The sequence below is a fragment of the Actinoallomurus oryzae genome (genome assembly GCF_039541955.1).
In the GTDB taxonomy this organism is placed as follows: domain Bacteria; phylum Actinomycetota; class Actinomycetes; order Streptosporangiales; family Streptosporangiaceae; genus Actinoallomurus; species Actinoallomurus oryzae.
This window is the reverse complement of sequence record NZ_BAABHF010000024.1, coordinates 224727-282397: the sequence shown is the minus strand read 5'-3', so window position 1 is coordinate 282397 and position 57671 is coordinate 224727. Positions and strand designations below refer to the sequence as shown.

44 protein-coding genes (1 of these 44 only partly in view) are annotated in these 57671 nt (G+C 71.0%); 24 read left to right on the top strand and 20 right to left on the bottom strand.

Translation table 11 applies throughout. From position 1 onward, the window contains the following. Both ABEA10_RS22465 and ABEA10_RS22460 read right to left on the bottom strand, forming a co-directional pair. Positions 1-859: the 5' portion of an MFS transporter gene (locus tag ABEA10_RS22465; protein WP_345466896.1), read on the bottom strand. The gene continues 362 nt to the left of window position 1, outside the view; 859 of the gene's 1221 nt are visible here — the first part of the coding sequence; its start codon is at positions 857-859; its stop codon lies beyond the left edge, outside the window. A gap of 77 nt (positions 860-936) precedes the next feature. Then, positions 937-1458, bottom strand: coding sequence for a TetR/AcrR family transcriptional regulator (locus ABEA10_RS22460; RefSeq protein WP_345466893.1), 522 nt, complete (start codon positions 1456-1458; stop codon positions 937-939). A gap of 149 nt (positions 1459-1607) precedes the next feature. Between ABEA10_RS22460 and ABEA10_RS22455 the strand changes: the two genes are divergently transcribed. Then, positions 1608-2762 carry a cysteine desulfurase family protein gene (locus tag ABEA10_RS22455; RefSeq protein ID WP_345466891.1) on the top strand — a complete coding sequence of 385 codons (1155 nt, stop codon included), beginning with the start codon at positions 1608-1610 and terminating at the stop codon, positions 2760-2762. A gap of 121 nt (positions 2763-2883) precedes the next feature. Here the strand turns inward: ABEA10_RS22455 and ABEA10_RS22450 are convergent, their stop codons facing one another. Both ABEA10_RS22450 and ABEA10_RS22445 read right to left on the bottom strand, forming a co-directional pair. Beyond that, positions 2884-3423: a hypothetical protein gene (locus ABEA10_RS22450; RefSeq protein ID WP_345466889.1), complete on the bottom strand. Its 540-nt coding sequence runs from the start codon at positions 3421-3423 to the stop codon at positions 2884-2886. A 67-nt stretch (positions 3424-3490) separates the two neighbouring features. Further along, positions 3491-4498: a DUF695 domain-containing protein gene (locus ABEA10_RS22445; protein ID WP_345466886.1), complete on the bottom strand. Its 1008-nt coding sequence runs from the start codon at positions 4496-4498 to the stop codon at positions 3491-3493. Between the two features lie 93 nt (positions 4499-4591). Here ABEA10_RS22445 and mnmA point away from each other — a divergent pair, with 93 nt between their 5' ends. The 4 genes from mnmA (at position 4592) to ABEA10_RS22425 (ending at position 10947) form a co-directional block, all read left to right on the top strand. Continuing rightward, entirely contained in the window at positions 4592-5668 is a 1077-nt protein-coding gene (gene mnmA / locus ABEA10_RS22440) for a tRNA 2-thiouridine(34) synthase MnmA (protein ID WP_329256214.1), read from the top strand. A 51-nt stretch (positions 5669-5719) separates the two neighbouring features. Continuing rightward, on the top strand, positions 5720-6535 hold the full coding sequence (locus ABEA10_RS22435) for an LLM class F420-dependent oxidoreductase (protein WP_329256217.1): 816 nt from the start codon (positions 5720-5722) through the stop codon (positions 6533-6535). 83 nt (positions 6536-6618) lie between these two features. Continuing rightward, on the top strand, positions 6619-7617 hold the full coding sequence (locus tag ABEA10_RS22430) for a methionine synthase (RefSeq protein WP_345466882.1): 999 nt from the start codon (positions 6619-6621) through the stop codon (positions 7615-7617). A gap of 57 nt (positions 7618-7674) precedes the next feature. Continuing rightward, positions 7675-10947, top strand: a complete 3273-nt coding sequence (locus tag ABEA10_RS22425; RefSeq protein ID WP_345466879.1) for an NACHT domain-containing protein — start codon at positions 7675-7677, stop codon at positions 10945-10947. A gap of 6 nt (positions 10948-10953) precedes the next feature. Here ABEA10_RS22425 and ABEA10_RS22420 read toward each other — a convergent pair whose 3' ends face one another. After that, positions 10954-11301 carry a winged helix-turn-helix transcriptional regulator gene (locus ABEA10_RS22420; protein ID WP_345467391.1) on the bottom strand — a complete coding sequence of 116 codons (348 nt, stop codon included), beginning with the start codon at positions 11299-11301 and terminating at the stop codon, positions 10954-10956. Between the two features lie 139 nt (positions 11302-11440). Between ABEA10_RS22420 and ABEA10_RS22415 the strand changes: the two genes are divergently transcribed. The 6 genes from ABEA10_RS22415 (at position 11441) to gatB (ending at position 20322) form a co-directional block, all read left to right on the top strand. Then, the gene (locus tag ABEA10_RS22415; RefSeq protein WP_345466877.1) at positions 11441-12181 is read left to right on the top strand and encodes an SDR family oxidoreductase; all 741 of its coding nucleotides are present in this window, start codon (positions 11441-11443) and stop codon (positions 12179-12181) included. Positions 12182-12290: 109 nt separating this feature from the next. Beyond that, positions 12291-14453, top strand: coding sequence for an NAD-dependent DNA ligase LigA (gene ligA / locus ABEA10_RS22410; RefSeq protein WP_345466874.1), 2163 nt, complete (start codon positions 12291-12293; stop codon positions 14451-14453). 224 nt (positions 14454-14677) lie between these two features. Beyond that, positions 14678-16777, top strand: a complete 2100-nt coding sequence (locus ABEA10_RS22405) for a putative bifunctional diguanylate cyclase/phosphodiesterase (protein ID WP_345466871.1) — start codon at positions 14678-14680, stop codon at positions 16775-16777. Positions 16778-16884: 107 nt separating this feature from the next. Further along, complete coding sequence (gene gatC, locus ABEA10_RS22400; RefSeq protein WP_345466869.1) at positions 16885-17232, top strand: Asp-tRNA(Asn)/Glu-tRNA(Gln) amidotransferase subunit GatC; 348 nt, start codon at positions 16885-16887, stop codon at positions 17230-17232. An 85-nt stretch (positions 17233-17317) separates the two neighbouring features. Beyond that, positions 17318-18829, top strand: a complete 1512-nt coding sequence (gene gatA / locus ABEA10_RS22395) for an Asp-tRNA(Asn)/Glu-tRNA(Gln) amidotransferase subunit GatA (RefSeq protein WP_345466867.1) — start codon at positions 17318-17320, stop codon at positions 18827-18829. After that, complete coding sequence (gene gatB, locus ABEA10_RS22390) at positions 18826-20322, top strand: Asp-tRNA(Asn)/Glu-tRNA(Gln) amidotransferase subunit GatB (protein ID WP_345466865.1); 1497 nt, start codon at positions 18826-18828, stop codon at positions 20320-20322. The genes gatA and gatB overlap by 4 nt, the downstream gene beginning before the upstream one ends. A 59-nt stretch (positions 20323-20381) precedes the next feature. Here gatB and ABEA10_RS22385 read toward each other — a convergent pair whose 3' ends face one another. The 3 genes from ABEA10_RS22385 to ABEA10_RS22375 all read right to left on the bottom strand — a co-directional run bounded on the left by ABEA10_RS22385 (position 20382) and on the right by ABEA10_RS22375 (position 24884). Next, positions 20382-21374, bottom strand: a complete 993-nt coding sequence (locus ABEA10_RS22385; protein WP_345466863.1) for a YihY/virulence factor BrkB family protein — start codon at positions 21372-21374, stop codon at positions 20382-20384. 70 nt (positions 21375-21444) lie between these two features. Then, positions 21445-21996 (bottom strand): suppressor of fused domain protein, encoded by a 552-nt coding sequence (locus ABEA10_RS22380; protein WP_345466861.1) that lies wholly within the window; start codon positions 21994-21996, stop codon positions 21445-21447. 167 nt (positions 21997-22163) lie between these two features. Beyond that, positions 22164-24884, bottom strand: a complete 2721-nt coding sequence (locus ABEA10_RS22375) for a glycoside hydrolase family 3 C-terminal domain-containing protein (RefSeq protein ID WP_345466859.1) — start codon at positions 24882-24884, stop codon at positions 22164-22166. A gap of 161 nt (positions 24885-25045) precedes the next feature. Here ABEA10_RS22375 and ABEA10_RS22370 point away from each other — a divergent pair, with 161 nt between their 5' ends. Further along, the gene (locus ABEA10_RS22370) at positions 25046-26236 is read left to right on the top strand and encodes an ROK family transcriptional regulator (protein WP_345466857.1); all 1191 of its coding nucleotides are present in this window, start codon (positions 25046-25048) and stop codon (positions 26234-26236) included. A 133-nt stretch (positions 26237-26369) separates the two neighbouring features. On the opposite strand, the gene ABEA10_RS22365 is transcribed toward ABEA10_RS22370, so the two are convergent. Next, positions 26370-27476 (bottom strand): PQQ-dependent sugar dehydrogenase, encoded by a 1107-nt coding sequence (locus tag ABEA10_RS22365; protein WP_345466855.1) that lies wholly within the window; start codon positions 27474-27476, stop codon positions 26370-26372. Positions 27477-27657: 181 nt separating this feature from the next. Between ABEA10_RS22365 and ABEA10_RS22360 the strand changes: the two genes are divergently transcribed. The 6 genes from ABEA10_RS22360 (at position 27658) to ilvC (ending at position 37489) form a co-directional block, all read left to right on the top strand. Then, the gene (locus tag ABEA10_RS22360; protein ID WP_345466853.1) at positions 27658-28587 is read left to right on the top strand and encodes a 2-hydroxyacid dehydrogenase; all 930 of its coding nucleotides are present in this window, start codon (positions 27658-27660) and stop codon (positions 28585-28587) included. A gap of 446 nt (positions 28588-29033) precedes the next feature. Beyond that, positions 29034-31751 (top strand): putative bifunctional diguanylate cyclase/phosphodiesterase, encoded by a 2718-nt coding sequence (locus ABEA10_RS22355; protein WP_345466851.1) that lies wholly within the window; start codon positions 29034-29036, stop codon positions 31749-31751. A gap of 168 nt (positions 31752-31919) precedes the next feature. Beyond that, positions 31920-33818: an N-acetylmuramoyl-L-alanine amidase gene (locus ABEA10_RS22350; RefSeq protein ID WP_345466849.1), complete on the top strand. Its 1899-nt coding sequence runs from the start codon at positions 31920-31922 to the stop codon at positions 33816-33818. A gap of 293 nt (positions 33819-34111) precedes the next feature. Then, a complete protein-coding gene (locus ABEA10_RS22345; RefSeq protein ID WP_345466847.1) occupies positions 34112-35854 on the top strand; it encodes an acetolactate synthase large subunit in 1743 nt (580 codons plus the stop codon). A gap of 84 nt (positions 35855-35938) precedes the next feature. Then, positions 35939-36463 (top strand): acetolactate synthase small subunit, encoded by a 525-nt coding sequence (ilvN, locus tag ABEA10_RS22340; protein WP_345466844.1) that lies wholly within the window; start codon positions 35939-35941, stop codon positions 36461-36463. Between the two features lie 39 nt (positions 36464-36502). Next, positions 36503-37489, top strand: a complete 987-nt coding sequence (gene ilvC / locus ABEA10_RS22335; protein WP_329262332.1) for a ketol-acid reductoisomerase — start codon at positions 36503-36505, stop codon at positions 37487-37489. A gap of 114 nt (positions 37490-37603) precedes the next feature. Here the strand turns inward: ilvC and ABEA10_RS22330 are convergent, their stop codons facing one another. Beyond that, positions 37604-38854 (bottom strand): MFS transporter, encoded by a 1251-nt coding sequence (locus ABEA10_RS22330; RefSeq protein WP_345466842.1) that lies wholly within the window; start codon positions 38852-38854, stop codon positions 37604-37606. A 189-nt stretch (positions 38855-39043) separates the two neighbouring features. Further along, positions 39044-39475, bottom strand: coding sequence for a VOC family protein (locus tag ABEA10_RS22325; RefSeq protein WP_345466839.1), 432 nt, complete (start codon positions 39473-39475; stop codon positions 39044-39046). A gap of 290 nt (positions 39476-39765) precedes the next feature. On the opposite strand from ABEA10_RS22325, the gene ABEA10_RS22320 reads away from it, so the two are divergent. Continuing rightward, positions 39766-40338, top strand: coding sequence for a hypothetical protein (locus ABEA10_RS22320; RefSeq protein ID WP_345466837.1), 573 nt, complete (start codon positions 39766-39768; stop codon positions 40336-40338). A 539-nt stretch (positions 40339-40877) separates the two neighbouring features. On the opposite strand, the gene ABEA10_RS22315 is transcribed toward ABEA10_RS22320, so the two are convergent. Beyond that, entirely contained in the window at positions 40878-42305 is a 1428-nt protein-coding gene (locus ABEA10_RS22315; RefSeq protein WP_345466835.1) for a CehA/McbA family metallohydrolase, read from the bottom strand. Between the two features lie 237 nt (positions 42306-42542). After that, the gene (locus ABEA10_RS22310) at positions 42543-43217 is read right to left on the bottom strand and encodes an SseB family protein (protein WP_329256260.1); all 675 of its coding nucleotides are present in this window, start codon (positions 43215-43217) and stop codon (positions 42543-42545) included. A gap of 259 nt (positions 43218-43476) precedes the next feature. Between ABEA10_RS22310 and serA the strand changes: the two genes are divergently transcribed. After that, complete coding sequence (gene serA / locus ABEA10_RS22305) at positions 43477-45066, top strand: phosphoglycerate dehydrogenase (RefSeq protein ID WP_345466831.1); 1590 nt, start codon at positions 43477-43479, stop codon at positions 45064-45066. Positions 45067-45469: 403 nt separating this feature from the next. Here the strand turns inward: serA and ABEA10_RS22300 are convergent, their stop codons facing one another. Then, positions 45470-46072 carry a TetR/AcrR family transcriptional regulator gene (locus ABEA10_RS22300; RefSeq protein WP_345466830.1) on the bottom strand — a complete coding sequence of 201 codons (603 nt, stop codon included), beginning with the start codon at positions 46070-46072 and terminating at the stop codon, positions 45470-45472. A gap of 101 nt (positions 46073-46173) precedes the next feature. On the opposite strand from ABEA10_RS22300, the gene ABEA10_RS22295 reads away from it, so the two are divergent. Both ABEA10_RS22295 and ABEA10_RS22290 read left to right on the top strand, forming a co-directional pair. Further along, complete coding sequence (locus ABEA10_RS22295) at positions 46174-46968, top strand: SDR family oxidoreductase (RefSeq protein WP_345466828.1); 795 nt, start codon at positions 46174-46176, stop codon at positions 46966-46968. Between the two features lie 113 nt (positions 46969-47081). Next, positions 47082-48350, top strand: a complete 1269-nt coding sequence (locus tag ABEA10_RS22290) for an MFS transporter (RefSeq protein WP_345466825.1) — start codon at positions 47082-47084, stop codon at positions 48348-48350. Here the strand turns inward: ABEA10_RS22290 and ABEA10_RS22285 are convergent. The 6 genes from ABEA10_RS22285 to ABEA10_RS22260 form a co-directional block, all read right to left on the bottom strand. After that, positions 48268-49233, bottom strand: coding sequence for a helix-turn-helix domain-containing protein (locus ABEA10_RS22285; RefSeq protein WP_345466822.1), 966 nt, complete (start codon positions 49231-49233; stop codon positions 48268-48270). The genes ABEA10_RS22290 and ABEA10_RS22285 overlap by 83 nt on opposite strands. A gap of 140 nt (positions 49234-49373) precedes the next feature. Beyond that, a complete protein-coding gene (locus ABEA10_RS22280) occupies positions 49374-49733 on the bottom strand; it encodes a hypothetical protein (RefSeq protein WP_345466819.1) in 360 nt (119 codons plus the stop codon). Positions 49734-49849: 116 nt separating this feature from the next. Then, a complete protein-coding gene (locus ABEA10_RS22275; protein WP_345466817.1) occupies positions 49850-50971 on the bottom strand; it encodes a beta-propeller fold lactonase family protein in 1122 nt (373 codons plus the stop codon). A 28-nt stretch (positions 50972-50999) separates the two neighbouring features. Then, positions 51000-52310: an alkaline phosphatase family protein gene (locus ABEA10_RS22270; protein WP_345466814.1), complete on the bottom strand. Its 1311-nt coding sequence runs from the start codon at positions 52308-52310 to the stop codon at positions 51000-51002. Between the two features lie 434 nt (positions 52311-52744). Then, positions 52745-53635, bottom strand: coding sequence for an ROK family protein (locus ABEA10_RS22265; RefSeq protein WP_345466812.1), 891 nt, complete (start codon positions 53633-53635; stop codon positions 52745-52747). Further along, positions 53625-55028 carry an APC family permease gene (locus ABEA10_RS22260; protein ID WP_345466810.1) on the bottom strand — a complete coding sequence of 468 codons (1404 nt, stop codon included), beginning with the start codon at positions 55026-55028 and terminating at the stop codon, positions 53625-53627. The genes ABEA10_RS22265 and ABEA10_RS22260 overlap by 11 nt, the downstream gene beginning before the upstream one ends. Before the next feature lie 329 nt (positions 55029-55357). Here ABEA10_RS22260 and ABEA10_RS22255 point away from each other — a divergent pair, with 329 nt between their 5' ends. Together ABEA10_RS22255 and ABEA10_RS22250 are read left to right on the top strand one after the other, a co-directional pair. Further along, positions 55358-56512, top strand: coding sequence for an ROK family transcriptional regulator (locus ABEA10_RS22255; RefSeq protein ID WP_345466808.1), 1155 nt, complete (start codon positions 55358-55360; stop codon positions 56510-56512). A 60-nt stretch (positions 56513-56572) separates the two neighbouring features. Beyond that, entirely contained in the window at positions 56573-57619 is a 1047-nt protein-coding gene (locus tag ABEA10_RS22250) for a 3-isopropylmalate dehydrogenase (protein ID WP_329256283.1), read from the top strand. Positions 57620-57671: the final 52 nt, after the last annotated feature.

The following is a 57671-nucleotide window of genomic DNA, read 5'->3' as shown; positions in this document are numbered from 1 at the left end:
CCGCCGTGCCCAGCCCGGCGTACGTCAGCAGCCGGCGGGTGCCGAGACGCCCCCGCAGCCGGTCGCCGACGAGCCGCCCGGTCAGCATGGCGGCCTCGAACAGCGGGTACCCCAGGGCGCCGACCGCCTCCCCGGCCCCGAGCTCGCGGCTCAGGTACAGCCCGCTCCAGTCGGCGATCGAGCCCTCCATCATGAACGCGGCGAACGCCAGCGCGCCGACCAGGTAGACCACGAGTGGCATCCGTACGCGCCGGGACCGTCGTGCGGTCGCCGTGGGGGAGTCCTCGTCCTCGGCCGTGTGCTCCGGGATGTACGTGCGGCCGATCGCCAGCGCCGCCGGCAGGGCGAGGACCCCGCCGCCGCACAGCGTCTGGCCGAACGACAACCCGGCCGAGGCGCTGAGGGCGCCGAGCAGGCCGCCGGAGATGGCGCCCGCGCACCATCCGGCGTGCATGGCGTTCATGACGGGCCGGCCGTAGGAACGTTCCACGGCGCTGCCCTGGGCGTTCATGCCGATGTCGGTCAGGCCGAAGGTCATGCCGAACATCGCGACGCCGGCCAGCAGCAGCGGCCAGGACGGGGCGAGCGCGACGAACACCATGCTCAGGGCGGTCAGCGGCGCCGCGACACGCAGGACGGCGGCGCTGCCGGCGCGGGCCATGACGCCTCGCAGGCCCTGCATCGCGATGATCGCGCCGATACCCCAGACGAGGATCGCGACACCGACGGAGCCGTCGCTCAGCCCGAACCTGTCGGCGAGCGCCGGTGTGCGTGACACCCAGACTCCGCAGAGCATGCCGGCCAGGGCGAACGTGAGGACGGTGCCCAGGCGGGCCCGGCTGAGGACGCGAGACGTCATGATTTCACCTCTTTCGTTGTGCGCACGAAACGACCGGCACCCGTCGGGTGCCGGCTCGTCACTTCGTCATTCGGCCGTTAGAGCAGGTCCAGCAGCCGGGTGCGCAGCTCTTCGAGCTGCGCCTCGTCGTAGAGGCCGGGGTCGTGCATCGCGACCTCCCAGAGCCCCTCGGCGGCGAGCCGCGCTATTCGCGCGGCGACGGGATCGGGATCGTCGGCCGGATCGCGATCGTGCCAGCGATGCATCGCCTCGCGGATCTCGGCGAGCAGCCCCGGGTCGGCGGCCGCCGCGCTCACGGTCGCCCATCGTCGCAGCAGCCGTGACTGGTCGCGGTCCATGACCACGGCCAGGTTGGCCTCGACGAAGGCCCGCGTGTACGCGCCGGGGCCGCCGGTGTCGTAGGACGCGATGAGCGCGTCGAACTCCTCGATCAGCCGTTCGACGAGACCTCTGATCAGCGCTTCCTTGGTGTGGAAGTGGTACAGCAGCCCGCCCTTGCTGACCCCGGCGCGGTCGGCCACCGCGGTGAGGGTGAGCGCCTGCGTGCCCTGCTCGCAGAGCAGGACCTCGGCGGCGTCGAGGAGGGCGTCTCGTTTCATGGCGTTCCTTACTATACCGTCCGGACGGTACAAACGGCCAAACCGGAAGAACGGCTGTTTTCTTCCCGGAAGGGGAAGATCCGGGTGACCTCGTACGGCCAGACCGCGCCGTCGCCCCGTCGGAGGCACGCCGATAGGCTGATCTCGACATGGTGTACCTGGATCACGCGGCGACCACGCCGATGCTGCCCGAGGCGATCGAGGCGATGACCGCGGAGTTCGCGCGGGTCGGGAACCCATCGTCGCTGCACGCTTCGGGCCGCCGGGCCCGCCGTATCGTCGAGGAGTCGCGCGAGATCATCGCCGAGGCGATGGGCGCGCGCCCCAGCGAGGTCGTCTTCACCAGCGGCGGCACCGAGGCCGACAACCTGGCCCTCAAAGGCATCTTCTGGGCACGCCGCAGCACCGACGCGGCCCGCAACCGGGTGCTCATCAGCGCGATCGAGCACCACGCCGTCCTCGACTCCGCCGGCTGGCTGGCCGAGCGCGAGGGCGCGACCGTCGAGACCCTCCCGGTCGACGAGCACGGCCGGGTGCTGCCCGAGACGCTGCGCGCCACCATCGAGCGCGACCCGGACTCGGTCGCCGTCGTCAGCGTGATGTGGGTCAACAACGAGGTCGGCACCGTCCAGCCGGTCGACGAGCTGGCCGCGATCGCCCGCGAGCACGGCATCCCGTTCCACACCGACGCGGTCCAGGCCACCGCGCAGCTGCCGGTCCGGTTCACCACGGACGCCATGACGATCACCGGGCACAAGGTCGGAGGTCCGGTCGGCGTCGGCGCGCTGCTGCTGGCCAAGGGCCTGGACCCGGTCCCCGTCCTGCACGGTGGCGGTCAGGAGCGCGACGTGCGCTCCGGCACGCTCGACGCCCCGGCGATCGCCGGCTTCGCCGCCGCCGTCAGCGCCGCGGTGTCCCGCCGCGACGCCGAGGCAGTCCGCCTGGCCGCCCTGCGCGACGAACTGATCTCCCGCGTCCGCGCGGAGGTGCCGGACGCGATCCTCAACGGCGACCCGGTCGACCGCCTGCCCGGCAACGCCCACTTCTCCTTCCCGGGCTGCGAGGGCGACGCGCTACTGATGTTGCTGGACGCCCGCGGCATCGAGTGCTCCACGGGCTCGGCCTGCTCGGCCGGCGTCGCCGAACCCAGCCACGTGCTCCTGGCCATGGGCGCCGACCTGGCCCGCGCACGCGGGTCGCTGAGGTTCTCCTTCGGCCACACCTCGACCGAGGCCGACGTGGACGCCACCGCCAAGGAGATCGCCCCGGTCGTCGAACGCGCCCGCCGCGCCGGCGCCGTCTGACCGCACGCCGACCCCCGGTTCGTCACGTTCGGGGCGGCAAGGCCCGTTCACGAACGCCTGCAGCTTCCGGGCGATTCTCCGGGGCCCTGCGCGCCGGCCGCCCCGTGGACACGCCCTGGCCTCAGTCGATGATGAACCAGTTGCCGTGCCGGTAGGACAGCGTCATATCGCTCAGGTCGTGTTCGGTGAACCTCGCGTCGGCGATCACGGCGCGCGCCGGGATGTCCACGTTTCCGTTGGCCCGCCTCGTCACCTTCGACCTGCTGACGGTGGCGGTCCGCAGCGCCTTCAACTGCGTGGCGGAGAACATGCTCCGCGTGATGGCCATGGTGGTCCGGCACTTCCCGAATCCCTCGGCCTCGGCCTGCTTGGCCGCCGGCCCGGCGATGGCGCACACGGTCTTCAGATCGCCTCGGCTCAGCGCGTGCAGCATGGTCAGGTAACGCGCGATGGCGGCCTCGGTGGTTCTGGGCACCACGGTCGAGGAGGGTGACGGAGGCGACGCGCTGGGCGCCGACGGCGTGGAACTCGCCGCCGGCGGGCCGGCCGCCGCGCTGGACTCGGGGGCGGGGGTCTTCGCACCGTCCGTGCACGCGGACGTGGCGAAGACGGCGGTCAGTGCCAGCACGCTGGCGCCGAGACGTACGGCGTGGTTGGTCACGACGATCCTTAGTGGCCGGTATACGGGGGGACTGAATGGTCTCGTCGAAGACGCGGGAGGCCGGCGGTCAGGGGCGGTACGGGGCGAGGGCGGACCAGGCCGGGTCGGACTGCGACGTGACCTTGGCGCGGCCCTCGGACCAGGCCGCGGCGAGCTGGTCCAGCTCCGCGACCGCGCCGGAGTCCGGGTCGGCGTACAGGTGCAGCACCCGGCGGCCGTCGCCGGTCTCGTGGGCCGCCAGGACCGCCCGCGGGCCCATCGCCTCCACCGCCTCCTCGAAGCGCCGCAGGGCCGTCGCCGACGGCTCGACCGGCAGCCGGTCGGGGTTGGTGTTGGCGTACGGCAGGGTCACCGCGACGTACAGGTCGCACAGCGGAAAGTCCTGCCGGTGCAGCGGGAAGCGCACGGCGACGCGCGCCGCGTGTCCCAGCGGCGTGCGGCCCTCGCCGACCAGCCACGCCGGCTCTCGGAACGGCGCGGCGATCTGCTCCACCACCGGCGGCAGCATGCTCGCCGGCAGCGCGTCCATCGGCTCCTCCTCGGCCGTCGTCACCTCGCCGATCCAACGGGCGACGTCGTCCTCGCCCAGCGCCCAGTCGAGCACCCGGTGGGTGAGCGCGAGCCGGGTCTCCTCCGGCACGAACAGGAAGTCGGGATGATAGGCGGCCACGTCGACGCGTGCCCGGGAGGAATCGGCGCGCAGGCCCACGCGTACGTAGTCCAGGTCGAACTCGTGGTCTTCGAGCTGGAGCTTGCCGGTGAGCATCGCCGGGTCGGCGGGCCGCGCGGAGCGATACTTCCAGTTGTCGTCGTCCGGTGCGCCGAGCCGCCAGCGTTCGGCGAGGCCGCGCAGCTCGTCCACGCCGCCACCGCTCACGGTCAGGCTCGGGCCGGGGCCGATCTCCCATTCGAGGTCGGGGTGCATCGCCTCGACGTGCGCGGACATCTCCTCGGCGATGTCCGCCGGCACTCCTTCGTCCAGGCGCCGGCGGGCCTGCGGCCACCATTCCCAGAAGCGGGCGATGGCCTCGACGTACGGCGCGGGCGCGTCGGATGAGCGACGGAAGATTCCCATAGTGCCGCCAATCGTATTCGCGTGAGCCCGGCCCCGCGCGCGGGCGGGCGCGTTTCCCCTCGGCGGCCCCGGGTGCGTACCCTCGAAGACGTCATGACTCTTCGCGTACTCGCCGCCATGTCGGGCGGGGTCGACTCCGCCGTGGCCGCCGCACGTGCCGCCGAGGCCGGGCACGAGGTGACCGGCGTCCACCTCGCCCTGTCGGCCAACCCCAAGTCCTACCGTACGGGCGCACGCGGCTGCTGCACCCTCGAGGACGCCCGCGACGCGCGGCGTGCCGCCGACGTGATCGGCATCCCGTTCTACGTCTGGGACATGGCCGAACGCTTCGACCGCGACGTCGTACAGGACTTCGTCAGCGAGTACGCCGCGGGCCGCACGCCCAACCCCTGCCTGCGCTGCAACGAGAAGATCAAGTTCTCCGCGCTGCTGGACCGCGCGCTCGCGCTCGGGTTCGACGCGGTCTGCACCGGGCACCACGCGCGGCTGGAGGACGGCGTGCTGCGGCGCAGCGTCGACCTCGCCAAGGACCAGTCCTACGTCCTGGCGGTCTGCACGAGGGAGCAGCTCGCGCACGCGATGTTCCCGCTGGGCGACACGACCAAGGACGAGGTGCGCCGCGAGGCCGACCGGCGTGGCCTCGCCGTCGCCGACAAGCCCGACAGCCACGACATCTGCTTCATCGCCGACGGCGACACCCGGGGTTTCCTGGCCGAGCGCCTCGGCGCGGAGAAGGGCCCGATCGTCGACACGTCCGGCGAGGTCCTGGGCGAGCACGAGGGCGCGTACGCGTACACGATCGGCCAGCGGCACGGCCTGCGGCTCGGCCGGCCCGCGCCGGACGGGCGGCCCCGCTACGTCCTGGACATCTCGCCGGTCACCAACACCGTGACGGTCGGCCCGCGCGAGGCGCTCGACGTCCACGAGATCGTCGCCGAGCGTCCGGTGTGGCTGGCGCCGCCGCCGGAGGAGCCGCTCGCCTGCCGGGTCCAGCTGCGGGCGCACGGCGAGGTGCACGACTGCACCGCCCGGCTCGACGGCGACGCGCTCCGCGTGACCCTCGACCGGCCGGCGCGCGGAGTCGCGGCCGGCCAGGCCGCGGTCCTGTACGCCGAGGACCGGGTGCTGGGCTCGGCCACGATCGCCGTCGCCGAGCACTCTCTGGCGTGATCTGCCCGCCGTGGTGGGTAGGGGCCAGTCGTCCACCACGTTGGGAGCACCATGAGATTCGGCGTGTCGACGTTCGTGACCGATGAGGGGATCGCGCCGTCCGCGCTCGGTCCCGCCCTGGAGGAGCGCGGTTTCGCCTCGCTCTACCTGGCCGAGCACACCCACGTCCCGGTCGCCCGTACGACCGCGTACCCCGGCGGCGGAGACCTGCCGCGCCAGTACTACCGGACGCTGGACCCGTTCGTCGCCCTGACCGCGGCCGGGGTCGTCACCGAGCGCCTGGAGCTGGGTACGGGCATCGCCCTGGTCAACCAGCGCGACCCGATCCTGCTCGCCAAGGAGACCGCCTCCCTCGACCTGGTCACCGGCGGACGCGCCGTCCTGGGCGTCGGCGCGGGCTGGAACCGCGAGGAGATGCTCCACCACGGCGTCGACCCGAAGACCCGGATGGCGCGCATGCGGGAGTACGTCCTCGCGGTGAAGGAGATCTGGGACAACGACGAGGCCGAGTTCCACGGCGAGTTCGTGGACTTCGACCCGATCTTCTCCTGGCCCAAGCCCGTACGCCGGCCGCCCGTCCTCGTCGGCGGCTGGGGCCCGAAGACGCTCGACCGGGTGGTGGAGTACGGGGACGGCTGGATGCCCGTGGTCGGCCGTGATCGCGACGGCGCCCTCGCCAAGGCCATCGCCGACCTGCGCGCCCGCGCCGGACGGCACGTGCCGGTCGTCGCCTACGCCGCCCGCGCCGAACCGGACGCGGTGGAGCAGCTCACCCTGGCGGGCGTGGACGAGATCCTCTTCTTCCTGCCGACCGAGCCGGCCGACGAGACGCTCCGCCGCCTCGACCGGATGGCCGAGCTCACCTGAGAGACCGCGCCACGCCCCGCTGCGGGCCGCTCGCGACGGGCGAGGGTTCCGGGTGGTCTCCACGGCCGCACTAGGCTCATACTGTGAACTTTCCCTGGGCCCCCGGCGCCGCCACGGGCGTCGGTTCCTACCCCGGCGAGGACCCCGCGGAGACGCTGCGGGTCGTCCTCGGCGAGCTGCCGGACCTGCCACACCTGCCCGAACTGCCGGCGCGCGGACCCGGCGCGGACATGATCGGCCGTACCGCGGGGCTGCTCGTGGACCTCGCCGTCGCGGTGCAGCCGTCCGGCTGGCGGTTCACCGACCACCCCGGCCGCGACGCCTCGCGTACGCACGGCCTCCTCGCCCAGGACCTGGACACGCTCGAAGAGCAGGCCGGCGAGTTCGAGGGCCCGGTCAAGATCCAGGTGGCCGGGCCGTGGACGCTGGCCGCGTCGATCGAGGTCAGGAGCGGCGAGCGCGCGCTCGCCGACCCGGGCGCCGTGCGCGACCTGGCGGCGTCCCTGGCCGAGGGCGTGGCCGCGCACGTGCGCGACGTACGCCGCCGCCTGCCGCGCGCCGACCTGCTCGTCCAGTTCGACGAGCCGTCGCTGCCGGGCGTCCTGGCGGGCACGGTGCCGACCGCGAGCGGCTTCTCCCGCATCCGCCCGGTCGAGGCGCCGATCGCCGAGGACACGTTGCGTCGCGTCGTCGAGCCGGCGGGAACCTTCCCGATCGTCCACTGCTGCGCCCCGAACGTTCCCTACGGTCTGTTGCGCGCCGCCGGAGCGAAGGCCGTGTCGGTGGACGCGTCCCTGCTCCGCGACGAGGAGGCCATCGGCGAGGCCGTGGAGGCGGGCACCGGCTTCCTGCTGGGCGTGATCCCGGCGACCGACAGGAGGCTGCCGAAGCCCGAGCGCTCGGTGGCCCGGGTACGCGAGCTGTGGCGCCGCCTGGGCTTCTCCCCGAAGTCCCTGGCCGAGGCCGCGGTGATCACCCCGTCCTGCGGCCTGGCCGGCGCGACCCCGTCGTACGCCCGCACGGCCCTGAAACACTGCCGGGAGGCCGCCCGCGTCCTCCTGGAGACCTCCGAGGACGGGTAACGGCACCGCCGGAGGCGTCGATTTCGGAGTGTCGTGAATCGGCACCCGGGGGCGGAGATGACGGGACTCGAAGTGGCCGCTGCCGCCGCCGGCAGAACGGTCGCCCGACGTGCGGGCCGCGAGTGGCTGGCCGCCCGCGCCGCCGCCTCCGATCGCGGCAAGGACCTGACCGAGCTGATCAGGGTGTCGTTCCCCGACCGGTTCGCCCGCCGGAAGCTCGAACGCCAGCTCGCGGACATCGGCGACTCGGTGGAGCGCCGCCTGACGCCGCTGATCGAGCAGGAGTACGGCGGCCTGTCCGACGATGACCGCGCCGCGGCGCTGGCGGAGGCGGAGCGCGCGCTGCGGACGATGGACCTGTCCGACGAGACGCTCTTCGCCGTCGACGCGGACCCGGTGAAGCTCGCCCGCCGTGTCCGCGCGCTGGTGCCCGCGCCCGCCGGACAGCTCGGCGAGCCCGCCGCGCGCCTGTACGACGTGGCGCTCGACGAGTGCTGCGACTGCCTGGTCCGCATCGTGCTCGGCCTCGCGGAGTTCACGCCGCGCGCCCTCGCCGAGACCCTGTCACGGCTGTCGGATCTGGGCGACCGGATCGCGGTCGTGCTCGACCGGATCCCGGCCCGGTCGCTCGACGCCCCGTACGGAACCCAGGACGACGCCGAGTTCGAACGCCGGTATCTCGAACACCTCGCCCGCACCCTGGACGAGATCGAGCTGTTCGGCCTTCGCGTGGAGCACTACCGCCCCCGTGCCACCATGAGCGTCGCCTACATCAGTCTCACCGCGACCGCCGAGGACCGCGTACGCGACGACGGCGGTCCGCTGAAGATGGCGGCGCTCACCGGGGACCGCGCGGAGCGGGAGCCGTCGACCGCGTCGGCCGAGTCGATGCTCGCCCGTTCGTCCCGTACGCTCCTGCGCGGCCAGGCGGGGTCGGGTAAGAGCACGTTACTGGGCTGGATCGCGGTGACCGCGGCCCGCGGCGCGTTCACCGGGGACCTCAGGGACTGGAACGGGCGCGTCCCGTTTCTGATCAAGCTCCGCAGCTGGAGTGAGGGCCCTCTGCCCCGGCCGGAGGACCTCGTCGCCGGGCCGCTGGCCGGGCTGGCGCCCGCCGGATGGGCGCACCGCGTCCTGGACACCGGCCGGGGGATCCTCCTGGTCGACGGTGTGGACGAGGTGCCGTACGGGCGCAGGGAGACGCTCCGGCGGTGGCTACGCGAGCTCCTCGACGTCTACCCGAGCGTACGGACGATCATCACGTCCCGTCCGGCGGCGGCGGACGGCCGCTGGCTGACGGGGGAGGGCTTCCGGCCGGTGATGCTGGAGCCGATGACCCCGGACAACCTGCGCGAACTCGTCCGGCAGTGGCACGAGGCGGTCCGTCACGCGGGGAACCTGCCGTGCGCCCCGGAGGACCTGCCCGCGTACGAGGGGAACCTCCTCGCCCGGCTGGAGGGCGGCCCCCACCTGCGCGCGCTGGCGACGACGCCGCTGCTCGCCGCGATGCTGTGCGCCCTCAACCTCGACCGCGTGACCCATCTTCCCCGCGACCGCATGGGCCTGTACCGCGCGGTCCTGGACATGCTGCTGGAGCGCCGGGACGTCGAGCGCGGCATCCGCAGCCATCCCGGCGTCGTGCTCGAACGCGAGCAGAAGGAACGCCTGCTCCAGGAACTGGCCTGGCGGCTCACCGCCCTCGGCCGCGCCGAACTGTCCAGGACCACGGCCCTACGGCGCATCGAGGCCAGGGCGGAGGCCATGCCACGCGTCGCCGCGACGGCCGAGGAGATCTTGGACTACCTGATCCAGCGCAGCGGCGTGATCCGCGAGCCGGCGCCGGGCCGGATCGACTTCGTACACCGCACGGTCCAGGAGTACCTGGCCGCCCGGCAGGCGGCCGACGACGCCGACATCGAGACGCTCGTCGCAAAGGCCCACCTGGACCAGTGGCGAGAGACGGTCTTGATGGCGGTCGGCCACGCCAACGGACCGCTGCGCCGGGAACTACTGGCGGGCCTGCTCGACCGCGCCGAGGCGGAACCGAGGTACGGTCACCGCCTGAGAATGCTGGTAGCGGCGTGTCTGGAGACCATCCCGGACGTGCCCCGCGAGTCCCACGACCGAGTGGAACGCTGCGTATCCCGCCTGATCCCGCCGAGAAACGCCGCGGAGGCCCGCCGCCTCGCCTCGGCGGGCGAGGAGATCCTCCGCCGCCTCCCGGAGTCGCTGGAGGACCTGTCCGAGGCCCAGGCGGTCGCCACGGTACGGACGGCGTGGCTGGTCAACGGCCCGCGCGCTCTGGAGACGCTGTCCCGCTACGCCACCGATCCGCGCCCGAAGGTCCAGAAGGAACTGGTCACCGCCTGGGACTACTTCGAGCCGCACACCTACGCCGAACGCGTCCTCGCCGACGCTCCGCTCGACGGTGGCGAACTGGTGGTGGGCAACCCTCGTCTGTTTCCCGCGCTCGGAGCGCTGGGGCATCTCACCCGGCTGGGAGTGAACCTGCCGAGCGAGGTCGGTCTGGAGCCCCTTGCCGGCCTTCCCGCGCTGACCTACCTGAGCGCCTACGGGACGCCCGAGTCGCTGCCGCTGTTGATGGAGCACCGCGGCCTCGAGCGGATATGGCTGCAGATCGACGGTGCGCTCGATGACCCTTCACCGCTTCTCTCGCTGCCTTCGTTGAAGGAGTTGTACGCCTACCCGGACCGGCTCGCCGCCGGCCTGCGGTTCTTGTCCGAACTCCCTCCCCTTGAGGGGCTCGGGCTCGATGGGCTGGGGGATGTCAACGATTTCTCGTTGCTCGCCGCGCAATCCGGCTCGGCGGCTCTACATCTCTACGACTGCGGGATGTTCGCCGACGTCGGTCCGCTCCGAGAGTTCGATGAACTTCGCCAGCTGACCCTGTCAGGGGCCGATCTCCGTGATGGGCAGCTGAGTGAGATGGCGGACGTTCAGCCCAGAATCAGCTTCTTGATGCTCGTCGACCAAAAACGGATCAGCGATCTGAGCGGCATCGCGCGCCTTCCGCTGCGGACGTTGGGAATTCTCGACTGCCCCCAGGTCAGTGACCTGAAGCCCGTGTCACGGCTTCACACACTTCAAGCGCTTCAGCTCTGGGGCCCCTCCTTCACCGATCTGTCGCCACTCTCGAACCTGAGGTCGCTGCGAACTCTATGGTTCAAGAACGTGGCCGATGGCCTGGACGTGGCACCCCTGGCCGGTATTCACGACCTGACCATCGAGCTCATCGAGGGAGAGCGAGTGGTCGGGCTGGAACGCCTGCATCGGACGACCAAGGTGATCTGGGAGGCCTATCGCCAGTGAGCGGCGTCACCGGTCCGCGGTGTCGAAGGAGGACTGGGCAGCGAGGATGTCCCGCGCGTGGTCGCGGATCCAGCCGGACAGGGCCTCCAGGGGATCGGTGATGCCCTTGCCCAGCGTCGTCAGGCCGTAGGTCACCCTCGGCGGCGTGCAGGGCTCGACCGTGCGGGACACCAGGCCGTCCCGCAGCAGCATGCGCAGGGTCTGGGACAGCATCTTCTCGCTGATGCCCTCGATCTTCTGGCGCAACTCGGAGAAGCGCAGGTCGCCTTCGCGCAGGGCGGTGAGGATCAGCACGCCCCACCGGCTGGTGACGTGGTCGAGCACCATGCGCGCCGGGCAGTCCCTGTGAAACATGTCACTCACGCCCTGCCACCACCCGCTCCATCCTGCGAGCCGTCCCTGACGTATGGAGCTTACCTCAGGGTACGTACTTACCGAGAGTTAGCGCCTCTCCCTACCGTGAATCCCGCCAGGAACCACACGAGGAGGAGAAGTGTCGAAAGTCGCCCTCATCACCGGCGCCGGCCGGGGGATCGGTGCCGCCACGGCCAGGGAGCTGGGCCGCCGCGGCTTTCACGTCGTCGTCAACTACCGCGGCGACACGGTGAGCGCGGAGAAGGTCGTGGAGGACATCAGGCGAGAGGGCGGAACGGCGGAGCCCGCCCGGGCCGACGTCCGTGATCCGGAGCAGGTCGCCGCCCTCGTCCGGAGCCGTGACACCGTCGACGCGCTCGTCTGCAACGCCAACATCGCCCCGCCGTTCGCGCCGCTCGACGCCATGACCTGGGAGGCCTTCATCGGCAAGGTGGACGGTGAGATGGCCGCCGTCTTTCACCTGACCAAGCGGGTCCTGGAGGCGATGCGGGGGCAGGGGAGCGGCCGGATCGTCTACGTCTCCAGCCTCAGCGCCGAGCTCACCCGTCCCGGTGCGATCGCACACGCCACCGCCAAGGCGGCGCTCGACACCTTCGCCCGGCACGTCGCCGCGGAGGCCGGGCCGTACGGGATCGGGGTGAACGTCGTCGCGCCCGGCGCGGTGCGTACCGAAGCCTCGGCGCACCTGACGACGCCGGAGATGGAGAAGGCGCGGGCCGAGCGTTCGGTGCTGCGGCGCATGCTCGAACCCGAGGACGTCGCGAAGGTGATCGCCGCGGTCGTGGGCGGAGACTTCGAGGCGACGACCGGCGTTCGTGTCCCCGTCGACGGCGGTTTCCGCGTGCTCTCGGCGCCCTGAGCCGCATCCGCCGACGAACGGGCCGGAAGACGGGCGAGCCGCAGGTCAAACTGTCAGTCCGACGCGAGAGACTATCTCTCAGCGGCACCCGCACGGCAGGGAGACAGACGTGGCGACATCCGTACCCGACGAGGCCCGGCAGCGGCACGGCGAGCTGACCCAGGAGCTCGACGAGGCCAACTACCGTTACTACGTCCTCGACTCGCCGACCATCAGCGACGCGGACTACGACCGCCTGATGCGGGAGATCCGCGCGCTGGAGGACGAGCATCCCGACCTGATCACGCCCGATTCACCGACCCAGAAGGTCGGGGCGCCGATCACCACCGACTTCGAGACCGTCGAGCATCTCGAGCGGATGCAGAGCCTCGACAACGCCTTCAACACCGACGACCTGAGCGCCTGGGTGACGCGGGCGGAAAAGGAGGTCGGCACGGTCGCCTCCTTCCTGTGCGAGCTCAAGATCGACGGGCTGGCGGTCAACCTGACGTACGAGAACGGCCGGCTGGTGCGGGGTGCCACGCGGGGCGACGGCCGCACCGGCGAGGACATCACCAACAACATCCGCACCATCGACAGCGTGCCGACCCAGCTGAGCGGCGACGACGTGCCCGAGTTGCTCGAGGTGCGCGGCGAGGTCTACCTGCCGGTCGAGGCGTTCGAAAAGCTCAACGAGGGCCTGGTCGAGGCGGGCAAGGCCCCGTTCGCCAACCCGCGCAACGCCGCGGCCGGCTCGCTGCGGCAGAAGGACCCGCGCGTCACCGCGCGGCGTCCGCTCGACATGATCGTGCACGGCTTCGGCACGTGGACCGGCGGAAAGCAGCCGCGGAGCCAGTCCGAGTCGTACGAGCTGATGCGCGGGTTCGGGCTGCCGGTGAGCGACCGCTACACGGTGGTCGACGGCCTCGACCAGGTGCGCGAGTACATCGAGCACTATGGCGAGCACCGGCACGAGCCCGCATACGAGATCGACGGCGTGGTGGTCAAGGTCGACCAGCTCGCGCTCCAGCGGAGGCTCGGGTCCACGAGCCGGTGGCCGCGCTGGGCGATCGCCTTCAAGTACCCCCCGCAGGAGGTCAACACCCGGCTGCTCGACATCCGGGTCGGCGTCGGCCGCACCGGGCGGGTGACGCCGTACGGCGTGATGGAGCCGATCAAGGTGGCCGGCTCGACCGTCGCGTACGCCACGCTGCACAACGCCGACGAGGTGCGGCGCAAAGGCGTCAAGATCGGCGACATGGTCGTGCTGCGCAAGGCCGGCGACGTCATCCCCGAGATCGTCGGGCCCGTGGTCGACCTGCGCGACGGCACCGAGCGCGAGTTCTCGATGCCGACGCACTGTCCCGAGTGCGGCACCGAGCTGCGGGCGCAGAAGGAGGGCGACGTCGACATCCGCTGCCCGAACGCCCGCGCCTGCCCCGCGCAGCTGCGCGAGCGTCTCTACTTCGTCGCCGGGCGCGGTGCCTTCGACATCGAGGCGCTGGGCTACGTGGCCGCGACCGCGCTCACCCAGCCGCTGGAGCCCGATGATCCCCCGGTCAAGAACGAGGGCGACCTGTTCCACCTGACGGTCGAGCAGCTCCTGCCGATCAAGTCCGTCGTACGCGAGCAGCGCACCGGCCTGCCCAAGATCGACCCGAAGACGGGGGAGGAGAAGGTCGTCACCTTCTTCGCCACCAAGGCCGGTGAGCCGAAGAAGACGGTGGAAAAGCTCTTCGAGGAGCTGGAGAAGGCCAAGGAGCAGCCGCTGTGGCGGGTCCTGGTCGCGCTGTCGATCCGCCACGTCGGGCCGACGGCGGCGCAGGCCCTGGCGCGGGAGTTCCGGTCGATGGACCGCATCATCGAGGCCTCCGAGGAGGAGCTGACGGCGGTCGAGGACGTCGGCCCGACGATCGCGGCCTCGGTGAAGGACTGGTTCGAGGAGGAGTGGCACCGCGAGATCCTGGACAAGTGGCGCCGGGCCGGGGTCCGCATGGAGGACGAGGGCAGCGCCGGACCACGGCCGCTCGAGGGGGTCAGCGTGGTGATCACCGGCTCGCTCGAGGGCTACAGCCGCGACTCCGCCACCGCCGCCGTGCAGAACCTCGGCGGCAAGGTGTCGAGCTCGGTGTCGAAGAAGACCGGGTTCGTGGTGTTCGGCGACAGCCCAGGATCCAAATACGACAAAGCGGTCAAACTGGGTGTGCCACTCCTGGATGAGACGGGCTTCGGCGTCCTGCTCGAGAAGGGTCCGGATGCGGCCAGCGAGGCGGCGGTCGCGGCCGAGGAGTGACGGCGGCGGGCTCCCCGCTTTCTGACCTGCAACAACATACCGTACGGTATCGTTCGATTACTGTCGTATCGTTGACCCCTAGATTTCGGACGTAACAGAACGTGCCCAACCGGTTTCGCGAAGTTGCCCGAACGTCGTAGTCTCCCCTCAGCACAACCTGTGTCCGTCCAAACACCACCGCGGATGTGAAAGCGGAGCGTTTGGTGTAACCCCTCGAGGACGTGATGAAGGACCCGAACAACACGCGAGACACGGTCCCACGGCGCGGGTCGCCGTTGTGGATCTACGTCGTCAGTGTCACTTCGGCCGGCGTCGTGGCGCTCGTCGCCTCGATCGCCTTCCTTCGCGCCGTCGATCTCCAGGAGCTGGTCCGTAACCCGCTTTTCTGGATCCTCGCCTGCCTGATCATCCTCGGCGAGCTGAAGCCGATCGTCACGCCGGGCTCCACCGAGACGACCGGCGCCACCATCTCGACCACGTTCACGTTCGCGACCATGCTGTACGCGGGCCTGCCCACGGCCCTGGTGTTCCAGGCGCTCGCGGCCGCGGCCACCGGCGCCCTGCGCCGCCGTGCGCTGCACCGCACCGTCTTCAACGTCGGCCAGTACACCCTGAGCTTCACCGCGGCCGGCCTGACCCTGCTGGCCTTCGGGATCACGGCCTCGCCGAGCCACGTGTGGGTCCCCGACGGCGCCGACCTGCTGCCGATGGCCCTCGCCGGCACGGCGTACTTCCTCGTCAACTCCGGGCTGGTCAACGCGGCGATCGCGTTCCACGAGCGGGGTTCGATGCTGAAGGCGATGCGCTGGAACTTCGGGCTCCAGCTGCTCGTGCACGCCGCACTGCTCGGGCTGGCGCCCCTGGTGACGGTGGCGATGAGCCGGTCGGCGGCGTTCGTGCCGCTGTTCGTGCTGCCGTTCATCGCGGTCTACCTCAACGCCTCGGTGTCGCTCAGCCGCGAATACCAGGCCATGCACGACGCCCTGACCGGCCTGCCCAACCGCAAGCTGCTGATCGTCCGTACCGAGCAGGCGCTCGCCGAGGCGCGCCACCGGGCCGAGCGGCGGGCGGTCCAGGGCCGGGGGGCCGACGAGGAGCCGCAGCAGCGGGTCGGCCTGTTCCTGCTGGACCTCGACCGGTTCAAAGAGGTCAACGACACGCTCGGGCACCCCACCGGCGACCGTCTCCTGCAGCTGGTCGCGCACCGGCTGACCCACAGCGTCCGGCCCGGCGACCTGGTCGCGCGGCTCGGCGGTGACGAGTTCGCGGTGCTGCTGCCGTCCGTACGCGACGCGCGCGCCGCCCGCGAGGTGGCGGCCCGGCTGCGGGCCGCGCTGGGCGAGCCGGTGCGCCTCGACGGCAACTCCTTCGACCTCGACGGCAGCGTCGGCATCGCCCTGCATCCCGACCACGCGCCCGACTTCGAGCTCCTGATGCAGCGCGCCGACGTGGCGATGTACGTGGCGAAGGAGAATCGCACCGGGGTGGAGATCTATTCACCCGACCGCGACCGCAACTCGCCCGAGCGCCTGGGCCGCCAGGGCGAGCTGCGCCGCGCCATCGACCGCGGCGAGCTCGAGCTCCACTACCAGCCCAAGATCTTCCTCGACGACGACCGCCCGGCCGGCATGGAGGCGCTGCTGCGGTGGCGGCACCCGACCAAGGGCCTGCTGACACCCGACCAGTTCCTGCCGATCGCCGAGCAGACCTACCTCATGCGCGGCATCACCGGCTTCGTGGTCGAGGCCGCCCTCGCGCAGGTGGCCGAGTGGTGGCAGGCCGGGCTGCCGGTCCAGGTCGCCATCAACGCCTCAGGGCGCGACCTGCTCGACGCCACGCTCACCGAGACGATCGCCTCGGGGCTGATGCGTCATGCCGTGCCGCCGCACGCGCTCCAGCTGGAGATCACCGAGCGGATCCTGATGACCGAGCCGGCCTACGCCGCCGACACGGTCGCCGCGCTCGCCGAGCTCGGCATCCCGCTGAGCCTGGACGACTTCGGCACCGGCTACTCCTCCCTCGTACGCCTGAGGAGCCTGCCGGTGGAAGAGATCAAAATCGACTCCTCGTTCGTGGGGCGCCTGTGCGACACCGGTGACGACGCGGTGATCGTGCAGTCCATCGTGGACCTCGTCCGCACCCTCGGGCTCCGTTCGGTCGCCGAGGGCGTCGAGGACGCCGCGACCGCGGACCTCCTGCGCAAGATGGGCTGCGACGCGGCCCAGGGCTACCATTTCCGGCCGCCGATGACGGCCGACGACGCCACCGCCTGGCTGCGCGAGCGCTCACACGAGCTGGCCGCCCCCGAAGAGGCCGCCTGCTAGCAGCCTGCGTGTGCCCGGATGATCAGTGCTGGGTAAACCGGTCGGTGCCAAGGGGCGACGCCCTCTAGGATTGAAACGAATCCATCGATCGCAGAAACGGTTTCCCTATGCCTGATGAGCACGCCGCCACGGGCTCCGCCGAGGAGGCAGCTTCCGGCGGTGCCATCACCCGTGACGATGTCGCGCACCTCGCCCGGCTGTCCCGGCTGGCGCTCCGCGAAGACGAACTCGAACATCTCGCCACCCAGCTCGGCGACATCATCTCCGCGGTCGCGCGGGTCCAGGAGGTCGCGGCGGAGGACATTCCGCCGACCTCGCACGCGCTGGCGCTGACCAACGTCTTCCGCGCCGACGAGCTACGGCCGGGCCTCACGCCCGAGCAGGCGCTCGCCGGTGCCCCGGCCTCCGAGCAGCAGCGCTTCAAGGTCCCGCGGATTCTCGACGAGGAGGCGTGATGGAGCGAACCCGACGCAGCGAGCGCAGTGGACGGGTGAGGTACGAGGCCGTCCGCGGAGCGAGTGAGGAGCCGGTGAGCGACCAATGAGCACGAGCGTGATTAAGAAGACCGCGGCAGAGGTCGCGGAGATCTTCGCTTCGGGCGAGGCGTCGGCGGAGGAGATCGCGCGAGAGCACCTCGGCCGGATCAAGGCGGTCGACGGCGACGTCAAGGCGTTCCTGCACGTCGACGAGGACAACGTCCTCGCGCAGGCGCGGGCGGTCGACGCCCGCCGGGCGGCCGGTGAGCGGCTCGGCCCGCTCGCGGGCGTGCCCATCGCGCACAAGGACGTCTTCACCACCAAGGACATGCCGACCACCTGCTCGTCCAAGATCCTCGAGGGCTGGCAGCCGCCGTACGACGCGACCGTCACGGCGCGGCTGCGCGAGGCGGGCATGGTCATCCTCGGCAAGACCAACATGGACGAGTTCGCGATGGGCTCCTCCACGGAGAACAGCGCGTTCGGCCCGACCCACAACCCGTGGGACCTGACGAAGATCCCCGGCGGCTCGTCCGGCGGCTCGTCGGCGGCCGTCGCCGCGTACGAGGCGCCGCTCGCCACCGGCACCGACACGGGCGGCTCGATCCGCCAGCCCGCCGCGGTGACCGGCCTGGTCGGCATGAAGCCGACCTACGGCGGCTCCTCCCGGTACGGCGTGATCGCGTTTGCCTCCTCCCTCGACACCCCGGGGCCCCTGGCCCGTACGGTGCTGGACGCGGCGCTGCTGCACGAGGCGTTCTCCGGGCACGACCCGATGGACTCCACCTCGATCGACCGCCCGGTGCCGCCGGTGGTCGAGGCCGCGCGCCGCGCCGACGTCGAGGGCCTGCGGATCGGGGTCGTCAAGGAGTTCGGCGGCGAGGGCTACCAGCCGGGCGTCCTGGCGCGCTTCCGCGAGGCGGTGGAGCTGCTCGAGTCGCTCGGCGCGAAGGTCGTCGAGGTGTCCTGCCCGCACTTCACCTACGCGCTGCCCGCCTACTACCTGATCGCACCGTCGGAGTGCTCGTCCAACCTGGCCCGGTTCGACGCGATGCGCTACGGCCTGCGGGTCGGCGACGACGGCACCCGCTCGGCCGAGGAGGTCATGGCGCTGACCCGCGCCGAGGGCTTCGGACCCGAGGTCAAGCGCCGGGTCATGCTCGGCACCTACGCCCTGTCCAGCGGCTACTACGACGCCTACTACGGCAAGGCCCAGCAGGTCCGCACCCTCATCGCCCGCGACTTCGACGCCGCGTTCGAGCAGGTGGACGTGCTGGTGTCGCCGACCACGCCGACGACCGCGTTCCCGATCGGCGAGCGGGCCGACGACCCGATGGCGATGTACCTCGCCGACCTGTGCACGATCCCGTCGAACCTCGCCGGCAACGCCGCGATCTCGGTGCCCTGCGGCCTGGCCGACGAGGACCGCCTGCCGGTCGGCCTGCAGGTGATGGCCCCCGTGCTGGCCGACGACCGCACCTACCGCGTCGCCGCCGCCGTCGAGAAGGCCCTGCAGGATCGCTGGGGCGGCCCGCTGCTGGCGCAGGCCCCTGACCTCACGGAGGCTGTGAAGTGACCACCACGCTGGTGCCGTACGACGAGGCGCTGACCCGGTACGAACCCGTGCTGGGCATCGAGACCCACATCGAGCTGGGCACCAAGAGCAAGATGTTCTGCGGCTGCCCCACCGAGTTCGGCGCCCCGCCGAACACCCAGGTCTGCCCGGTCTGCCTGGGGCTGCCGGGGGCCCTGCCGGTGACGAACCAGGCCGCCATCGAGGGCATCATCAAGATCGGTCTGGCGCTGAACTGCTCGATCGTGGAGTGGTGCCGGTTCGCCCGGAAGAACTACTTCTATCCGGACATGCCGAAAAACTTCCAAATCTCGCAGTACGACGAGCCGCTGTGCGTCGACGGCCACCTCGACGTCGAGGTCGACGGCGAGACGTACCGCATCGAGATCGAGCGCGTCCACATGGAGGAGGACACCGGCAAGTCGCTGCACGTCGGTGGCGCCACCGGACGCATCCAGGGCGCCGACTACTCCCTGGTCGACTACAACCGCGCCGGCATCCCGCTCGTGGAGATCGTCACCAAGCCGATCGTCGCGACCGGCGACAAGGCGCCGCTCGTCGCGCGTGCGTACGCCACCGAGCTGCGCGAGCTGGTCCGCGCCCTGGGCGTGTCCGACGTGCGCATGGAGCAGGGCTCGATGCGCTGCGACGTCAACGTGTCGCTCATGCCCACCGGCTCCTCGGTCTGGGGCACCCGCTCGGAGACCAAGAACGTCAACTCCCTGCGCTCGGTGGAGCGGTCCGTCCGCCACGAGATCGAGCGGCAGGCGGGCGTGCTCGACGCGGGGGAGCGGGTGGTCCAGGAGACGCGCCACTTCCACGAGGACACCGGCACGACGACGAGCGGCCGCAGCAAGGAAGAGGCGCAGGACTACCGCTACTTCCCCGAGCCGGACCTGGTGCCGATGGCCCCGCCCCGCGCGTGGGTGGACGAGCTGCTGAGCGGCCGGCCCGAGCTGCCCGCCGCCCGCCGCGCGCGGGTGCGCGAGGAGTGGTCCCTCAGCGACAAGGAGCTGCAGGACATCGTCAACGCGGGCGCGCTCGACCTCATCGAGGAGACCGTACGCGCGGGGGCGGAGGCCGCCGCGGCCCGCAAGTGGTGGATGAACGAGCTGTCCCGCCGCGCCACCGAGCAGGGCGTCGAGCTCACCGAGCTACCGGTCACCCCGGCCGACGTCGTCCGCGTGAGCGCGCTGGTCGCCGAGGGCGCGCTGAACGACAAACTGGCACGCCAGGTGTTCGACGGCGTCCTCGCGGGCGAGGGCACCCCGGACGAGGTCGTCGAGGAGCGCGGACTGAAGATCGTCAGCGACGAAGGCGAGCTGGCCGCCGTCGTCGACGAGGTCATCGCGGGCAACCCCGACGTCGCGGACAAGATCCGCGGCGGCAAGGTGGCCGCGGCCGGTGCCCTGGTCGGCGCCGTGATGAAGGCCACCCGAGGCCAGGCTGACGCGGGCCGCGCCCGCGAGCTGATCATCCAGAAACTGACCGGCTGACAACACTCCGACGCGATGCGGTCCGCGGGGATGCGGACCGCGTCGCGTCGCGGGGTCTGTCACCCCGCGGGCTCCGCCACCGGGGCGGTGCCCGAAGTGTCGGGCTCCGGTGGTTCGTCGCGGAAGGCGGCGCGGTGGGCCAGGAGGCGTTCGATCTCGACGTTGATCTCGGCGCCCAGCAGGATGATGTAGCACGACATGTACAGCCACGTCGCGATGGCCGCCGCTCCCGCCAGGGTCCCGTACGTCGAGCTTCTCCCGCCCGTGTCGGCGGTGTAGAGCGCCAGGGCGGCCGACATCACGGCCCAGGCGGTGATCGCGATGCCCGCGCCCCAGCGGACCGCGTGCCAGTCGGCGTTCGCGCGGTCCGTGCCCCACCGGTACAGCAGGATCAGGCCGATCACCGCCAGGACGGCCAGCAGCAGGCAGCGGATGGCGAAGCCCATGATCACGTCGGCGTCCCGCAGCCCGAGCCGTGGCACCGAGGCGACCAGCCACAGCGCTCCCAGCACGGTCGCCAGCGCCCCGGCCGTCAGGCCGAACGCCGTCGCGCGCTTGCGGATCACGTTCCGCGTGTCCTCCGCGTCGATCACGACGTGCAGCCCGTTGATGAGCGCGCCGAAGCCGCGGGAGCAGGTCCACAGCACGCCGAGCAGGCCGATGATCAGACCCACCGTCCGGCCCTGGCCGCTCATCGCCGCGACCGCGTCGGACAGCTGGCCGGTCAGGGATCGCGCGACGGGAGGGGGCAGGATCCCGGCGAGCGGGTCGAGCTGCGAGCGCACCCAGGCCGGCCCGGCGACCAGCGATGCCACCGCCATCACCCCGATGAGCAGCGGCACGATCGACAGGATCGCCCAGAAGGCGACGCCGGCCGCGATCAGCCCGACGTTGTCCTCCTTGGCCTCCTTGCGCACGCGCTGGAGGACGACGGCCCAGTCGCGGGCGGTGAAACCCTCACCGGGGCCGGCGACCGCCCGGCGCATGGCGTCCGCGCTCAGGATTCGCCGCAAGAACAGCGCTATCCGCACATGCCGCTGATCTTCTGACATTGGACTGACGATAGGGGCAGAAGAGGCGCGGCGCCATCCCGTTCGGTGACCGGACGGTCACGCGGAAAGGTCAGACGGCGGACGGACGCCGCAGGTCCAGCAGATCGGTGCCGGCCGACTCCCACAGCTCGAACAGCTCGCCGGTCTCGTGATCCCCCAGGTACGCGCCCTCCGGCCCGGTGATCGGCACCAGCGTGACGAACTGCAGGCTCAGCGTCCCGTCCGCGTCGCGGACCAGGTTGAACATCTCGTCCGCGTACGGGTGCGGCGCCGCGAGCAGGCCGCGGATCTCCGTGTCCGGCACCAGCGGCTCCTCGACGAGCAACCCGTCGTCGTACTCCAGTTCGACGTCGCCGAGCACCGACAGCCGGGCGAACCGCTCCACGAGCCGCTCGGCATGCTCCTCCTGCCCCGGCCGTACGGAGCAGGCCAGTTCGAGCGGCAACGGCGACTGCAGCATCCGGGAGCGCAGTCCGATGGTGACCACGCTCACCATCGACGGCGACTCGAAGAAGAACACGCCGAGACCGAGGTCGCGGCCGGAGTCGTTCTCCAGGGGATGCGCGCGGAGGAAGGGCCCCAGGTGGCGTTCGACGTGCTCGGTCACCTCACGGTCGTCCATCTGCGACAGCCTAGGACCCGCTCAGGACGCCGGAATCACCAGGATCCTGTCATCGCGGTTGATCTCATCGAAGCGGTCCTGGCCGAACTCAGTGGCGAACATGTCCGGTGGTGTGAGAGGCGGGTCGGGACACCCGACCCGCCTACTCGATTCAGCGATCTCTACTGTCAGGGAACCCGGACGACGAAGGTCGTCGAGGCGGATCCCCCGTTGGAGTGGACGGTGGCGGTCACGGTCGCCACGCCGGATCCGACGGTGCGGATGACGCGGTCGCCCACGATCCTGACGACCTTCGGGTTGTCACTGCGGTAGGACACATGCACCCCTGCGGGCAGCGGCGTGCTCTGGCCCTTGGTGACGTAGCCGTAGCTGCTCTCGTCCTTCATCGACACCGTGAGCTGCGGGTCGATCGTGGTGCCCTTGTCGAAGGTCACCCGCTGGACGATGCCCTGGGCGGCGTCCCCGGCCTGGGCCGGCTTGGCGGTGACGACCGCCGGCGACGGCTTCAGCGTGCCGTCGACCCGGACGTCGGCCTTTGCCGCGACGTCCCCGCTGCTGCTGCCGACCCGGAGCTCGTACGTGCCCGGATCGACCACGTAGCGGTTCGACGACTCGTCGAAGAACGCGAGCTTGGACGCCGGGAAGGTCAAGCGGACCGTCTTGCTCCGGTGCGGGTCCACGGTGACCTTGTCGAACGCCTCCAGCCGCTGGGCCGGGCGCTCCTTGCTCACCGGCTCGAACGGCGTGCTCACGTACAGCTGCGGCACCGTGGAGCCCCGCGCGTCACCCTTGTTGGTGACCTTCACGGTCGCCTGGACCGTGCCGTTCGCGTCCACCTTCTTCTTGACGTTCAGGGCCGAGTAGGAGAACGGCGTGTAGCTCAGGCCGTACCCGAACGGGTACGTGACGTCCCCGTTGAAGTACATGTAGGTGCGGCCGTGGGTAGTGGAGGTGGGCCGGACGTTGTAGTCGCCGATCGCGGGGATCTGGTTCTGGTCGGCGTACCAGGTGAACGGCAGCCGCCCGCTCGGGTCGGTCTTGCCGAGCAGCACGTCGGCGAGCGCGGCGCCCTGCTCCTGCCCGTTGTAGGAGCTCCACAGCATCGCGGGCACCTGCGACTGGAAGCCGTTCGTGTCGACCTGACCGACGGTCTCCATGTACGCGACGGTGTGCGGGTTGCGGGCCGCGACCTGGCTGATCAGCGACGCCTGCGCGCCGGGCAGCGCCAGCGTGGTGCGGTCGACGTCCTCACGGGAGTTGCTGGAGTTGGTACCCGCGACGACGATGACCACGTCGTACTGGTCGGCCGCCGCGACGGACACGGAGTCGACGGTGTTGAGCGTGCTGCCGGTGACGCCGGGGTAATAGTCGACCGTGGCGTCCGGGTTGATCTTCTGGATCGCGGCCTTGATGCCCTGGTAGGGGTTGACCTGCTTGGCGGCCCCGGAGGGGCCCTCGTAGGTGGCGTAGCCGCCGAGGAAGAGCGGGGACTGGTTGGCGTAGGCGCCCATGACCGCGACCTTGTAGGAGCCCTGGGCGGGCACCTTCAGCGGCAGCAGGTCGTCTTTGGCGCCGGCGGCCGGGGCGTTCTTCAGCAGCACGAGGCTCTGCTCGGCGGCCTGCTGCGCGAGCGCGATCCGCTCCGGGGTCTGGGTGACGGCCTTGTTGTCGTCGGAGTTGACCCAGGCGGTCCCGCCCAGGCGGGCGCGGGCGTCGCGCACCCACGGCACCTGGTCCTCCTGGTCGAACTCGCCGGTCTGGATCCGTGCGGTGAAGAGCCGGACGAGGGCGACATCGACGTCGTTCTCGTTGAAGACACCGGTCTGGGTGGTGATGTGCTTGGCGACCGCGTCGGGGACGGTGTTCCCGTAGTTGGACGCGTCATGGTAGCCGCCGTTGCAGTCCAGGTCCTCACCGGCGGTGATGGCGTAGGCCGTCCGGCCGTACTGGTCGAGCGGAGCGGAGGCGCCCGGCGGCTGCCAGTGGTGGCCGCCCTGGATCTCGTACACCGCGTCGCAGTCGGAGGTGAAGTACCCGCCGAAGCCCCACGTCTGCCGGGCCAGCGTGTCCATCAGTTGGACGCTCGCGGCGGCGGGGACGCCGTTGACCCGGTTGTACGAGCTCATGATCGAGCCAGGGTGGGAGCTCTCGATGATGTCGCGGAACTGCGCCGTGTAGTACTCCCGCAGCGTCCGCTGGTCCATGTCGGAGGTGCCGGTGCGGCGGTTGTACTCGCTGTTGTTGGCGGCGAAGTGCTTGAGCGTGGCCACCGCCTTGAGGTAGCCGTTCGCCGACGCGGGCAGCTTTCCGTTCTCGTCCTGGCCCTGCAGGCCGTTGACGTACTGGCCGGCGAGTGCGGCGGTCAGCGTCGGGTCCTCGCTCCAGGTCTCGTCATTACGGCCCCAGCGCGGGTCGCGGCCGAGGTTGACGGTGGGGGAGTAGAAGTCGAGGTTCTCCGTGTTGTTCGGCATCACCTCGCGGGCCTCGTCGCCGATGGCGCTCGCGACCTTGTGAACCAGGTCGGGGTTCCAGGTGCTGCCCATCGCCAGGTCGACCGGGTAGGACGTCGTGTTCGTGGCGGGCGGCGGATTCGACGTGCTGGTAGTGATCGCGGCGACACCGTGCGATGCCTCGTTCCACCAGCCCCACTGCGCGACACCGAGCCGGGGGATCGCCGGCGCGATGTTGCTGTTCATCTGCTGGGCCTTCTCGGTGAGCGTGAGGCGGCCGACGAGGTCCGCAGCGCGCTCGGCCGACGAGTAGGCCGGGTTGAGGTAGATCGCGTTTGTCGGCGCCGCCTCCTGCGCCGACGCGCTGGGCATGCCGGTCGCTGCGGCGCAGCACAGTGCTGCTCCCGCCGCGATCAGCGCGAACGGTTTTCTGTACAAGGAATCTCCCAGGACGCACCTAGTTGCCGTGGCCGGTACCCGCTCAGGCCGCTGACACTGGCGGACTTTAGAGAAGCCGGTTTATAAGCATCAAGGAGTAACAAAGGCCAAAAACGGCCATAATTAATACGAATCTCGGACGAACCGTTACTATCCGTCCCGTGTCGGATGCTCCTGGGTCGCTCGCGTCGTTGCGGTCGCGGAACCGCCTCCTGGTGCTGGAGACCGTGCAACGGCGCGGCCGGATCAGCAGGGTCGGCATCGCCCGCGCCACGGGCCTGTCGCGGACCACGGTCTCGAGTCTCGTCGCCGAACTCCTCGCCGAGGGGGTGCTGACCGAGTCCCCCGGCGACGCCGGACGCCGCACCTCGACCAGCGGTGGCCGCCCTGCCACCCCGCTCACCCTGAACCCGGACGGCGGCGGCGTGCTCGGCGTCCATCTCCGCCACGCCGGCATCCGTGTGCTCTTCACCGACCTGTCCGGAGGCGTGCTCGGCGAGCGGTACCGGGCGCTCGACGTCGACCACCTCCCGGACGACGCGCTGGCCTACGTCGCCGACACCGCGCTCGACCTGGTCGCGGCGGCGGGCCGCGACGCCGGCCGGGTCTTTGGCATGGGCGTCGCGGTGTCGGCCCCGATGCAGTCGCGGTCCCACACGCTGCGGACCCCGTCGGTGCTGGCCGACTGGAGCGGCGTCGACATCGCCGCACGCCTGCGCGAGCGCATCGGGGTGCCGGTCCACGTCGGCAACGATGCGAACCTCGGCGCGCTGGCCGAATGGACCTTCGGCGCGGCCCGGGGCGCCGACGATCTCATCTACGTGATGCTGTCGGACGGCGTCGGCGCCGGACTGATCCTGAACGGCCGCCCGTACGAGGGGGCCACCGGGTCGGCCGGTGAGCTGGGGCACATCTCCGTGATCGACGGCGGGTACGTCTGCCGATGCGGGAACCGGGGCTGCCTCGAGACGGTCATCGGAGCCCGCGGACTGACCTCGGCCTTCGCGCACACCCGTGGGCCGGAGACGACCATCGCCGACGTGGTGGCGCTGCTCGCGGCCGACGACCCCGGGGCGCGGCGGGTCGTCGCCGACGCCGGCCACATGCTCGGCCGCGCGCTGGCCGGCATCTGCGCCATGCTCGAACCCCGGCTGGTGGTCATCGGCGGCGAGGTCGCGGCGGTCGGCCGGACCCTGCTGGACGGCGTCCGCGACGTGCTGGCCCAGCGGCTGCCTCCGGCGATCAGCCAGGGCGTCACCGTCACCACCGGACGCCTCGGCGATCGGGCCGAGGCGCTCGGCGCCATCGCGCTCGCCACCCACAGCACGTCCGCGCACCTGCTGACGCCGTGACCCCAGGCCCGGTCCGCCCTCGCCGGAGTCGGGGACGGCTGGTGCCGTCCCATGTACCTACGACAAAAACGCGCCAGCGCATGACCACCCCTGCCGCAGGGCGAACGTTGCTTGATGCTGCACTAGGACCCGATCAGGACACCGGAACCACCAGGATCCGGTCATCGCCCTTGGCCGGGGTGCCGCGCCCGTCGCGGTTGCTCGTGCTGACCCACAGCGAGCCGTCGGGGGCGGTGACGACCGCCCGCAGGCGGCCGTACCGGCCCTCGAAGTGCGGCACCGGCCTGCCGACCGTCCCGTTCGCGTTGACCGGTACCTGCCACAGCCGCCGTCCGGCCAGCGCGCCCGCCCACAGCGACCCGTGGTCGTAGGCCAGCCCCGACGGAGACGCCTCGGAGGTCCGCCACGTCAGCAGCGGCGGTGTGTACCGCTTCCGGTCGCCGCCGAACCCCTCGACCACGGGCCAGCCGTAGTTGTGCCCGGGCAGGATGCGGTTGATCTCATCGAAGCGGTCCTGGCCGAACTCCGTGGCGAACATCCGGCCCCGCGAGTCCCACGCGAGGCCCTGCACGTTCCGGTGCCCGTAGGAGTAGACGAGCGTGCCGTACGGGTTGCCGGGCGCGGGCCTGCCGTCGAGCGTCATCCGCAGGATCTTGCCGCCGAGCGAGGACCGGTCCTGCGCCAGCCCGCCGCGCCCGGTCTCGCCGGTCGAGGCGTAGAGGAAGTGGTCGGGGCCGAACGCGAGGCGGCCGCCGTTGTGGATCTGGCCGCGCGGAATGCCCTTCACGAGCGTCTGCACGCCGCCGATGCCCTGGCCTTCGCGGTACTGGAAGCGGGCGATCCGGTTGTCGGAGGAGGCGCTGTAGTAGACGAACACCCAGTGGTCCCTGGCGTACGACGGGGAGACCGCCACGCCGAGCAGGCCGCCCTCGCCGGCAGGCGACACGCCCGGGACGGTTCCGACCGTACTGAGCTTCCCCTTGGGGGTGACGCGCAGGAGGCGGGCGGTGTCCCGCTCGGTCACCAGGGCGTCGCCGCCGGGCAGGAACGCGATCGCCCACGGGACCGACAGCCCCGTCACCAGGTCGCGCGGCGTCCCGAGCCGCGCCACGGAGGCCGCGGGCGAGGCCGGCGGCGAGCCGGCGGGCGGTGGCGTGGTGCCGCCCGCACGCGGCGATCCACCGGACGAGCAGCCGGCGAGCACCAGTGCACCCGCGATGACGAATGTGTTAAGCCGCACTTTGGTCAAGTTCCCATCTCAATACAGAACGAACTCGTCCGGCCCGTGCTGACTCTCCGTGGTCGCCCTCCGCGGTGGCGAGAACGGGCGTTCCGTACCCCTCCATGCCCCATCGTCACACCTCGGCGTCACAGCCCGGAAGCACTGGTCGTACGATCTTTTCCACCGGAGGGGAGGGTCAGTGAGAATCTGGGTGCCGGACCGGGAGCTCGCCGACGCCGTCGAAGGCGTCGCGGGCATCGAGGGCGTCGAGGACGTGAGCGTGCGGATCTACGACGGCCGCACAGACGAGCGCCCCGGCGACCCGGCCGAGGTCGACCTCTACGTCCCGCCGTTCGTCGCGACTCCGCGCAGCCGCGAGATCGTCGCCGAGATGTCGAACCTGCAGGTCATCCAGTTGCAGGTGGCGGGAGTCGACACGTTCCTGCCGCTCGTGCCCGAGGGTGTCGTCCTGTGCAACGCGCGCGGCGTGCACGACGCGAGCACGGCCGAGTGGGTGGTCGGCGGCATCATCGCGGCCCAGCGGGAGTTCCCCGGCTTCCGCGACGCCCAGCGTGAGGGGCGCTGGGACTGGCACATGACAGACGCCTTGACAGACCGCACCGTGATGATCGTCGGGTACGGCTCGGTGGGCGCGGCGATCGAGCGGCGCCTCACCCCGTTCGAAGCTCACGTCATCCGGGTCGCCCGCACCGCCCGCGATGGCGTACACCCTGTGAGCGCGCTGCCCGGACTCCTGCCCGAGGCCGACGTCGTCGTTCTCATCGTGCCCTCGACCGCCGAGACCACCGGGCTGGTCGACAAAACGTTCCTGGCCTGCATGAAGGACAATGCGCTGCTGGTCAATGCCGCGCGCGGCATCGTCGTGGACACCGAGGCGCTGCTGACCGAGGTGACCGCAGGCCGGCTCCGCGCCGTACTCGACGTGACCGACCCCGAGCCGCTGCCGGCCGGCCATCCGCTCTGGACCGCGCCCGGCGTGTTCATCACCCCGCACGTCGGTGGTTCCACCCCGGCGTCGCGCCGGCGGATCGTCGCTCTCGTTCGTGACCAGGTCAGGCGGTTCGTCACGGGCGAGCCTCTGATCAATGTCATTAAGGGCGACTACTGATCGGGTAAACACTGCCCGGCGGTCCTTTGCCCGCCGAGGGTCGATTACAGGCCGCTACTTTCCCTGATCGGCGGCTATTCCCGACAAAACGCCCAAAAGGTCAGGGTTGCGGTTACTCACCGTGGTTACCTGTCGCCTGCTGGACGCCCGGCCTCAATCGCTCCGTGACATACGGCCCGTAGATTGAGCCGCGAAGCTGACCAGCCCGACCACCGCGCGGACCATGCCGGAAGACCCCGGCCTTGATTCGCGGGGTTCGCAACTCAAAACCCGGTGTCCCGCGCGGGCGGGACACCGCCTCGCAAGGATGACAAGGCACTTGACAGACCGGCGGCGAGACCGCCGGAGAGCCGCCCGGGTTCGGTGGAGAATCCGGGAGTCATGTGCGCCCTGCGAGGCGTTTCCAGAGCGGGACGGCTCATGATCAGTCGCGGGGAGCAAGTGAGATGACCGGGGAGGGAGCGGAGCGGCGGCGCTGGCACGTACCGGCGCCGGTGCGGCCGTTCGGAGTGCTCGCGGCGCTCGCCTTGATCTACGCCCTCGCGCTCGGGCTGGGCTGGGGCGGCGGGCTGTCCGGAGCATGGCTCTCCGCCTGGGCCGCGGCCATCGCGTCGTCGTCGCTCATGTACGCCGCCGTGCGCGCGCCCCAGACGGCCGTCGGCAAGATCGACCGGGACATGTGGCGGTGGTTCGGCGTGGCCGCGCTGGCCTGGTGCGCCGGCGCCACCGTGAACGCCGTCTCCCGCCTCGTGATCAGCCGCGCCGTGGTGACGGTCTCGCCGGCCGACCTGTTCCTGCTGGTCGCGCCGATCGCCATCACCGCGGGCTTCCTCGCGCCGGTACGCCTGCCGCGCAGCCCGCGTCCCTGGCTGCGCTACCTGGCCGACACCTACGTCTGCGCCTGCGCCCTGTTCGTGGTCGGCTGGGTCGCGATCTTCGACCGGCTCTACCACGACTCCGGAGAGGGCTGGGGCCAGTACCTCATCGAGCTGCGCTACCCGGTGCTGGACGCCGCCCTGGTCTGCGCGCTGTTCCCGATGGCCCTCGTCGCCGTGCGCGCGAACCACCGGCCCGCCGCGCTCGCCTACGGCGCGCTGCTCGTGGTGTCCGCGGCCGACGTGGTGTACGCCGTGCTCCGGCTGGGCGACGACGCCACCCACGGCATCCCGGCCGACGTGGTCCGCACGGCCGGACTCCTGCTCCTGGCCGCCGTGCCCTGGATCGGGCGCGGCGGGCGGCCGGCCGAGGACATACGCCGGCCGCTGGTCGGCCCGGGCCTCGCGCCCGCCGCCACCGCCGCCGCGGCGGCGATCTTCGTGGCCGGCCACACGCTCACGGGCGCCCGCGGGCTGCGGCCGATCGTGCCGATCGTCGCGGGCACGGCGGTGCTGGTCCTGCTCGCCCGGCTCGCCGAGCTCGTCCGCGAGAACGACCGCCTGGGCCACGCCGCCGCGAGCGGCGAGAAGCACTTCCGCGCACTCGCCGAGAGCATCAACGACGTCGTGCTCATCTGCGGGCTCGACGGTGTCGTGCAGTACGTCAGCGCCGGCCCACGCCGCTCGTACCACTACGCCGCCGAGGACCTCCTCGGCCGCCCCGTGTACGACGTCGTCCACCCCGAGGACCTGCCGCGCGTCGTGGACGCGGTGACGGCCTTCCTCGACGCCGACTGCGACCGCGACGTCGCGCGCATCGCCTGCCGCGTACGGGCCACCGACGGCACATGGCTGCCCACCGAGTCGACCATCTCCCGGTACGGCCGCTCCGGCGACGGCACCGACCAGCTCCTGGTCACCACCCGTGACTTCAGCGAACAGGTGGCGCTGGAGCGCCAGGTCGCCCACCTGACCTTCCACGACGGGCTGACCGGCCTGCCCAACCGCGCCTACCTCGAAGAACGCGCCCGCGAGAAGGTCGGGCGCAGCCAGGGGCCGGTCGCGGTCGTCTTCGTCGACCTCGACGGGTTCACCGCCGTCAACGACTCCATCGGCCACGCCGGGGGCGACCAGCTCCTCGCCCAGGCGGCGCGCCGGCTCCGCGCGGGTGTGCTCGCCGACGACACGGTCGCGCGCTGGGGCGGTGACGAGTTCGCCGTGCTCATGGAGAGCGCGACCGAGGTGCAGACCGTGGTCGACCTCGGCGAGCGTCTCCTGCGGGCCCTGGCCGGCGAGCCGTACCGCGTCGCCGACCGCGCCATCGTGCTCACCGCCAGCGTCGGCATCGCCTTCACCGAGGACTGCATCGAGGGCGCCGAGCTGATCCGCAACGCCGACATCGCGCTGTCGCGGGCGAAGGACCTCGGCGGCGGCCGGGTCGAGGTCTTCGCCGCCAAGATGCACGCCGACGTCATGCGCCGGCTCGAACTCGGCAGCGACCTGCAGCGCGCGCTCACCGAGCAGCAGTTCGCCGTGGAGTTCCAGCCCGTGGTCGAGCTGGCCACCTCGCGGGTCACCGGGGTCGAGGCCCTGGTCCGCTGGTGGCGCGACGGCGTCTCCGTGCCTCCCGAGGAGTTCATCGGCACCGCCGAGGAGTCCGGCCTCATGGTGCCGCTCGGCAACTGGGTGCTGCGCGAGGCGTGCGCCCAGGTGGCCCAGTGGCGCGAGAACGGCTGGGAGATCGGCCTGTCGATCAACCTGCGGCCGCGCGAGATCGCGGCGGCGCACTTCGTCGACTCGGTCGCGGCCGCGCTCGCCGACAGCGGCCTGCCGCCCGGGGCGCTGACCCTGGAGGTCAAGGAGGAGGTGCTGGTCGACGGCTCCGATGAGCTCATCGAGCGGCTGTCGGCACTGCGCGACCTCGGCGTGCGGCTGGCCATCGACGACTTCGGCACCGGCTACGCCTCCCTCGCCTTCCTGCGGCAGCTCCCGGTCGACGTCATCAAGATCGACCCGTCGTTCGTCTCCGGGCTCGGCCGCGACGAGACCCTCACGCTGCTGACCCGCACCATCGCCCGGGTCGGCCGGGACCTCGGCCTCACGGTCGTGGCCGAGGGCGTCGAACGGCCCGAGCAGCTCGAGCTCCTCCGTGAGATGGGCTGCCCCCGGGGCCAGGGCTATCTCGTGTCCCGGCCGATGGCGCCGGGGGGCATCGAGGCGCTCGTCCAGCTGAACCCGCGCGGCGAGGCGTCCATCCCGCTCCACGGTTCGGTGATCTCCGCCAGCTGACCGGACCTCACCTGTGAACCGGTGACCCGGGTCGCACGGGCGACGCCGCCCGTACGGCCCGGCGCGTCGAGGTAGAAAATCTCTGTGGTGTCTCGAATGATCGAAAGTCATTGACGCCACCCCGCGGCTTCGGCACTCTGACCGCGTCCCCCAGTACGGAGGCTGCCGATGCCCGTGCGACGACGTACCCTCGTCGCGGCGATCGTGGCCCTGGCCGGTCTGACCACCGGACAGGCTTACGCCGCCCAGCAATCCAGTCCGGTCCCCACCCCCCGGCAACAGGCCTTCGCCGACGCGGCGAAGGCCTACCACGTTCCCGAGAAACTGCTGCTCGCCGTCTCCTACCTGGAGTCGCGGTGGGACGCCAACCAGGGCCGGCCGAGCGTCGGCGCCGGCTATGGCCCCATGCACCTGACCGACGGCACCCTGACCTCCGCCGGAGAGCACTTCTCCGGCGGCGGCGAGGACCCCCGTGGCGACACCGCCCGCCCGGCGCTGCGCCCGAAGGCGACCGCCGCCTCCGCCGCGAGCCCGGACGGGCAGACCCTCCAGCAGGCCGCCGGGCTGACCGGGGCCGGCGCGAACACCCTGCGCACCGACCCCACCGCCAACATCCGCGGCGGCGCCGCCCTGCTCGCCCGCTACCAGCACGACCTCGGCAAGCCGCTCAGCGCCGACCCCGCCGCCTGGTACCAGGCGACGGTCCGCTACGGCGGCACGGCCTGGTTCGCGGGCCAGGTCTACGACGTGATGCGCACCGGCGAGTCCCGTACGACCGACGACGGCCAGCGGGTCACGCTCGCCGCCACGCCCGGGATCAAGCCCGCCGGGGCGGGTGCCAACGCCCCGGAGACCGAGTGCCCGCCCGGCCTCGGCTGTGAGTGGGTGCCGGCGCCGTACCAGCAACTCGACCCGAGCGACCCCACGAGCTACGGCAACCACGACCTGGGCGACCGGCCCAAGAGCCAGCGGATCCGCTACATCGTCATCCACGACACCGAGGGCTCCTGGGCGACCACGCTCAAGCTCGCCCAGGACCCGACGTACCTCGCGTGGCACTACACCGTACGGTCCGACGACGGGCACATCGCCCAGCACGTCAAGAACAAGGACGTCGGCTGGCACGCGGGCAACTGGGACATCAACGCCCGCTCGATCGGCATCGAGCACGAGGGCTTCCTCGCCCAGGGCGGCAGCTGGTACACCGAGGCGATGTACCGCAGCTCCGCGGCGCTGGTCCGGTACCTGACCAGGAAGTACGACATCCCGGTCGACCGGGCGCACATCCTCGGCCACGACAACGTCCCCGGCATCACGCCCGCCAACGTGCAGGGCATGCACGAGGACCCGGGGCCGTACTGGGACTGGGCGCACTACTTCAGGCTGCTGGGCCACCCGCTCCACGCCACCGCGGGGCCGCGCTCGGGCATGGTCACGATCCTGCCGGACTATGACAAGAACGTCGTGCCGTACACCGGCTGCGACGCGAGCGCGCCGAGCGCCCCGTGCCCGGCGCACGGCGGCGGATCGATCATGCTCCGCACCGCGCCCAGCGACGACGCGCCGCTCGTGAAGGACATCGGCAAGCACCCGCCGAACGGGGACGCGACGATGAGCGTGTACGACCACAGCGCACGCGCCGCGACCGGCCAGACCTACGCCGTGGCGGGCCGTCAGGGCGACTGGACGGCGATCTGGTACCTGGGCCAGAAGGCGTGGTTCCACAACCCGAAGAAGCAGCCGACCGCCGTCGGGGCCCACGGCTTCGTCGTCACGCCCAAGCCGGGCGCCGCGTCGGTGCCGATCTACGGGCGCGCCTACCCGGAGGCGGAGGCGTATCCGGCGAACATCCCGGCGCAGAGCCTGGTGCCGATGCAGTACACCTTCGCCGCCGGCCAGCGCTACGCCGTGGCCGACACGGTGCGCGGGGAGTACGACTACTCCACGACCTTCGACGTGTCCACGCACGCCATCGTGCGCGGCAAGCTGAAGTACTACGAGATCCAGTTCGGTCACCGCGTCTACTTCGTGAAGACCGGCGACGTCGTCCTCAAACGCGTCTCCTGAGTGCCCCGCCGCCCGCCGTGATCGCTCGATCACGGCGGGCGGTCTCGTATGGTGAGACTTGTCGTCCACTAATTTGACGTGGGGCGGCAAATTCGCCATGGTTGGGAACGTGAAACGCAATCTGATTCTCGTACTTGGTCGGCGCGCAGGCTGACCAAGTTCGACCGCTTGCGCGCTCCCCTCGATCGCCACCCGGCGCGGGGGGTTTTTTGTTGGCCATGACCCCTGGGCTCGTGACACGTCGTCAGCACGCGATCACCGAGCCCGAGCCCTCAGGAGCACAAGGACTTGCGATGACCGAACGGATGACCGGAGCCCAGGCGCTCGTCAGAGCCCTGGAGCAGGTCGGTGTCGACACTGTGTTCGGAATCCCGGGAGGTGCGATCCTCCCGGCGTACGACCCCCTCTTCGACTCCCGGCAGGTACGCCACGTCCTTGTCCGCCACGAGCAGGGCGCAGGCCACGCCGCGCAAGGATACGCCCAGGCCACCGGCAAGGTCGGCGTGTGCATGGCGACGAGCGGTCCGGGCGCGACCAACCTCGTCACCCCGATCGCGGACGCGTACATGGACTCGGTGCCGATCGTGGCGATCACCGGGCAGGTGGCGAGCGGCGCGATCGGCACGGACGCCTTCCAGGAGGCCGACATCGGCGGCATCACGATGCCGATCACCAAGCACAACTTCCTCGTCACCGACCCCGCCGACATCGGGCGCACCATCGCCGAGGCGTTCCACATCGCCTCCACCGGCCGGCCCGGCCCGGTGCTGGTCGACATCGCCAAGGACGCGCTGCAGAAGGAGGTCGACTTCGTCTGGCCGCAGCCGATGCAGCTGCCGGGCTACCGTCCGGCGATCCGCCCGCACGCCAAGCAGATCCGCGAGGCCGCCCGGCTGCTGACCACGGCGAAGCGCCCGGTCCTGTACGTCGGCGGCGGTGTGATCAAGGCCAGGGCCGCCGACGAGTTGCGCACTCTCGCCGAGCTGACCGGTGCCCCGGTCGTCACGACCCTGATGGCCAAGGGCGCCCTGCCCGACAGCCATCCGCTGCACATGGGCATGCCGGGCATGCACGGCAGCGTCGGCGCGGTCGGGGCCCTGCAGCAGTCCGACCTGCTCGTCGCGTTGGGCGCGCGATTCGATGACCGGGTGACCGGCCGGATCGACACCTTCGCCCCCGACGCGAAGGTCGTGCACGCCGACATCGACCCGGCGGAGATCTCCAAGAACCGCCACGCCGACGTGCCCATCGTCGGCGACTGCCGCGACGTGCTCACCGATCTGATCACCGCGGTGCGGAACGAGCACGCCGCCGGCCGCAAGGGCGACCACGAGGACTGGTGGCGCCAGCTCAGCGCGTGGCGCGAGACGTACCCGCTGGGTTACGAGACGCCGGCCGACGGGTCGCTGGCACCGCAGCAGGTCATCCAGCGCATCGGGCAGATCGCCGGCCCGGACGCCCTGTACGTCGCGGGCGTGGGCCAGCACCAGATGTGGACCGCCCAGTTCATCGGCTACGAGCGGCCGGGCGCGTTCATCAACTCCGGCGGGCTGGGCACCATGGGCTTCGCGGTGCCGGCCGCGATGGGCGTCAAGCAGGGCCGGCCGGACACCACGGTCTGGGCGATCGACGGCGACGGCTGCTTCCAGATGACCAACCAGGAGCTCGCCACCTGCGCCATCGAGGGCATCCCGATCAAGGTCGCCGTGATCAACAACGGTAACCTCGGCATGATCCGGCAGTGGCAGACGCTGTTCTACAACGAGCGATACTCCAACTCCGACCTGCAGTCCCGGCGGATCCCGGACTTCGTCAGGTTGGCGGAGGCGTACGGCTGCGTCGGGTTGCGCTGCGACAGCGCCGCCGAGGTGGACGCCACGATCAACAAGGCCATGGAGATCAACGACGTGCCGGTTGTGATCGACTTCATCGTCCACCACGACGCGATGGTCTGGCCGATGGTCGCCGCGGGCACGAGCAACGACGACATCAAGATCGCCCGAGACCTGGCGCCGGACTGGGGGAACGATGACTGAGCATTCCAGGCTGGGAGGGGATGAGATGAGCCACCGAATCAGCGAACACGCGCTTCTGGTCGCTCCCCCGACGAAGGAGGGCTCATGAGCAGGCACACGCTTTCGGTGCTGGTGGAGAACACGCCGGGCATCCTGGCGCGCGTGGCGTCGTTGTTCTCCCGCCGCGGCTTCAACATCGACTCACTGGCCGTCGGCACGACCGAGCATCCGGAGATCTCCCGGATGACCATCGTCGTCAACGTCGAGGAACGTCCCCTCGAACAGGTGACCAAGCAGCTCAACAAGCTGATCAACGTCATCAAGATCGTCGAGCTCGACCCGGGCGCATCGGTCCAGCGCGAGCTCGTCCTGATCAAGGTCCGCGCCGATCACGAGATCCGTTCCCAGGTGCTGGAGACCGTCGAGCTCTTCCGCGCCCGGGTCGTCGACGTGGCCCCGGACGCGGTGACGATCGAGGCGACTGGTAGCAAGGACAAGCTCGAAGCCCTGATCCGGGTGCTGGAGCCCTTCGGCATCAAGGAACTCGTGCAGTCGGGCATGGTCGCCATCGGCCGGGGCGCCCGTTCCATCACCGACCGCTCGCTGCGCGCCATCGAGCGCAGTGCGTGAGCGATCCGTTTTTTCAGAGAGGTAAGGCAATTGGCTGAGATCTTCTACGACAAGGACGCCGACCTGAGCGTCATCCAGGACCGCCACGTGGCGGTGCTCGGATACGGCAGCCAGGGGCACGCGCACGCGCTCTCGCTGCGCGACTCCGGCGTCGACGTCCGCGTCGGCCTGCCGAAGGACTCCAAGAGCCGCGAGAAGGCCGAGAACGACGGCCTGCGCGTGGTCACGCCGGAAGAGGCGTGTGAAGAGGCCAACGTCACGATGGTGCTCATCCCCGACCACCTGCAGCGCGAGCTGTACGCCTCGGCGATCGCGCCGTCGCTGGTCGAGGGCGACGCACTGTTCTTCGGCCACGGCCTCAACATCCGCTACGGCCTCATCGAGCCGCCCGAGGGCGTCGACATCTGCATGGTCGCCCCGAAGGGCCCGGGCCACCTGGTCCGCCGCCAGTACAACGAGGGCCGCGGCGTACCGGTGCTCGTCGCCGTCGAGCGCGACGCCAGCGGCAACGCCTGGCCGCTCACCCTCTCCTACGCCAAGGCCATCGGCGGCACCCGTCCGGGCGCCCTCAAGACGACCTTCACCGAGGAGACCGAGACCGACCTGTTCGGCGAGCAGGCCGTGCTCTGCGGTGGCGTGTCCGAGCTGATCAAGGCCGGGTTCCAGACGCTCGTCGAGGCCGGCTACCAGCCGGAGGCGGCCTACTTCGAGTGCCTGCACGAGATGAAGCTGATCGTCGACCTGATGTACGAGGGCGGCCTGTCCAAGATGCGCTGGTCGATCTCGGACACCGCCGAGTTCGGCGACTACACCCGCGGCCCGCGCATCGTCACCGACGCCACCCGCGAGGAGATGCGCAAGATCCTCGGCGAGATCAAGGACGGCACCTTCGCGAAGGAGCTCGTCGAGGAGTTCGACGGCGGCCGCAAGAACTTCCTCAAGCGCCGCGAGGAGGAGCAGAACTCGCCGATCGAGCAGACCGGCGCCAAGCTCCGCCCGATGATGTCCTGGCTCCAGGACGACTGATCTCTTCCTGAGCGGCGAGCGCGACCATGGATGCGAGCGCGACCATGGAAACGAGCGTGACCAGAGCCGCCAGGGGCCCGTCAGGCGATCCCTCGACGGGCCCCGGGCGGCCCCTCACGGCCCCTCGTCTCGCCGGTTGTGGCGCCGGGCCAGGAGCAGGACGCAGGTGACGGCGGCGAGCGCCATGGTGGCCAGTCCTGAGCCGCCGAGCGTCGCCCGCGGGCCGATCGTCGTGACGAGCGGTCCGCCGAGCGCCGTGCCGAGCGGCGATGCGGTGAGCAGTGCCGCGCTGCGGGTGGCGAGCATCGTGGCCAGGTGCTGCGGCGGCGACTTCGCCTGCATGAGTGTCACCGAGAGCGCTACGAACGGTCCGTAGATGGCGCCGCCGAGCGTGAAACACGCGACCGTGACGGCCGTCGGCACGTCGAACCCGAACGGCAGCAGCGACAGCCCCCAGCCGGCGACGATGGCGACCGTCACCGGCCAGAGCGGCAGCCGCCGCAGCGCGCCGGCCGTGAGCCCGCCGAGCAGCGCGCTCGCGCCGAACAGCGTCCAGTACAGGCCGAGCAGCGTGCCCGGTGCGCGCAGGTCGTCGGTGACGTGGAGTGGCAGCGCGACCTCGACCGGGCCGTACAGCAGGTTGAAGAACCAGGTGAGCGTCAGCAGCCCGAGCAGCTCGGGATGGGCCCGCAGCAACGCCCGCCCTCCGCGTGCGGCCGCCCGGTCGACGGGGGAGACCTCTCCTGCCCGCGGCAGCCGGGTACGCGCGACCAGCACCGCGAGGAACAGGTAGGTGAGCGCGTCCAGGCCGATCACGAGTGCCGAGCCGACGTACGTCACCAGCACACCGGCGATCGCCGGCCCGGCGATCGTGGCGGCGAAGTTCAGCGAGCTGACCAGGGTGTTCGCGGCGAGTCGCTGCTCGGCGGGCAGCAGTTCGGCCAGCAGCGTGTACTTGCCCGCGCTCCCCCACGCGTGCAGCAGCGACGACACCGCGAGCAGCACGACGTACAGCGGCGGCGTGAGCAGCCCGGCGAGCCAGGCGAGCGGCACGCCGCCGAGGAACACGGCGCGTACGACGTTGTCGGCGAGCAGCAGCCGCCTGGCCGGTACCCGGCGCAGGCGGGGGCCGAACACCAGCGCGCCGACCACCCCGGGCAACGTGTACGCGGCCACCGCGCCGGCGAGCCACAGTCCCGCGGTCGCCTGCGGCGCGAGTTCGATGGCGAGCCACGCCACCGCGACGAAGCTCATCCCGTCCCCGAGGTAGGAGACCGCGAAGCCGAGGAGCAGCCGCCGCAAGATCTTGTTGCCGAGAACCGGCCGGTAGGCGGAGGGCACGATGCGCCGGAGCGCCGACGGCACCTTCTGGCGGTGCGCCCGAGCCGGTGACCGGCGACCAAGGACGTGATCCGTCACCACGGGGTCAGCCGGATCACCGGGGATCTCCGGCCGGTGTCGGTTCGATACCCAGCGTGGCGGGGCCGGGCGGCGGTTACGGGATGCCACGCCTGTTACGGCCGGTGCTGGAGGGCGATGTCCATGGTGGTCACACTATTTGCGGATCGGTACCGGCGCTTCTCGATTCCTGTCCGGGCCCGGGCCGAGCAGGTCCCAACGGTTACCGGCGACGTCGAGGAACACGGCGACCCGTCCGTACGGCTCGGTGCGTGGTGAGGTCACGAACTCCACCCCGGCGGCGACCATCCGCCCGTACGTGGCGTCGAAGTCGTCCACGCGGAGGAAGAACCCCACCCGGCCGGCGACCTGGTTCCCGACGGCCAGGGGCTGCCGTCCGCCGTCCGCACGCGCCAGCAGGATGCCCGTCTCGGCCCCTGGCGGCCGGACGACGACCCACCGTTTCGGACGGCCGTCGTTCGTCAGCGACGGTGAGTCCTCGACCAGCTCGAAGCCGAGCAGGTCGACGAAGAACTCGATGGCCGGGTCGTAGTCGTCCACGACCAACGCGACAAGATCGACTCGCACGCTGCCCGAGCATACGAACCGGCCCACGGACGCGCGAGTCTCCGCTTCCCGCGGCCCCGGTCACGAGCCGGCCGGGAGGGCGATTCCGTCGACCGCAGGTGGGTGGCCAGTAATTCATCACGGCCGTCGACGAGCAGCTCCAGCCTGCGCGGCCACCCCTGGCGCATCAGGCCCTCGGTACGGAAGTACAGCACGGTGCAGCCCGCCGGGCCTTCATGGGGATTGAATCCACCGCCGTCGGGTGCCATTCCCGCAGGGCCGGTGAGCAGCTCCCACAGCCGTTCCGTCCGGTGCGGCTCTGGGGTGACGACCGCGAGCGCGAAATGCGTCTGGTGGTCGGCTCGGCGTTCGTCATCCATCAACCGGCGGAATCGTTCTCCGGACCCGGCCGGGCAAAGGAAGATCTCGAGTTCACCGCCGCGGGCGGGCTCACTGCCGGAAATCGCGGCGTGCACGATCTGGACCGCCAGATCCTCCTCCGGAATTCCATATCCGCGGGCCACCCGCTCGCGTACGACGGTACTCGGCCGTGGCGACCCGGCGTTCAGTCCGATGGCCGCCAGCTGAGCGTCGAAGCCGTCCGGCCGGCCGGACGGACGGACGGAAAGACCATGACGGAGCCGTGCGCGAAGCGGCAATGCCGTGCGATGTCCGCGACGACGCGCGCGGGCGTGCCACCGGGCATGATCTCGGCGAGCAGTTCGAAGGCGCTTAACGACCGGGTGAAGTCCATGACCCGCCGGATGCGCCGCATGTCGGCATCCTCAAGCGCCGCATCGTCGGCGCCCCTGGACTCCGCTGCGGCACGCCGGTCTCCGAATTCGTGCATGGCATTCTCCCCGAGTTACTGGTCGCGTACTTGACTTCGCTTCGATCCACGGTCGGGATCGTCAAGGACGATCATCGTTACACAGAGCCTCGGATCTTTCCAAGAATCAAAGCCTGCGGACCACCGTGCCACTGCCGACGAATATAATTGAATGATAAATTACCTGTCCGCACGCCGAATGCGCCGACAGAACGCCACCCGGTATCCGAACACCGAGGCAATGGCTCGGTGTGTTGCTCAACGAGGCCGTCATACACCAGGCAGTGGGTGGATCCGAATTATGCGAGAACAACTCGAATATCTGTTGGAGGTCCGTCGAGGAACAGGCCGCGTGGCTTCGGGTGACGGGTCTCTGCCTTGATTGGAAGGCGAAGCCTGCTTCTTACGGTATGGGCGGACCCGGCGGGCATCCAGAGTCTCGACCCGACGAGGGAACGCGCAGCCTCGCCGGCGCTTCGCCGCCGATGTGCTCGACCGGGTCCTGTGAGGGGCACCCTCACCAGCCTCCTGCCGGTTCAAGGTGACCCTCACAATCCGCAAGCCTCGCGCTGGCCGGCGGTCACCGGATCGGGCTCAGTGGCCGAGGAAGATGGGGTTGGTGAGGGCGGCCATGGAGCCGTCCGGGTGGCGGACCTCGGCGCGGACGTACGGTGACACGCGTGGCGTCGTGTGCCAGGTGGCCGTGCCGGCCGGGCCCTCGAACACCTGGCCCTCGTCGGTGAACAGGCGGATCACGCCCGCCGCCACGCCCTCCGACCGTACGGACACCTCGACCCGGTCGCCCGGTGCGGCGTCGAGACGCTCGCCGACACCCGCCGTACGCGACCCGGCGGTGGCCGTGAACGACAGCGAGATCGCCGAGGACTCCGTGACGTACAGCCGCCCGGCCTTCACCGCGGACAGGATCGCGCCGCGTTCGAGGTCATCGGCGAGGACGACGTTCTGCGGGAGGCCGATGACCTGGCCCTCCTTGTGGGAGTCGCTGTCGCCGACCGCCGGGATCCAGCGGTGCCCCGCCACCAGCAGGCCGTTCCACATCTGCAGTGCGGCCTCGTCATCGAGCGTCCACGGACCGTTCCAGACCTCGATGGCATCCACCTGGTCGTAGCCGAACTTCCACTGGCAGCCGACGAACGGGCAGAACGGGTGGGCGGCCACGGCCAGCGCGCCGTGCCGGTGGATGTCCTTGAGGAAACGGGGGATCACGCCGTCGACCGCGCGGTACCGCCAGTCGATCCAGGTGCCCGGCGGCAGCCCGAGCGCCGTGTAGTGGCCGTTGCGGGTGGTGATCTCCTCGCCGTCGATGATGAGCAGGTCGTCGCGTGCGTGGTGACCCCAGATGCCGGCCGCGCTGGAGGTGTTGTGCTCGGTGGAGACGATGAAGTCCAGTCCGGCCGTACGGGCACCGGCCACGATCTGCTCGGGCAGCCAGGCGCCGTCGGAGTGCACGGAGTGCAGGTGCATGTCACCGCGGTACCAGGCGCGGCCCCGGCCGGTCGCACGCGTCGGGGCGTGCGAGGGCACGAACGCCGGCCCCGGCTCGCCGAACCGCAGCGTCACCGTCACCGTCCAGTTCATGCCCTGGGGCGCGACCGTGTACGGCCCGAGGGCCACGCGCCACTCGCCGGGGCGTACGCGACCGGGGAGGTAGCCGGGCGTCGCCTCGGAACGGCTGATCGCGAACGAGTCGCGCGCCCCGCCGGACCAGCCGCGAAAGCCCGTCTCGTCGAACGCTCCGAGGTCGAGGGCGTTGCCGGGCACGCCCGCGGGCGGCTCGGGCCGGTCGTAGATGTAGGACACCGCGATCTCGCGGACCCCGGGCGGCACCCGTACCGGCACGTACACCCAGTCGGGCGCTCCGGGCTCGAACCGGCCGGAGATCGTACGGGTCTGCTCCGCACCGGCCTCGGCGGCGGCGAAGTGCAGCGGATCCAGCGTCATGGCCGCTCCCGTGGCCCCGGTGACCAGCAGGAACCTTCTCCGGTTCAGCTCGGCGGACATGAGATCTCCCCTCGGCCGACAGAGTCGATCTTCATTGCCCGGCGCGGCGCCGAAAAGGCGAGCGGCCGGGATCGGCCACCCGCCGGCGCCAAGAGGGACCGGCCCGGCGAACGCCGCGCCGCGTACGGGCCGGTGATCAGGTAGCCGCGGCCGGCGCCGAGCACGCGCGGGGCCACGACCACGAGCGCCGGCCCCACCGCGGACCACGGCCGCGGTGATCAGGCCCGTACGACGTGCTCAACGTCGTACGACGGTGGCGTTCATCTCGGTGAGGAAGCCCTCGGTCTCCTCGTCGCCGATGTGGGCGAAGACCGGGATGTTGCTCGGCGGCAGGTCCTCCATCGTCGACTGGAGCAGCTCGTTGGCCAGCTGCGGGTCGGCGCCCTCCTCGACCATGACGTGGAGCATGATCCCTTCGACGCCGCTGGGCATGCGTACGTCGGAGATCCACACCCGCTCGACCGCGGGGAAGTCGCCGAGCCGCGCGGCGATGCCCTCCTGGAGGCTGGGCACCAGCTCGTGCTCGCTCGGACGGAACGCCACCTCGACGTCCTCTTCCACGCTCATGCCCTGGGCGATCAGGTACCCCTGCACGTCGCTGAACGGAATGAGGGCCGCGTCCTCGCCCTCGGGGTCGACCACGAGGGCCTCGACGTCGCCCGTACGGGCGATCTCCAGAAGCAACGCGGCGTCGGCCTGCTGGAACGTCTCGGTCTCGGGTTTTTCTGAGTACTTGTCGGGAGAGGTGAACGCGGCCAGCACCACGCTCTCGTCCTCGAGCTGTCCGACCAGGACCGAGCCGTCGGGGTTGGTCACGATGAGCACCCCGCCGTCGACCAGCGCGCGCAGGATCTCCTCGGGTTCTCCGCGCTGCGCGAGGACGTCGGCCAGCTTCGGGTTTCCATTCGCCATGCGCCCGACATTAGTGCGTACGCGGCACCTCCCGCGGCCATACGGGCACGGGTTCCGGACGCACCTTTACCCAGCCGTGGAAACGGCGCCGTCGGCCGCTTGTGGTTACGCGCATTGCGCTCTTGACGCTCTCCGTCGGAGAGTCGGTAATCGACCCCCGTCGCCGGGGAGAGCACCGTCCGTCCCGAAGATCATCGTCCGTCACCTACAGCACCGTTCGTCACGTACAGCGTTCGTCACGCACAAAGGGGGGCCCACGTTGAGCAAGCCCGTCGTCCTCGTCGCCGAGGAGCTGTCACCCGCCGGCATCGCCCTGCTCGAGCCCGGCTTCGAGGTCCGCCGCACCGACGGCGCCGACCGCGGACGGCTGCTGGCGGCCGTCGCGGACGTCGACGCGGTCATCGTGCGGAGCGCGAGCCGCATCGACGCGGAGGTGCTCGCGGCGGCGCGGCGGCTGCGGGTGGTCGCGCGGGCGGGCGTCGGCCTGGACAACGTCGACGTCGAGGCGGCGACCCAGGCCGGTGTCATGGTCGTCAACGCTCCGACCTCGAACATCGTCACGGCCGCCGAGCACGCGATCGCGCTCCTGCTGGCCACGGCCCGCAACGTCCCGCAGGCGCACGCCTCGCTGAAGCGGGGGGAGTGGCAGCGCTCGCGGTACACCGGCGTCGAGCTGCGGGACAAGACGCTCGGCGTGCTCGGCCTCGGCCGCATCGGCGTGCTCGTCGCCCAGCGGCTCGCCGCGTTCGACATGAACGTCATCGCCTACGACCCGTACATCCAGGCGCCACGCGCCGCCCAGCTCGGCGTACGGCTCGTGTCGCTGGAGGAGCTCCTGCGCGACAGCGACTTCATCACCGTTCACCTGCCCAGGACGCAGGAGACGCTCGGGCTGATCGGCGACCGGGAGCTGCGGATGGTCAAGCCGTCCGTACGCATCGTCAACGCCGCGCGCGGCGGCATCGTCGACGAGGACGCCCTCGACCTGGCGCTCAAGGAGAAGCGGGTCGCGGGGGCGGGCATCGATGTGTTCCGCGACGAGCCGTGCACCGACAGCCCGCTGTTCCACCACGACAACGTCGTGGTCACCCCGCATCTGGGCGCGAGCACGCACGAGGCGCAGGAGCGGGCCGGCACCCAGGTCGCCCGGTCGGTACGCCTGGCGCTGTCGGGGGAGTTCGTGCCGGACGCGGTCAACGTACGCGGCGGCGTCGTGGCCGAGGAGGTCAAGCCGGGCCTGCCCCTCACCGAGAAGCTCGGTCGCGTCTTCACCGCGCTCGCGGGCGGCGTGCCGGCGCGACTGGAGGTCGAGGTGCGCGGCGAGATCGCCCGGTACGACGTGAAGGTGCTGGAGCTGGCGGCGCTCAAGGGCGCGTTCACCGACATCGTCGAGGACTCGGTGACGTACGTGAACGCGCCGCTGCTGTCGCGCGACCGTGGCGTGGAGGTGACGCTCACCGCCGGCGAGGACAGCCCCGACTGGCGGAACCTCATCACGGTCCGGGGCACGATGGCCGACGGCGCGGTCGTCTCGGTGTCCGGCACGCTGACCGGGCCCAAGCACGCCGAACGCCTCGTGGCGGTGAACGGCTACGCCATGGAGATCGCGCCGACCGCGCACATGGGCTTCTTCACCTACATCGACCGTCCCGGCATCGTCGGCGTGGTGGGCCGGCTGCTGGGGGACGCGGGCATCAACATCGCGGGCATGCAGGTCGGGCGGAACGCCAAGGGCGGCAAGGCGCTCATCGCACTGTCCGTCGACTCGGCGCTCGGCCCGGATCTGACCGAGGCGATCGCAGCCGAGATCGGCGCCGACCAGGGACGCCGCGTCGACCTCGACGCATAAGCCTCCTACCAGGCATTTTACGTCCCTCGTCTCGCATAGTGGGATTTCTGACCGTGAGTCGAGACTTCCCCGCGGACCGCGGGTAACGTGATAATGACCATGCGGCACTACGTGTTCATCCTTCGCAGCCGCGGCGGGGTCTGATCTTGTCGATGGGCCGGCGACCCGCCGCGGAGACAGCCGCTGGTCAGCAGTCCTGTCCGCACTGGTGCCGACATCCACGAAAGACGCATTCATGGACTCGATGTACGTGCTGAAGCCTGCCGAAGACGCCGCCGAAGAGGCCGCCCGCGCGATCCAGATCGCCCTGGATCGCCGTGACAACGGCGGCGCCGCCGCCAAGTAACCACCGAACGGCGCTCCGCCGGCACGACGCCGGTGGGGTGCCGTTCGCGCGCCCTGGTCAGCCCTGAACGCCCGGGGTGGACGCGAGCCTGCGCGCGGCCTCGATCACGGTTCGGCGGCGGCGTGCCAAGGCGTCCTGGTCGGTCTGCTCGTCCAGGACGATGCGACACGTCCTGGGCACCGCGAAGTTCCAGGCGATCAGTCCCATGACGGTGAAGAGCAGGTCCTGGGCGGCGCGGACGCGTGTCTCCTCGGGAAGGTGGCGGACCGCGCCTCCCTCCGCGAGGTGGTGGACCTTCTCGCGGAAGCCGGCGCGGAACTCCTGCTCGCTCTCGGGTTCGTCGCCCGCCTCCAGCGCCTCCCAGAGCAGCAGCCTGATCAGCTCCGGGTGTTCCCGGTACCAGTCGAAGATCTGCCCGACCGACTCGGCCATCGCGTCGGGATCGATGGAGATGGAGACGCGGATCTCCTCCAGCTTCGCCCGCAGGATGGCGGCGAAGAGCTTCTCCTTGCTCCCGTAGTACAGGTAGATGGCCTGCTTGTTGGCCTTGGCGGCGGTCGCGATCCGATCGACCCTCGCCCCCGCGAGCCCGTGTTCGGCGAACTCGGCGGTGGCGGCTTCGAAGATGCGCCGCCTGGTGTCCTCCGCGTCGTAGGCCATGAACGAAATTAAACCATCCGGTTGACTCCTTGCGGTCCAGGCGGCAGTATCGGGGCTCAGCAATAAAACAACCAGATGGTTTATTCATGGAAGGTCCTCCTGTGAGCTCTGCGACTCCCATCCCCGTTCGTTCGCCGTTGACGAGCGCCCTGTCCGGCACGACCGCCGTCCTCGTCGGCGGAAGCTCGGGCATCGGCCTGGCGGCGGGCCTCCTGCTGCGTTCGGTCGGCGCCCGCGTCGTGCTGGTCGGACGCGACCCCGACCGGCTGGAGGCCGCCGTCTCCCGGGTGCGCGGCGCCGGGCCGGCCGAAGGCCCCGACGACGCCGTGCTGGGCGTTCGCGGCGACGGGGGAGACGAGCGGACCCTCGCCGAGGCCTTCGACAGGGCGGGGCACGTCGACCACATCTTCATCACGGCGGGCGGCATCGGCGGCGCCGGCCCTCTGGCCGGGCTGTCGGCCGATGACGTCCGTACGACCCTCGGCTCCCGCGGCTGGGCGCCCTTCGCCGCCGCCCGCGCGGCGGCGGCCGGGCTTCCCGCGGGCGGCTCGCTCACGTTCAGCTCGGGGATCCTCCTGGTTCGCCCCATGCCCGGAATGGCCGTTCCGCTGTCGCTCGCCGGTGCCGTGGAGACCCTCACCAGGGCCTTCGCGGTGGAGCTCGCCCCCGCGCGGCTGCGGGTGAACGCCGTGCGCTACGGCCGGATCGACACCCCGCTCCTGCGCTCGCTGCCGGGGCTGGACTCCGACGACGCGGTCGCCGCCGCCGGAGCCACCCTGCCCCTCGGCCGCTTCGGCGCCGCCGAGGAGGCCGCCGCCACGGCCCTGTTCCTCATGGCCAACAACCACATCACCGGTCAGGTCATCACCGTCGACGGCGGCGAGACCCTCGTCTGACCCCGACGGCGGTCACGCCGGGCGAGGCGCCGTACGGCCGCTGTCCGAAAACGCGCGCATGTTGGCGTTTCCGACACTCGTCGCCCGCCGTCGCCGTCGACAGCATGGTCGGCATGCACGGCACAGCGCGCGTCATCTCCGACTCCCGGCGTCCGGCGTCACACCGCGCGTGGTGGCCGGCCGGCCTCGCCGTGGTGGCGGCCGGCTGGGGAGCGCAGCAGTTCACTCCGCTCCTGCTGATGTACCAGGCCCGCCTGCACCTCAGCGCCACCACCGTCCAGGCCGTCTTCGGGCTCTACGTCGCGGGCCTGATCCCCGGGCTGCTGCTCGGCGGTCCCGTCTCGGACCGGTTCGGCCGCCGTCGCGTCATGGTTCCCGTCCTCGGCCTGTCCGTCGTCGCCACGGCGCTGCTCGTGCTCGGCGGGGGATCGGTCGGCCCGCTGTACGCCGGGCGGCTGCTCACCGGAGTGGCCGGCGGCGCGGCGTTCAGCGCCGGCGCGGCCTGGATCAAGGAACTGTCGGCCCTCGGGCCGTCCGGCGGCGCCGGTCACGCCCCCCGGCGTCTCACCGTCGCGATGAGCGCCGGTTTCGGGCTCGGGCCGCTGGTCGCGGGCGTCCTGGCGCAGTGGGCGCCCGCGCCGGCCGCCCTGCCGTACGTGCCGCATCTGGCCTTGGCCGCCGCGGCCCTCGTGGCGGTGCTGCGCGCGGCCGAGACACGGCCCGGAGACCGGAGCCCGGCGTCACGAGGGCCGTCAGGGCCACGAGGGCCGCGCCTGCCCGAGCTGCGCGAACGCCGGTTTCGTCTCGTGGTGGTGCCGCTGGCGCCGTGGGTGTTCGGCTCCGCGTCCGTGGCGCTGGCGTACCTCCCGGAGGTGGTCCGGCCCCGGCTCGGCGGGCACGCGCTCGTGTTCAGCGCCGTGGTGATCCTGCTGACCGCCTTCGCGGGCATCCTCGCCCAGCCGCTGGCGCGCCGCATGGACGGCGCCCCCGTACGCCTGCTCGCCACCTCGCTCTCCCTGGTCGTCGGCGGCCTGCTCGTGGCGGCCCTGGCCGCCGCCGTCGTACGGCCGTCGCTCGTGGTCGTGGCCGCGCTCGTGCTCGGCGCCGGGTACGGCTGCTGCCAGGTGTACGGCCTCAGCGAGGTGCAGCGCATGGCCCGCCCCGAGCACCTCGCCGGACTCACGGCGGCGTACCAGGCGGTCTCCTACATCGGCCTGGCGCTGCCGTTCCCGCTCGCCGCCGCCGGACACCTCGCGTCGCCGGGCGTGCTGCTGCTGGTCGTGGCGGGGCTCGCCGCCCTCACGCTGGCGTGGACGGCCCCGCGAGCCCGTCCCGGAACGTCCGCCGGTAGGCGTCGGGCGGGACGCCGACCGCGCGGTTGAAGTGGCGCCGCAGCGTGGCCGCCGTGCCCATCCCGGTGCGGGCGGCGATCGACTCGACGCTGTCGTCGGTGGTCTCCAGGAGCTCCTGGGCGCGGTGGATCCGCTGGGTGAGCAGCCACCGCAGCGGCGTGGTACCGGTGGTGGCGTTGAAGTGCCGGGCCAGGTTGCGCGAGCTCATGTTCGCCTCGCGGGCCAGGTCCTCGACGGTCAGCGGCCGGTCCAGCCGCGCGAGCACCCACGGCAGCAGGTCCGCCAGCGGACGGCCGCGCCCGCCCGTGTCGACCGGGGCGCGAATGAACTGGGCCTGCCCACCGGCCCGGTGCGGGGGCACGACGAGGCGCCGGGCCAGGTCGTTGGCGACCGCGACGCCGTGGTCGAGCCGGACCAGGTGCAGGCACAGGTCCATCCCGGCGGCCTTTCCCGCGGAGGTGAGGACGTCACCCTCGTCGACGTAGAGGACGTTCGGGTCGACCGTCACGCGGGGATACCGGGCGGCGAGCAGTTCGGCGTGCAGCCAATGCGTCGTCGCCCGGCGCCCGTCGAGCAGGCCGGCCGCCGCCAGCACGAACGCTCCCGTGCAGATGGAGACGATCCGCGCGCCCGCGCCGTGGGCCGCCCGCACCGCGGCGACGAGGTCGGCGGGCGGGTCGCCGGAGACGTCACGGCACGCGGGCACGATCACCGTGTCGGCGGCGACGAGCCCGTCCAGCCCCTGCGACGCCTCGGCCCGGAACCAGCCGCCGAACCGCACGTCGCCCGCGCCGCAGACCGTGAAGTCGTACCAGCGGCCGGTGATCCCGCGGTCGACGCCGAAGACCTCGCAGACCGCGGCCACCTCGAAAATCGTGATGCCGTCGTGGACCGCGAGCGCGACCGAACCCATGTCCGAAAGTGTACGCACCACACCGAAACCGACGCAGCGCTCGTCGGCTCGCCGCACGTGCCCATGGTCGCGCTCGCCTCGTCACCCGCTACGCGGACGGCTCGTACCTCACCGCCCACTCCGCTCGCTCGCCGCTCCGGTCAGCCGGTGGCGGTGCACGTTGGGCACGGCACCTCGGCGTACCGGATGGGGGAGCGGTCGGCGTCGCACTCGATCTGGGCGACCGCGCCGGCGCCGAAGCAGTCGGTGCACATGCCGACGCCGGCCATCATGCGGCGTACGGCGAGCTGTCTTCGGGTCGGAGGAAGGCCGCGGACCACGTCGTCCACCTCGTGCTCCTCACAGTCGATGTGGACGTGCCCCGACCCGTGGCACTGCGGGCACTCGCCCACCCGCAGCGCCTGCGGCGGCCGTCCGTCGAGCGTGACGAGCTCGCCGACCTCCAGGCACATGTCACAGGGGGCCAGCACGCCCCCGAACGGCCCGTCGTCCTTGCTCACGATCGCCCACCGAACCCCTGATCGCGCCCCATGCCGCACCTCCCCGTTCAGCGTCCACAGCGGGGTTTCGCGCGTCAAGCCCCCAGCCGCGTGGCAAGGTGCGGAGGGACGGCGGCTCACGGTGCTTTGGCGAACGCGATACCGAGCGGTGCGGCGTCGATCGGCTTGGTTCCGGTGCCGCCCACGACCGTGGCGATGACCTTGCCGGAGGCCACGTCGATGACCGAGACGCTGCCGGAGAACCCGTTGCCGACCCACGCCTCGGACCCGTCCGGCGTCACCGCGACCGACTCGGGCAGCTTCCCGACCCCGATCTCACCGGTGATCTTCCGGCTCGCGGTGTCGACCACCGCCACGGTGTTGTCGTTCATCTGCGTCACATAGGCACGGGTGCCGTCGGGCGTCACGTCGACCGCCCACGGCTGGTTCCCGGCCGTGATCCGCTGCCGCGTACGGCCGGTGTTCGCGTCGATCACGGCGACCTTCCCGGTCATCGGCTCCGTCACGTACAGGGTCTTGCGCGCCGGATCGACCGCGATGCCCTGCGGTCCCGCGCTGTCGCGGAACGTGTCGATCACCCGGTTCTTCTTCACGTCGATGACGGCGATGCGGTCGTCACAGGTCACGTACGCGCGGGCACCGTCCCGGCTGAACGCGACCTGCCTGGGCGCCGTCCCCACCCGGATCCGGTGGACCACCGCGTCGGTCGTGGTGTCGATCACCGCGATCGTGTCGGCGCCGCCCTTTCCGCTGTCGCCGCCGGTCACGGCCACGTACACCTTCGTGCCGTCGGGGGAGACCGCGACGTCCTTCGGGTACGGGCCGACGTGGACGGTCCGCTCGGCATGGCTGACGGCGTCGACGACGAGCACGTCGTACTGGCCGGTGTCGGCGACGTACACCTTCTTGCCGTCCGGCGTCGCGGCCACCCCCTGGGCGGCGTCGGTCTTGATGTCCGTGGCCAGGATCGTGTGGGCGGCCACGTCGACGGTGGACACGTTGTAGCCGCCGGCCAGCGCGACGTACGCCAGGTAGCCGCCTGCGGCGCGCTTGACGCCGGGGGATGACGGCACCTCCCACTTGGGTCCGCCGGGAGCGCTGTTCGACGGGCTCGGCCTCGCCTGCGGAGACGATGACCCGGTCAGCCCGAGGGCGGCACTCGCCGGCACGGCCAGCAGGACAAGGCCCGCCGCACCCCCCGCCGCGAGGAGCCGCCGCCGTGAGATCTGCTTCAGCACGGTCGAAAGTCCCTTCTCGTCTGCCGGTTCAGCCGCGCGGCCGTGGCCGTGGGCCCTTTTCCTGCCGGGGCGGTGTCTGGGCCCCGCCGGGGAACTGCGGCGAGGGCAGGGTCGCGATCTCCTCCACCGCCTGCCTCAGCCGCCGCTTCGTGTGCGGCAGCCGCGGCGGGCGAGCGTGCGATGCCATCCCCAGCGCCGAGGTCAGGTCGCCGAACGCGGACCGGCGCCACGCGCTCAGGTTCGGGATCCCCACGCCGGTGAGCTGTTCGAGGAAGCGCAGCGTGGACGTGTGGTCGAAGGGCTCGCGGGCGACCCACCCGCCGACGGTCCAGGGCGACACGATGACGCATGGCACCCGGAAACCGCCGCCGATCGGCACTCCCTGTACGTACTCGTCCGGCGTCCCCGGCGGAGGCACCGGAGGCGGGACATGGTCGAACAGCCCGTCGTTCTCGTCGTAGTTGAGGATGAAGACCGTCTTGCGCCACACATCCGGGTTGGACGCGATGGCGTCGATCTTGCTGGCCACGAAGTCGGCCCCGGCCGCAGGTGTGTAGTCGGGGTGCTCGGACTGGTAACTGGTCGGGATTATCCACGACACCGTCGGCAGCCGGTCGTGCGCCGCGTCGTACTCGAACTGCCCGGCCGAATAAGTGCGCAAGCCATTACGGAAGAGCGGAGACTGCGCGCCCGCATTCTGGAATGAGGCGAAATACTCCAGCACATTGCAGCCGTAGTTGTCCACCTCCTGGTAGACCTTCCAGTCGATTCCCGCTTCGGTCAGCGCTTCCGGATAGGTCTTCCACTGATAGGCGATCGGATCCTTGTTGCTGGTGACCGGACCGCCCTGGGTGCCACCTGGATCGATGGTTCCGCTCATCAGGTAGAGGCGGTTCGGCCAGGTCGGCCCCATCAGCGAACAATGATAGGCATCGCAGATGGTGAACGATTCGGCCAGTGCGAACTGAAAGGGAATGTCCTCGCGCGTGTAGTAGCCCATGACATAGGGGCCGTTGGCGCCATCGGCGGCCCGGTGCGCGGGCAGCCACTGGTCCATCTTCCCGTTGTTCCACGCCCGGTGCTGCACCGACCACGCGTGGCTGGTCGACGGGATCGCCTGGGCGCTGGTCGTACGGGTGTCCAGGTGGAAGGGCAGCAGGTAGCCGGCGGGATTCTCCACGTCGGGCTGGTAGAAGACCGACCTCCCGGTGTCCAGCGTGATCGCGTCCGGATCGGAGAAGCCGCGAACCCCGGGGAGGGTTCCGAAGTAGTGATCGAACGAACGGTTCTCCTGCATGAGAATGACGACATGCTCGATGTCGTGGAGTTTTCCGTTCACGTGTGCGGGGGTTTCGGCGACGGCACGTCGCACATTGGGTGGCAGAAATTCCGCTGCGAACGCCGCCGCAGCCGTGGCGCCCGCCGCACTGAACAGGCGGCGACGGGTCAAATCAGGCATCTAACACGCTCCCGACCCGCGGGCACCCTGAAGATGCCAGGTAAATGGCAGATGCGGGTGCCCGACTTGACGCGATGAGTCAATGGAAGGTGATGATCATCTGTCGGGACATTAATGCGATATAGGGCCTGAAGAATAGGGTTATGGCCGGAGGCGGACAGGCTCGGAGTAAGGCTCGTCCGGGCTGTTGACGAGCCGAGGGCGATGTGCCATACGTGTATGGCGAAGGATTAATTGCACTCGCGGCATCGGGAAAACCGGCCCCGAAACCGACCGAGCCGGCCCTGAAACCGACCGAGCCGGCGGATCGAGGCTCAGAGCGCCTCGACGGCGAGGGCGATGGCGCCGATGAGCGGGGCGTCGTCGAGGAAGCGCGCCGCCTCGACCGGCGGCGGGAACGGCACCGCCCGCATGACCGCGCTCTGGATGGCGGGCAGGAAGGCGTTCGCCATGCCCCCGCCGACGACGACACGCTCGGGGTCGAGGAAGGTGGCCAGGTTGGCCACGGTCATGCCGAGCGTGGCGGCGGCGTCGTCCAGGAGGTTGGCGATGGCGGGTTCGTCCCGGCCGGCGGCCAGGTCGACGGCGGTCACGGAGCGGCGCAGGAGGGTCGTGCCGCGCGCGGCCAGGCCGCTGCCGGAGGTGTACTCCTCCAGCGGCGCGTGGCCGTGGGCGTACCCGGGCTCACCCGGCTCCCGCAGCAGATAACCGATCTCGCCCGCCGCGCCGTGCATGCCGGGCACGACCCGCCCCCCGACGATGAGGGCGGCGCCGGTGCCGGTGCCGAGGTTGACGTACAGGCCGACGTCCGTGCCCCGGAGCGCGCCCCAGTCGAGTTCGGCGGTGGCGGCCGCGTTGACGTCGTTCTCGATCCCCAGGGCGGTCACCCCGAGGCCGTCGCGCAGGATCGCGGGCAGCGGCAGGTCGTCCCAGCCGCGTACGTTGGGCGCCAGGCGCACCCGCCCGTCGCGTACGACCCCGAAGGTGGAGATCCCGGCCGCCCGGAGGCGGCCGGGGGTCGCGTCCGTCAACCCCTGGGCCGCCTCGAGCGTTCGCCGCAGGACCTCGTCGGCGCCGTCCGCGGCGCGGGTCTCGATGCGGGTGGACCGCAGCCGTTCACCGGTCGTCGTGGCGGTGGCCAGAGCGACCTTGGTGCCCCCGAAGTCGATGCCGAGGACGAAACCGGCCGATTCGTCATACGTCATGGACCGCCTCCTCGGCGTTGGGTAGGAACGACTCCTTGATCTCCTTGGGGCCGAACGGCCAGGTCCGCTCGGCGCGCGCCCAGATCAGGAAGGCCGCGACGCCGCCCGCGAGCCATACGAGGGACAGCTGGATCGGCCAGGAGCCCGCGGACTTGTAGATGTAGAGCCAGCCGACCAGCGCGATGATGCTGGGCAGCGGATAGAGCCACATCCTGTACGGCCGGGGCAGGGCCGGCTGCCGCCGGCGCAGCACGGTCACGGCCACGATCTGGGCCACCGACTGGATGAGCACGAACACCGCGGTGAGCATGCTGATCACGTCGGTCAGCGTGAAGAGACTGCCGAGCGCCGTGATGATCCCCATCGCGAACAGGCCGGCGGTCGGGAAGTTCAGGCGCGGGTGCAGCCGCCCGAACCAGGACAGGAACACCTTGTCGCGTGCGGCGTTGTAGGGCACGCGCGAGCCGCCGAGCAGCCCGGCGAACACGGAGGCGAACGCGGTGACGATGATCCCGACCGTGAAGACCTGCGCGGCGCCCTTGCCCCACGCCTTCTCCAGCACCAGCGAGGCCACCGAGCTGGAGTGCTGGGCCTGCTGCCACGGAACGACGCCGAGCACACCCACCTGGAGCAGGAAGTACAGCCCCATGATCCCGAGGATGGAGATGACGATCGCCCGCGGGATCACCCGGCCCGGGTCCTTGACCTCGGCGCCGAGGTAGGCGGCCGTGTTGTAGCCGAGGTAGTCGTAGATGGCGAGGACCAGGCCCGCCCCCAGGCCGGTGAAGAACTTCGAACCGCCGTTCTCGGGGAAGGTGAAGGCCAGGTGCGGGCTGAAGTGCGTGAAGGCGGCGAAGATCACGCCGAGCACGGAGATGAGCATCACCACGAAGAAGAACGAGGTCAGCCGGCCGATGTCGCCGATGCGCCGGTACAGCGCGACGACCACGAGCACCACGACGCCGAGGCCGACCAGGTGACCCTTGCCGGAAAGGCCGTCGCCGTGGACGAGTGAGGGCCACAGATACCCGGCGTACTGCACGAGGCCGATCACGCCCGTCGACATGATCAGCGGGATGAACAGCACCGCCGACCAGACGAAGAGGAAGGGCATGAGCCGCCCGGTGCGGTACTGGAAGGCCTCGCGCAGGTAGAGGTACGTGCCGCCCGCGCCCGGCATGGCCGCGCCGAGTTCGGCCCAGACCAGGCCGTCGACGATCGCGATGACCGCGCCGACCACCCAGCCGAACATCGCCTGGGGCCCCTCCATCGTGCTGATCATGAGGGGGATGGTGACGAACGGCCCCACGCCGCACATCTGTGTCATGTTGACGGTCGTCGCCTGGAACAGCCCGAGGCGCCGTTCGAACGACGGCGCGGTGGGACTCGCCATGGATGCTCTCCGTTCACCGGGGGTCGCCATACCCAGGGAAGATGACTCCCCTAAAGGTAAGGGAGACTTCCTAACGAAGAAACAGGATCAGGGTCCCGCAAGCTGGATCGTTCCGTGATATGCCAGCTTGTGGAGATCGGCGTGGGAGGGGACACGTGTCGACCGAGGCTGGTGTGACGGGGACTGGTGTGACGGGGACTGGTGGGATCGGGACCGGCGGGCCGGGAAGTGGCGGGCCGGGAGGCGGTGGCCCGGGAAGCGGTGGGCCGGGTAACGGCGGGCCGGGGAACGTCAATCCCACCGCGAACACCACGAGTGTGTTGCGGATCATGAACGAGCGGGCCGTGTACGACCGGATCCGCGTGCTCGGCCCGGTGTCGCGGCCTCAGCTCGCCGCCGCGACCGGCCTGTCCAAGCCGACGATCTCCCTGGCCCTGGCCGACCTGGAGCGCGCCGGACTCGTGCTGTCCGTGGGCCATCGCACCGGAAACGCCGGACGCGCCGCGGCGCTCTATGAGATCCGGCCCGAGGCCGGCTGGGTGATCGGTCTCGACGTCGGGCGCGAGTGGATCCGCGCCGCCCTCGTCGACCTGAGCGGCGAGATCGCCGTACGGGAGGACGTCCCGGCCCGCGCCGGCGGCGCCACCGCGCTGATCGACCGGCTCGGCCGCATCGTCGACGACCTCGCCGCGGCGGCCGGCGGCGAGATCACCAACATCGTCCTCGCCACACCCGGCGTGCACGACGTCGAGAACCGCCGTCTCCGGCTGGCGCCGAACCTGCCCGGCTGGGACCGCCCCGGCGTCATCGGGCGGCTCGCGGAGCGGCTCCCGGCGCCGTTCGCCATCGAGAACGACATCGCGCTGGCCGCCCTGGGGGAGCAGGGATACGGCCTCGGCGCCGGGCTGCGGCACTTCGTGTACGTGTCGATCGGCACCGGCATCGGCATGGGGATCATCGTGGACGGCGAGCTGTACCGCGGCGCCCGGGGCGCGGCCGGGGAGATCGCGTTCCTGCCGATGGGCGAGACCGACCCGCTCGCGAACGCCCCCGGCACCCGCCGCCACGGCATGCTCGAATCGGTCGCCTCCGGCCCCGGCGTGGTCGCGACGGCCCAGCGGCTCGGCATGTCCGGGCGGATCACCGCCAAGCGGGTCTTCGACGAGGCGCGCGACGGCGACGAGGTCGCGGTGAACGCGGTCGTGCACGAGGCCGACCACGTCGCCCGCGCCCTGGCCGGAGTGGTCGCGCTGCTCGACCCGGAGCTGATCGTGCTGGGCGGCGGCATCGGCGGCCACGGCGCGGACGTCCTCCTCGGCGCGGTCCGAGAGCGGCTGGAGACCATGACGCCGCTGGGCCCGCCGCGGATCGAGGTGTCGCCCCTGGGCGACGACGCGGTGGTGCTGGGCGCCCTGGCGACCGGCCTGGCCACGGCCCGCGCCATCGTCTTCGACCGGGCGATCGCGGGCGACCGGTCCGCTTGATACCGGTTCATGGTGTGAGACGAGTGTTCAGGCACTGAGACGCTCCGCTAAGGTACCTCCATGGCTTCTCGCAGCATCAGGCTCGCCGTGGTCCCAGGTGACGGCATCGGCCCCGAGGTCGTGGCCGAGGGCCTCAAGGTCCTCGACGCGCTCGGCCTCACGATCGAGCAGACGGTGTACGAACTCGGCGCCGCCTACTGGCACAAGACCGGTGAGGTGCTGCCCGACGCGACTCTCGAGGAGATTCGCGGCCACGACGCGATCCTGCTGGGCGCGGTCGGCGACCCGAGCGTGCCGAGCGGCGTCCTGGAGCGCGGCCTGCTGCTCAAGCTGCGGTTCGAGCTCGACCACTACATCAACCTGCGCCCGGTGCGGCTCTACCCGGGCGTCGGCACGCCGCTGGCCGGCGTCCGGCCCGAAGACATCGACATGATGGTCGTGCGCGAGGGCACCGAGGGCCTGTACGCCGGTGCCGGCGGCGTCCTCCGCAAGGGCACCCCGCACGAGATCGCGACCCAGGAGAGCATCAACACCGCCTTCGGTGTCGAGCGGACCGTCCGCTACGCCTTCGAGCTCGCCGCCCGCCGCCCGCGCAAGAAGCTCACCCTCGTCCACAAGAACAATGTCCTGGTCTATGCGGGCGACCTGTGGGCGCGTACGGTCGATGCCATGGCCAAGGAGTTCCCCGAGGTCGACGTCGACTACTGCCACGTCGACGCCGCGACCATGTACTTCGTGAGCCAGCCGGCACGTTTCGACGTCATCGTCACCGACAACCTGTTCGGCGACATCATCACCGACCTGGGCGCGGCGGTGGCGGGCGGCATCGGCCTGGCCGCCAGCGGTAACCTCAACCCCTCCGGTGCCGCACCGAGCATGTTCGAGCCGGTGCACGGCAGTGCGCCCGACATCGCCGGGCAGGGCAAGGCCGACCCGACCGCCACGATCCTGTCCGTCGCGCTGCTGCTCGACCACCTCGGTCTGGCCGACGAGGCCCGCCGGGTCGAGCAGGCCGTCGCCGACGACATCATCGAGCGCCAGGGTGCCTGGGCCGCGCGCTCGACCCGCGAGGCCGGCGACGACATCGCCGAGCGAGTAGCCGGCTAGGGCGCGCCTTCCTTTCGGACATCTCCGGGCGCGCCCCACGGCGCGCCCGTTT

What these genes read in the sequence shown, in the direction of transcription:
- ABEA10_RS22455 (WP_345466891.1), top strand. Translation starts at nt 1,608, where the DNA reads ATGGTGTACCTGGATCACGCGGCGACCACGCCGATGCTGCCCGAGGCG.
- ABEA10_RS22445 (WP_345466886.1), bottom strand. Translation starts at nt 4,498, where the DNA reads ATGGGAATCTTCCGTCGCTCATCCGACGCGCCCGCGCCGTACGTCGAG.
- ABEA10_RS22260 (WP_345466810.1), bottom strand. Translation starts at nt 55,028, where the DNA reads ATGGCGAGTCCCACCGCGCCGTCGTTCGAACGGCGCCTCGGGCTGTTC.
- ABEA10_RS22345 (WP_345466847.1), top strand. Translation starts at nt 34,112, where the DNA reads ATGACCGAACGGATGACCGGAGCCCAGGCGCTCGTCAGAGCCCTGGAG.
- gatC (WP_345466869.1), top strand. Translation starts at nt 16,885, where the DNA reads ATGCCTGATGAGCACGCCGCCACGGGCTCCGCCGAGGAGGCAGCTTCC.
- ABEA10_RS22460 (WP_345466893.1), bottom strand. Translation starts at nt 1,458, where the DNA reads ATGAAACGAGACGCCCTCCTCGACGCCGCCGAGGTCCTGCTCTGCGAG.
- ABEA10_RS22250 (WP_329256283.1), top strand. Translation starts at nt 56,573, where the DNA reads ATGGCTTCTCGCAGCATCAGGCTCGCCGTGGTCCCAGGTGACGGCATC.
- gatA (WP_345466867.1), top strand. Translation starts at nt 17,318, where the DNA reads ATGAGCACGAGCGTGATTAAGAAGACCGCGGCAGAGGTCGCGGAGATC.
- ilvN (WP_345466844.1), top strand. Translation starts at nt 35,939, where the DNA reads ATGAGCAGGCACACGCTTTCGGTGCTGGTGGAGAACACGCCGGGCATC.
- ABEA10_RS22350 (WP_345466849.1), top strand. Translation starts at nt 31,920, where the DNA reads ATGCCCGTGCGACGACGTACCCTCGTCGCGGCGATCGTGGCCCTGGCC.
- ABEA10_RS22290 (WP_345466825.1), top strand. Translation starts at nt 47,082, where the DNA reads ATGCACGGCACAGCGCGCGTCATCTCCGACTCCCGGCGTCCGGCGTCA.
- ABEA10_RS22380 (WP_345466861.1), bottom strand. Translation starts at nt 21,996, where the DNA reads ATGGACGACCGTGAGGTGACCGAGCACGTCGAACGCCACCTGGGGCCC.
- ABEA10_RS22385 (WP_345466863.1), bottom strand. Translation starts at nt 21,374, where the DNA reads ATGTCAGAAGATCAGCGGCATGTGCGGATAGCGCTGTTCTTGCGGCGA.
- ABEA10_RS22300 (WP_345466830.1), bottom strand. Translation starts at nt 46,072, where the DNA reads ATGGCCTACGACGCGGAGGACACCAGGCGGCGCATCTTCGAAGCCGCC.
- ABEA10_RS22315 (WP_345466835.1), bottom strand. Translation starts at nt 42,305, where the DNA reads ATGTCCGCCGAGCTGAACCGGAGAAGGTTCCTGCTGGTCACCGGGGCC.
- ABEA10_RS22355 (WP_345466851.1), top strand. Translation starts at nt 29,034, where the DNA reads ATGACCGGGGAGGGAGCGGAGCGGCGGCGCTGGCACGTACCGGCGCCG.
- ABEA10_RS22405 (WP_345466871.1), top strand. Translation starts at nt 14,678, where the DNA reads ATGAAGGACCCGAACAACACGCGAGACACGGTCCCACGGCGCGGGTCG.
- ABEA10_RS22285 (WP_345466822.1), bottom strand. Translation starts at nt 49,233, where the DNA reads ATGGGTTCGGTCGCGCTCGCGGTCCACGACGGCATCACGATTTTCGAG.
- ABEA10_RS22265 (WP_345466812.1), bottom strand. Translation starts at nt 53,635, where the DNA reads ATGACGTATGACGAATCGGCCGGTTTCGTCCTCGGCATCGACTTCGGG.
- mnmA (WP_329256214.1), top strand. Translation starts at nt 4,592, where the DNA reads ATGACTCTTCGCGTACTCGCCGCCATGTCGGGCGGGGTCGACTCCGCC.
- ABEA10_RS22425 (WP_345466879.1), top strand. Translation starts at nt 7,675, where the DNA reads ATGACGGGACTCGAAGTGGCCGCTGCCGCCGCCGGCAGAACGGTCGCC.
- ABEA10_RS22310 (WP_329256260.1), bottom strand. Translation starts at nt 43,217, where the DNA reads ATGGCGAATGGAAACCCGAAGCTGGCCGACGTCCTCGCGCAGCGCGGA.
- ABEA10_RS22255 (WP_345466808.1), top strand. Translation starts at nt 55,358, where the DNA reads ATGAACGAGCGGGCCGTGTACGACCGGATCCGCGTGCTCGGCCCGGTG.
- ABEA10_RS22435 (WP_329256217.1), top strand. Translation starts at nt 5,720, where the DNA reads ATGAGATTCGGCGTGTCGACGTTCGTGACCGATGAGGGGATCGCGCCG.
- ABEA10_RS22420 (WP_345467391.1), bottom strand. Translation starts at nt 11,301, where the DNA reads ATGTTTCACAGGGACTGCCCGGCGCGCATGGTGCTCGACCACGTCACC.